Origin of the sequence: Enterobacter cloacae complex sp. P47BA (assembly GCF_014930485.1) — a bacterium.
GTDB lineage: Bacteria > Pseudomonadota > Gammaproteobacteria > Enterobacterales > Enterobacteriaceae > Enterobacter > Enterobacter bugandensis.
The window spans coordinates 55951-113621 of the sequence record NZ_JADBRF010000001.1 but is presented as its reverse complement, the minus strand read 5'-3'; the positions used below and the strand labels follow the sequence as shown (position 1 = coordinate 113621).

The 57671-nt window shown below is 54.1% G+C and carries 57 protein-coding genes and 2 pseudogenes (2 of these 59 only partly in view); 20 read left to right on the top strand and 39 right to left on the bottom strand.

The features are described from left to right. The 7 genes from patD to IM299_RS00520 all read right to left on the bottom strand — a co-directional run. Window positions 1-203: the 5' end (the start) of an aminobutyraldehyde dehydrogenase gene (gene patD, locus IM299_RS00550; protein WP_060571765.1), read on the bottom strand. It extends 1222 nt beyond the left edge of the window; the window shows 203 of its 1425 coding nt (coding positions 1-203); its start codon is at window positions 201-203; the stop codon falls past the left edge of the window. Window positions 204-227: 24 nt separating this feature from the next. Continuing rightward, window positions 228-1034, bottom strand: a complete 807-nt coding sequence (locus IM299_RS00545) for an ABC transporter permease (RefSeq protein ID WP_193356824.1) — start codon at window positions 1032-1034, stop codon at window positions 228-230. Next, on the bottom strand, window positions 1024-1968 hold the full coding sequence (locus IM299_RS00540; RefSeq protein WP_041909766.1) for an ABC transporter permease: 945 nt from the start codon (window positions 1966-1968) through the stop codon (window positions 1024-1026). Before IM299_RS00540 ends, IM299_RS00545 begins: the two co-directional genes overlap by 11 nt. Window position 1969: 1 nt before the next feature. Further along, window positions 1970-2983, bottom strand: coding sequence for an ABC transporter ATP-binding protein (locus tag IM299_RS00535; protein WP_028013306.1), 1014 nt, complete (start codon window positions 2981-2983; stop codon window positions 1970-1972). A 17-nt stretch (window positions 2984-3000) separates the two neighbouring features. Then, complete coding sequence (ydcS, locus tag IM299_RS00530) at window positions 3001-4146, bottom strand: putative ABC transporter substrate-binding protein YdcS (RefSeq protein WP_041909761.1); 1146 nt, start codon at window positions 4144-4146, stop codon at window positions 3001-3003. 270 nt (window positions 4147-4416) lie between these two features. Next, window positions 4417-5826 (bottom strand): PLP-dependent aminotransferase family protein, encoded by a 1410-nt coding sequence (locus tag IM299_RS00525; RefSeq protein WP_045630501.1) that lies wholly within the window; start codon window positions 5824-5826, stop codon window positions 4417-4419. A gap of 82 nt (window positions 5827-5908) precedes the next feature. After that, a complete protein-coding gene (locus IM299_RS00520; protein ID WP_028013309.1) occupies window positions 5909-6097 on the bottom strand; it encodes a hypothetical protein in 189 nt (62 codons plus the stop codon). A 426-nt stretch (window positions 6098-6523) separates the two neighbouring features. Here IM299_RS00520 and IM299_RS00515 point away from each other — a divergent pair, with 426 nt between their 5' ends. From IM299_RS00515 to hslJ, 6 genes are all read left to right on the top strand, one after another. Further along, window positions 6524-7006 (top strand): Hcp family type VI secretion system effector, encoded by a 483-nt coding sequence (locus IM299_RS00515; protein ID WP_193356823.1) that lies wholly within the window; start codon window positions 6524-6526, stop codon window positions 7004-7006. Beyond that, on the top strand, window positions 7003-7482 hold the full coding sequence (locus IM299_RS00510; RefSeq protein WP_072058755.1) for a DUF2778 domain-containing protein: 480 nt from the start codon (window positions 7003-7005) through the stop codon (window positions 7480-7482). Before IM299_RS00515 ends, IM299_RS00510 begins: the two co-directional genes overlap by 4 nt. A gap of 381 nt (window positions 7483-7863) precedes the next feature. Then, complete coding sequence (locus IM299_RS00505) at window positions 7864-9264, top strand: cytochrome ubiquinol oxidase subunit I (protein WP_048956128.1); 1401 nt, start codon at window positions 7864-7866, stop codon at window positions 9262-9264. Then, complete coding sequence (cydB, locus tag IM299_RS00500; RefSeq protein ID WP_059357628.1) at window positions 9264-10274, top strand: cytochrome d ubiquinol oxidase subunit II; 1011 nt, start codon at window positions 9264-9266, stop codon at window positions 10272-10274. Before IM299_RS00505 ends, cydB begins: the two co-directional genes overlap by 1 nt. Further along, window positions 10274-10402 carry a DUF2474 domain-containing protein gene (locus tag IM299_RS00495; protein ID WP_008501283.1) on the top strand — a complete coding sequence of 43 codons (129 nt, stop codon included), beginning with the start codon at window positions 10274-10276 and terminating at the stop codon, window positions 10400-10402. Before cydB ends, IM299_RS00495 begins: the two co-directional genes overlap by 1 nt. A gap of 126 nt (window positions 10403-10528) precedes the next feature. After that, window positions 10529-10966 (top strand): heat shock protein HslJ, encoded by a 438-nt coding sequence (gene hslJ, locus IM299_RS00490; protein WP_028013312.1) that lies wholly within the window; start codon window positions 10529-10531, stop codon window positions 10964-10966. Here the strand turns inward: hslJ and IM299_RS00485 are convergent, their stop codons facing one another. Continuing rightward, the gene (locus IM299_RS00485) at window positions 10967-11233 is read right to left on the bottom strand and encodes a DUF333 domain-containing protein (protein ID WP_028013313.1); all 267 of its coding nucleotides are present in this window, start codon (window positions 11231-11233) and stop codon (window positions 10967-10969) included. A gap of 271 nt (window positions 11234-11504) precedes the next feature. Here IM299_RS00485 and nifJ point away from each other — a divergent pair, with 271 nt between their 5' ends. Continuing rightward, window positions 11505-15029 carry a pyruvate:ferredoxin (flavodoxin) oxidoreductase gene (gene nifJ, locus IM299_RS00480; RefSeq protein WP_193356822.1) on the top strand — a complete coding sequence of 1175 codons (3525 nt, stop codon included), beginning with the start codon at window positions 11505-11507 and terminating at the stop codon, window positions 15027-15029. Window positions 15030-15417: 388 nt separating this feature from the next. Continuing rightward, entirely contained in the window at window positions 15418-16557 is a 1140-nt protein-coding gene (ompC, locus tag IM299_RS00475; RefSeq protein WP_028013315.1) for a porin OmpC, read from the top strand. Window positions 16558-16889: 332 nt separating this feature from the next. Here ompC and IM299_RS22830 read toward each other — a convergent pair whose 3' ends face one another. The 6 genes and pseudogenes from IM299_RS22830 to IM299_RS22825 form a co-directional block, all read right to left on the bottom strand. After that, a complete protein-coding gene (locus tag IM299_RS22830; protein WP_223239581.1) occupies window positions 16890-16967 on the bottom strand; it encodes a hypothetical protein in 78 nt (25 codons plus the stop codon). A gap of 68 nt (window positions 16968-17035) precedes the next feature. Continuing rightward, window positions 17036-17458 carry a GFA family protein gene (locus IM299_RS00470; protein WP_041909734.1) on the bottom strand — a complete coding sequence of 141 codons (423 nt, stop codon included), beginning with the start codon at window positions 17456-17458 and terminating at the stop codon, window positions 17036-17038. A 3-nt stretch (window positions 17459-17461) separates the two neighbouring features. After that, window positions 17462-17659 (bottom strand): hypothetical protein, encoded by a 198-nt coding sequence (locus IM299_RS00465; protein ID WP_028013317.1) that lies wholly within the window; start codon window positions 17657-17659, stop codon window positions 17462-17464. A gap of 64 nt (window positions 17660-17723) precedes the next feature. Then, entirely contained in the window at window positions 17724-18152 is a 429-nt protein-coding gene (locus tag IM299_RS00460) for a VOC family protein (RefSeq protein ID WP_028013318.1), read from the bottom strand. Between the two features lie 95 nt (window positions 18153-18247). Continuing rightward, window positions 18248-18592, bottom strand: coding sequence for a DUF1294 domain-containing protein (locus IM299_RS00455; RefSeq protein ID WP_193356821.1), 345 nt, complete (start codon window positions 18590-18592; stop codon window positions 18248-18250). A gap of 128 nt (window positions 18593-18720) precedes the next feature. Next, window positions 18721-18810 (bottom strand): annotated as a pseudogene (locus IM299_RS22825) (ABC transporter); the annotation flags it as partial. 63 nt (window positions 18811-18873) lie between these two features. Between IM299_RS22825 and IM299_RS22820 the strand changes: the two are divergent. Together IM299_RS22820 and ttcA are read left to right on the top strand one after the other, a co-directional pair. Further along, window positions 18874-18978, top strand: a pseudogene (locus tag IM299_RS22820) (site-specific integrase); the annotation flags it as partial. A gap of 20 nt (window positions 18979-18998) precedes the next feature. Next, window positions 18999-19934, top strand: coding sequence for a tRNA 2-thiocytidine(32) synthetase TtcA (gene ttcA / locus IM299_RS00450; RefSeq protein ID WP_047368660.1), 936 nt, complete (start codon window positions 18999-19001; stop codon window positions 19932-19934). 42 nt (window positions 19935-19976) lie between these two features. Here the strand turns inward: ttcA and dbpA are convergent, their stop codons facing one another. From dbpA to IM299_RS00435, 4 genes are all read right to left on the bottom strand, one after another. Then, a complete protein-coding gene (dbpA, locus tag IM299_RS00445) occupies window positions 19977-21350 on the bottom strand; it encodes an ATP-dependent RNA helicase DbpA (protein WP_045260637.1) in 1374 nt (457 codons plus the stop codon). Between the two features lie 27 nt (window positions 21351-21377). Next, on the bottom strand, window positions 21378-21542 hold the full coding sequence (locus tag IM299_RS22815) for a hypothetical protein (protein ID WP_305143948.1): 165 nt from the start codon (window positions 21540-21542) through the stop codon (window positions 21378-21380). A gap of 291 nt (window positions 21543-21833) precedes the next feature. Further along, window positions 21834-22817 (bottom strand): zinc transporter ZntB, encoded by a 984-nt coding sequence (zntB, locus tag IM299_RS00440; RefSeq protein WP_028013350.1) that lies wholly within the window; start codon window positions 22815-22817, stop codon window positions 21834-21836. A 154-nt stretch (window positions 22818-22971) separates the two neighbouring features. Beyond that, a complete protein-coding gene (locus tag IM299_RS00435; RefSeq protein ID WP_192971145.1) occupies window positions 22972-24114 on the bottom strand; it encodes a methyl-accepting chemotaxis protein in 1143 nt (380 codons plus the stop codon). 454 nt (window positions 24115-24568) lie between these two features. On the opposite strand from IM299_RS00435, the gene IM299_RS00430 reads away from it, so the two are divergent. From IM299_RS00430 to IM299_RS00420, 3 genes are all read left to right on the top strand, one after another. Beyond that, on the top strand, window positions 24569-26698 hold the full coding sequence (locus IM299_RS00430; RefSeq protein ID WP_193356820.1) for a bifunctional diguanylate cyclase/phosphodiesterase: 2130 nt from the start codon (window positions 24569-24571) through the stop codon (window positions 26696-26698). 92 nt (window positions 26699-26790) lie between these two features. Then, on the top strand, window positions 26791-28023 hold the full coding sequence (locus IM299_RS00425; protein ID WP_193356819.1) for a diguanylate cyclase domain-containing protein: 1233 nt from the start codon (window positions 26791-26793) through the stop codon (window positions 28021-28023). 74 nt (window positions 28024-28097) lie between these two features. Beyond that, window positions 28098-28238: an Ecr family regulatory small membrane protein gene (locus IM299_RS00420; RefSeq protein WP_032644880.1), complete on the top strand. Its 141-nt coding sequence runs from the start codon at window positions 28098-28100 to the stop codon at window positions 28236-28238. Between the two features lie 190 nt (window positions 28239-28428). Here the strand turns inward: IM299_RS00420 and IM299_RS00415 are convergent, their stop codons facing one another. Further along, window positions 28429-29328, bottom strand: a complete 900-nt coding sequence (locus IM299_RS00415; RefSeq protein ID WP_193356818.1) for a LysR family transcriptional regulator — start codon at window positions 29326-29328, stop codon at window positions 28429-28431. A 142-nt stretch (window positions 29329-29470) separates the two neighbouring features. On the opposite strand from IM299_RS00415, the gene IM299_RS00410 reads away from it, so the two are divergent. Continuing rightward, entirely contained in the window at window positions 29471-30400 is a 930-nt protein-coding gene (locus IM299_RS00410) for an aromatic alcohol reductase (protein ID WP_193356817.1), read from the top strand. Window positions 30401-30501: 101 nt separating this feature from the next. On the opposite strand, the gene IM299_RS00405 is transcribed toward IM299_RS00410, so the two are convergent. Further along, window positions 30502-32118, bottom strand: a complete 1617-nt coding sequence (locus IM299_RS00405; protein WP_193356816.1) for an ABC transporter substrate-binding protein — start codon at window positions 32116-32118, stop codon at window positions 30502-30504. Between the two features lie 185 nt (window positions 32119-32303). On the opposite strand from IM299_RS00405, the gene mpaA reads away from it, so the two are divergent. Further along, window positions 32304-33017, top strand: coding sequence for a murein tripeptide amidase MpaA (gene mpaA, locus IM299_RS00400; RefSeq protein WP_047364989.1), 714 nt, complete (start codon window positions 32304-32306; stop codon window positions 33015-33017). Here the strand turns inward: mpaA and ycjG are convergent. Beyond that, complete coding sequence (gene ycjG / locus IM299_RS00395; RefSeq protein ID WP_193356815.1) at window positions 33008-33973, bottom strand: L-Ala-D/L-Glu epimerase; 966 nt, start codon at window positions 33971-33973, stop codon at window positions 33008-33010. The genes mpaA and ycjG overlap by 10 nt on opposite strands. 108 nt (window positions 33974-34081) lie before the next feature. Here ycjG and tpx point away from each other — a divergent pair, with 108 nt between their 5' ends. After that, a complete protein-coding gene (gene tpx, locus IM299_RS00390) occupies window positions 34082-34588 on the top strand; it encodes a thiol peroxidase (RefSeq protein ID WP_153655755.1) in 507 nt (168 codons plus the stop codon). A 275-nt stretch (window positions 34589-34863) separates the two neighbouring features. After that, window positions 34864-36072: an aldose 1-epimerase family protein gene (locus IM299_RS00385; protein WP_193356814.1), complete on the top strand. Its 1209-nt coding sequence runs from the start codon at window positions 34864-34866 to the stop codon at window positions 36070-36072. Window positions 36073-36105: 33 nt separating this feature from the next. Here IM299_RS00385 and tyrR read toward each other — a convergent pair whose 3' ends face one another. The 3 genes from tyrR to IM299_RS00370 all read right to left on the bottom strand — a co-directional run bounded on the left by tyrR (window position 36106) and on the right by IM299_RS00370 (window position 40206). Next, complete coding sequence (tyrR, locus tag IM299_RS00380; RefSeq protein ID WP_028013361.1) at window positions 36106-37647, bottom strand: transcriptional regulator TyrR; 1542 nt, start codon at window positions 37645-37647, stop codon at window positions 36106-36108. Window positions 37648-37759: 112 nt separating this feature from the next. Beyond that, complete coding sequence (locus IM299_RS00375; RefSeq protein WP_193356813.1) at window positions 37760-38812, bottom strand: YcjF family protein; 1053 nt, start codon at window positions 38810-38812, stop codon at window positions 37760-37762. After that, a complete protein-coding gene (locus IM299_RS00370; protein ID WP_193356812.1) occupies window positions 38809-40206 on the bottom strand; it encodes a YcjX family protein in 1398 nt (465 codons plus the stop codon). The genes IM299_RS00375 and IM299_RS00370 overlap by 4 nt, the downstream gene beginning before the upstream one ends. Window positions 40207-40361: 155 nt before the next feature. Here IM299_RS00370 and IM299_RS00365 point away from each other — a divergent pair, with 155 nt between their 5' ends. After that, a complete protein-coding gene (locus tag IM299_RS00365; protein ID WP_048956150.1) occupies window positions 40362-41372 on the top strand; it encodes a LacI family DNA-binding transcriptional regulator in 1011 nt (336 codons plus the stop codon). A gap of 33 nt (window positions 41373-41405) precedes the next feature. On the opposite strand, the gene IM299_RS00360 is transcribed toward IM299_RS00365, so the two are convergent. From IM299_RS00360 to pspA, 15 genes are all read right to left on the bottom strand, one after another. After that, window positions 41406-42320: an OmpG family monomeric porin gene (locus IM299_RS00360; protein ID WP_193356811.1), complete on the bottom strand. Its 915-nt coding sequence runs from the start codon at window positions 42318-42320 to the stop codon at window positions 41406-41408. Window positions 42321-42386: 66 nt separating this feature from the next. Then, window positions 42387-43469 (bottom strand): ABC transporter ATP-binding protein, encoded by a 1083-nt coding sequence (locus IM299_RS00355; RefSeq protein WP_041909689.1) that lies wholly within the window; start codon window positions 43467-43469, stop codon window positions 42387-42389. A 13-nt stretch (window positions 43470-43482) separates the two neighbouring features. Continuing rightward, on the bottom strand, window positions 43483-44148 hold the full coding sequence (pgmB, locus tag IM299_RS00350; protein ID WP_063437896.1) for a beta-phosphoglucomutase: 666 nt from the start codon (window positions 44146-44148) through the stop codon (window positions 43483-43485). Further along, window positions 44138-46417 (bottom strand): glycoside hydrolase family 65 protein, encoded by a 2280-nt coding sequence (locus IM299_RS00345; protein ID WP_193356810.1) that lies wholly within the window; start codon window positions 46415-46417, stop codon window positions 44138-44140. Before IM299_RS00345 ends, pgmB begins: the two co-directional genes overlap by 11 nt. Next, the gene (locus IM299_RS00340; RefSeq protein WP_193356809.1) at window positions 46411-47469 is read right to left on the bottom strand and encodes a Gfo/Idh/MocA family protein; all 1059 of its coding nucleotides are present in this window, start codon (window positions 47467-47469) and stop codon (window positions 46411-46413) included. The genes IM299_RS00345 and IM299_RS00340 overlap by 7 nt, the downstream gene beginning before the upstream one ends. Window positions 47470-47480: 11 nt before the next feature. Further along, a complete protein-coding gene (locus tag IM299_RS00335; RefSeq protein ID WP_047364974.1) occupies window positions 47481-48269 on the bottom strand; it encodes a sugar phosphate isomerase/epimerase in 789 nt (262 codons plus the stop codon). 17 nt (window positions 48270-48286) lie between these two features. Continuing rightward, complete coding sequence (locus IM299_RS00330) at window positions 48287-49339, bottom strand: zinc-binding alcohol dehydrogenase (RefSeq protein WP_041909681.1); 1053 nt, start codon at window positions 49337-49339, stop codon at window positions 48287-48289. Between the two features lie 29 nt (window positions 49340-49368). Next, window positions 49369-50211 (bottom strand): carbohydrate ABC transporter permease, encoded by an 843-nt coding sequence (locus tag IM299_RS00325; RefSeq protein WP_193356808.1) that lies wholly within the window; start codon window positions 50209-50211, stop codon window positions 49369-49371. Next, window positions 50198-51079, bottom strand: a complete 882-nt coding sequence (locus IM299_RS00320) for a carbohydrate ABC transporter permease (protein ID WP_028013373.1) — start codon at window positions 51077-51079, stop codon at window positions 50198-50200. Before IM299_RS00320 ends, IM299_RS00325 begins: the two co-directional genes overlap by 14 nt. 22 nt (window positions 51080-51101) lie before the next feature. Then, window positions 51102-52394, bottom strand: coding sequence for an ABC transporter substrate-binding protein (locus IM299_RS00315; RefSeq protein ID WP_193356807.1), 1293 nt, complete (start codon window positions 52392-52394; stop codon window positions 51102-51104). A gap of 13 nt (window positions 52395-52407) precedes the next feature. Beyond that, window positions 52408-54105: a sugar phosphorylase gene (locus IM299_RS00310; RefSeq protein WP_193356806.1), complete on the bottom strand. Its 1698-nt coding sequence runs from the start codon at window positions 54103-54105 to the stop codon at window positions 52408-52410. Window positions 54106-54289: 184 nt separating this feature from the next. Beyond that, window positions 54290-54514, bottom strand: a complete 225-nt coding sequence (gene pspD / locus IM299_RS00305) for a phage shock protein PspD (protein ID WP_028013376.1) — start codon at window positions 54512-54514, stop codon at window positions 54290-54292. Window positions 54515-54526: 12 nt separating this feature from the next. After that, a complete protein-coding gene (pspC, locus tag IM299_RS00300; protein ID WP_028013377.1) occupies window positions 54527-54886 on the bottom strand; it encodes an envelope stress response membrane protein PspC in 360 nt (119 codons plus the stop codon). Continuing rightward, window positions 54886-55110, bottom strand: a complete 225-nt coding sequence (gene pspB, locus IM299_RS00295; protein WP_028013378.1) for an envelope stress response membrane protein PspB — start codon at window positions 55108-55110, stop codon at window positions 54886-54888. Before pspB ends, pspC begins: the two co-directional genes overlap by 1 nt. Before the next feature lie 53 nt (window positions 55111-55163). Then, window positions 55164-55832: a phage shock protein PspA gene (gene pspA / locus IM299_RS00290; protein ID WP_193356805.1), complete on the bottom strand. Its 669-nt coding sequence runs from the start codon at window positions 55830-55832 to the stop codon at window positions 55164-55166. A 151-nt stretch (window positions 55833-55983) separates the two neighbouring features. Here pspA and pspF point away from each other — a divergent pair, with 151 nt between their 5' ends. Further along, entirely contained in the window at window positions 55984-56976 is a 993-nt protein-coding gene (gene pspF, locus IM299_RS00285) for a phage shock protein operon transcriptional activator (RefSeq protein WP_193356804.1), read from the top strand. Window positions 56977-57064: 88 nt separating this feature from the next. After that, on the top strand, window positions 57065-57671 hold the start of the coding sequence (gene sapA, locus IM299_RS00280; protein ID WP_028013381.1) for an ABC transporter substrate-binding protein SapA. Its footprint extends 1034 nt past the window's final position; 607 of the gene's 1641 nt are visible here — the first part of the coding sequence; the start codon lies at window positions 57065-57067; its stop codon lies beyond the right edge, outside the window.

Sequence of the window (57671 nt, the reverse complement as noted above, 5' to 3'; positions counted from 1 at the left end):
AGCAGGCACTCGGCGCGGGTTTTCGGCGTCGTTTGTCCCCACGCCTCAAAAGCACGGTCGGCGGCCTGAACCGCCGCGTCGACCTGTGCCGCTGACGCTTCAGCAATCTCCAGCAGCACCTCTCCGGTGGCCGGGTTATAGACAGGCTGTTTCTCTCCCTCTCCGGCAACCAGTTCACCCTTTATCAGCAGATGTGTTTGCATAGCATTGTCCTGTTCAAATCAATGTTATTTCCCGCCGCCGGCGATGTTTTCGCCGTCGCGGGTTAGCCACCAGGCTCCCAGAATGGGGATGGTTGTTACCAGCATCACCAGCAGTGCAACGACGTTGGTGACCGGCACGTCGCGCGGACGGCCTAGCTGATTGAGCAACCACAGCGGTAACGTGCGTTCGTGTCCCGCCGTAAAGGTTGTGACGATAATTTCGTCAAACGACAGGGCAAACGCCAGCATTCCCCCGGCCAGCAGCGCGGAGCCCAGGTTGGGCAGCACCACATAGCGGAAGGTTTGCCATCCGTCGGCCCCGAGATCCATCGACGCTTCCACCAGACTCCAGGAGGTGCGTCTGAACCGCGCAATCACGTTATTGAAGACCACCACCACGCAAAACGTGGCGTGCCCAACCACGATGGTGAAAAACCCCGGCTCCAGGTTAATCGTTTTGAAAGCCGTCAGCAGCGCCAGGCCGGTGATGATCCCCGGTAACGCAATCGGTAACAGCAGCAGCAGAGAGATCGCATTCTTGCCAAAAAACGCGCTTCGCCAGAGCGCCGCTGCAGCAAGCGTGCCAAGCACAAGGGCTATCGCGGTGGATAGCGCGGCAACCTGAAGTGACAACGTCACCGATTCAATGATATCGCCGCGCCCCGCCGCCGCAGTAAACCACTTCAGCGTCAGCCCCTGAGGCGGAAAGCTGTAGGCAGCATCTTCGGTATTAAAGGCATAGACTGCGATAATCAGCAGCGGGAAGTGCAGGAAGATGACGCCTCCCCACGCTGCCACTTTCAGGAACAGCGGTGCGCGTTCAGAGTGCATCGAATGCTCCCAGACGCTTCACGAACGCCAGATAGAGTGAAATCAGCACGATGGGAACCAGCGTGAACGCGGCGGCCATGGGCATATTGCCGATCGCCCCCTGCTGGGAGTAGACCATGTTACCGATGAAAAACCCCGGCGGCCCGACCAGCTGCGGTACGATGAAATCCCCCAGCGTCAGGGAAAAGGTGAAGATTGAACCCGCGGCAATACCCGGTATAGCCAGCGGCAGAACGACATAGCGGAAGGTCTGGCGCGGGCGCGCGCCGAGATCGGCTGAGGCCTGCAGCAGCGAAGCCGGCAGACGTTCCAGCGCCGCCTGAACGGGCAGGATCATAAACGGCAGCCAGATATAGACGAAGACCAGAAACCGCCCCAGCCCGGAGGTGGATAAGGTGTTGCCGCCTACCGCGGGTAGCGTAAGGATCGAGGTCAGGAGCGGCTCCAGCCCCAGGTGATTGAGGAACCACTGTGCCACGCCGTCCTTCGCCAGCAGCAGCGTCCAGGCGTAGGCTTTGACGATGTAGCTCGCCCACATTGGCAGCATCACGGCGATATAGAAAAACGCTTTCCACTTACCTCGGGTGTATCGCGCCATGTACCAGGCCATCGGGAACGCCAGAATTGCGCTGGCAATCGTCACCGCAATCGCCATCGTTAACGTGCGCAGGATGATGTCGTAGTTTGCCGGGTTGAAGAGCGCCAGAATGTTCGCCAGGGTCAGATCCGGCGTGACCGCCATGGTGAAATCGTCAAAGGTGTAAAAACCCTGCCACAAAAGGGTCAGCAGCGATCCTAAATAGACAATGCCAAACCACATCAGCGGTGCAAGCAGAAGCAGGAACAGTCCGAGCGATGGTTTACGCCAGAACAGTGACGTAATGCGGCTTATGCGGCCGCGCGGGGCTGGAGGGTGCGCGACACTCATAGCCATTTCACCTCTCCTCCTGCAGGCGAATCATCGCCTCGCGCGACCACGACGCCGTGACGGCCTGCCCCGGCGCAATGCCGCTTAGCGGCGAGAAATCACTGAGATTGGCCTGGCTCACCAGCAGTTTGGCACCGTCGGCGAGCCTGAGCTCAAGGCGCGTAGCAGCCCCCTGATACTGAACGGCCTGGACGACGCCCTGCACCTGAACCTCACCCCCCTCATTCAGGCGGATATGTTCCGGACGCAGGGAATAGCTGCCCTCCATGCCGCAGACTTTATGCGCAAGGCCTGCATCGAAGACGTTCGAGGTGCCGACAAAACCGGCGACAAACGGCGTGCGCGGGCGCATGTAGAGATCGCGCGGGGTATCGACCTGCTCGATGCGCCCGTTATTGAACACCGCCACCCGGTCCGACATGGAGAGGGCTTCACCCTGATCGTGGGTGACGAAAATAAAGGTGATGCCGAGTTCCTGCTGAAGTTTCTTCAGCTCGAACTGCATCTGTTCCCGCAGCTTGAGATCGAGCGCGCCTAACGGCTCGTCGAGCAGCAGGACGCGCGGTTCATTCACCAGCGCCCGCGCGATGGCCACACGCTGGCGCTGGCCTCCGGAAAGCTGCGAAGGCTTGCGGGCGACGGCAAAGCTTAAGCCCACTTTTTCCAGCGCGTCGCGAGCCTGCGCGTGGCGTTTTTTCTTGTCGACGCCTTTCACCATCAGCCCGTAGGCGACGTTATCGAGGATCGACATATGCGGGAACAGCGCGTAATCCTGGAATACGGTGTTCACGTCCCGCTCCCACGGCGGCAGCGCGCTCGCCTCTTTGCCAAAGATAGATATCGTGCCGCCTGACAGCTGCTCAAAGCCGGCAATCAGACGCAGGCAGGTGGTTTTGCCGGAGCCCGAAGGCCCCAGCATGGAGAAGAATTCTCCGTCACGAACGGCAATGGTGACCCCATCCACCGCCCGCACGTCACCGTACAGACGGGAAACGTCATTAAACTCTACCGCGTACGTCATGTTCTGCTCCCGGATGATTAACGGCCACCCATGATGGCGATGTAATCCTGAGTCCAGCGGCTGTAAGGCACATATTTTCCGCCTTCTGCGATGGGGGTTTTCCAGAACATGATTTTGTCAAAATAGTTATAACCGTTGGTTTCACAGCCCTTGTCACCCAGCAGCGTGCTGGCCTTACAGCCTTCAGGCACGACGGGCAGCGAGCCAAACCATGCCGCCAGATCGCCCTGCACTTTCGGCGTGAGCGACCAGTTCATCCACTTGTAGGCGCACATCGGGTGTTTTGCCTGCGCATGCAGCATGGTGGTATCCGCCCAGCCGGTCACCCCCTCTTTCGGGAAGACGGTGGCAACGGGCTGGTTCTCGCCCTTCAGGGCATTCGCCTGATACGGCCAGGCGCTGGAGGCCACGACGCCTTCATTTTTGAAGTCGCTCATCTGGACGGTGGTGTCATGCCAGTAGCGGTGGATCAGGGCATGCTGGTCGCGAAGTACCTTGAGCACGGCGGCATACTGTTCTTCAGTGAGCTGATACGGGTCGCTAATACCCAGCTGCGGCTGAGTGGCTTTGACGAACAGCGCCGCATCGGCGATATAAATCGGGCCGTCGTATGCCTGCACGCGTCCCTGATTGGTTTTGCCGTCCGGCAGATCCTGCTTCGTAAAGACCACGCTCCAGCTGTCCGGCGGCGTCGGGAAGGTTTTGGTGTTGTACATCAACAGATTGGGCCCCCACTGATACGGCGTGCCGTAGACCTTGCCGCCCACGTTAAACCACTCGCCCTTCACGATGCGCGGGTCAAGGGTTTTCCAGTTGGGGATCAGTTCCGGGTTAATCGGCTGAACGCGTTTTCCCATAATCAGGCGGAGCGAGGCATCACCTGACGCGGTGACAAGGTCGTAACCTCCCTTCGCCATCAGGCTGACCATTTCATCGGACGTGGCCGCCGTTTTAACGTTGACCGCGCAGCCGGTCTCTTTTTCAAACTGGGTAACCCAGTCATAATTTTTATCCGTCTGTCCGCGTTCGATGTACCCCGGCCAGGCGATAATATCCAGTCGGCCTTCCCCGTCGCCAATGGCCTTTGGTGGTTCTGCGGCTTGCACGGTCATGATAGTCATGCCGAGCGCGCACAGGCTGCTGCGGGCAAATTTTTTGCTCATAAGAGTTACTCCTGTCGCAATGAAATTTAGCGGCAGCCGTGCCGTAAAAATATCTCCCTTATTAAACGTAGACCGCGCAAATGCGCCGCACCGTTCGGCTTAAGGAAATTTCATCAAGGTGTGACCGAGGACGCATTCCCCGTTAACTGGATTATAGACAAGGAGTTAGCCGCGAAAGCCGGTATGCAGATTTCATATGATACGGCACCGCAAAATATTTGCCGTGCCGTCGTCAGGATAAGAAATGATTATTTAAATAAAGGGGAAAAGTTATTCCATCATTGTGCTAATTAATTTACCTAACTGAATGACCGCCTGCTCTTCCCGCTCGCCCCACGCCCAGGACGTATTAAACCGGAAGAACGGCGTCCACGCGTCAGAGGTGGAAAACATCTTTCCCGGCGCAATGCTGATGTGGTGCGTTAAGGCCTTTTCGCTCAGCAGCCCCGCGTCCAGCCGCGCAGGTAGCTCCAGCCATAAAAAGTAGCCGCTGTCGTTGTGGTGGATTTTGACGCCGGCGGGCATATGGCGCAGAAGTGACTGCCAGGCCTGTTGTTTTCGCTCGGCGAGGGTTCGTCGCAGGCGGCGCAGATGGGCGTCGTAGCGTTTTGTCGCCAGGTAGTCCACCAGCGCCAGCTGCATGGGGGAACTGGTTGAAAGCGTGCTCATCAGCTGCAGCTGCTGAATGCGGCGCGCGTGTTTTCCTGCCGCCACCCAGCCGATGCGAAACCCCGCCACCAGGCATTTTGAAAAGGAAGAGCAGTGAAGCGTCATATCTACCCGATCCCAGGCTTTGGCCGGAAGCGGTTTTTCGCGACCAAAATAGAGCTCGCTGTAGACATCGTCCTCGATCAAAGTGACGTTGTGCTTCGTCAGGAGCGAGACCAGACGCGCTTTTTTTTCCGCACTCAGCGTGAAGCCAAGCGGGTTTTGGCCGTTGGTCATGAGCCAGCAGGCTTTTACGGGGTAGTCGTTCAGCGCCTGCTCCAGCGCATTCAGATCGATCCCCTCCCGGACGTCTGTGGCGACCGACAGCGCTTTTAGCTTCAGACGCTCCAGCGCCTGCAGCGCGCCGTAAAAACACGGGTTTTCAACAATCACCCAGTCTCCTGGCTCCGACACCGCCTGCAAACTCAGGTTGAGGGCCTCAAGGGCGCCTGCGGTAATGACGATCTCGTCCGGCGAGATGTTCATCCCCTGCTGCGCATAACGGCGCGCAATGGCGTGACGGAGTTCAGCGTTACCGGGCGGCAGGTTCTCAATCACACTCATTGCGGTAGCGGTTTTACTGACGTTTGCCAGCGAGCGGTTGAGCTGCTGAAGCGGGAAAAGCCGGGGGTCGGGAAACGCGGAGGCGAAAGGAACAACGGACGGATCGCGGCTGGCCTGTAAGACCTCGAAGATATAGGTGTTGATATCTACCGCTTCATCACGCATTACCTGGGCAGGCGGCGCAGGCTGTTGTGCGGTCGGGCGCGAGGCAACGTAATAGCCCGACTGCGGCCTGGCGACAATGCGCCCCTGACTTTCCAGCATCTGATACGCGTGGCCAACGGTCATAAAGCTCATGCCGCTGCTTGCCACCTGCTCTCGCAGGGAAGGCAGCTTATCGCCCGGCAGCCAAACGCCAAGCTCAATCTGCGAGATAATTTGTTGCGCCAGACGCTGGTATTTTTTCATCAGATTCTCCTTATTGCCGACAGTGTATATCAGCAGGAGAAAAAGAGAAGATTTTGCTAATCTGTTATAGTTTAAGTAAAAATTACTTACGGTACTCGGTAACGTGGCTTTGCGCCTGACGCGCAGCGGCCAGGTGATCGAGCGTGATCATTGACGATTTGCAAAAGATGCATTTCGCACCGAGCGGGTTTTTCTCAGATACATCAAAGACTGAGGTACGGTACTGCGAGCCATGACAGCATGGGCAGCGGAAATGGATATAAGAAGTCATAGGATTCTCCTGTGAACGTAAAAACGTAAATTACTCATGAGCCGATCAGGCAATAATGGTTTTAAACAAAACTAATCGGAATGTAGATAAAGACCCAAGAGAGGCTGCGGAGAGGCACAACGTGATGAGAACTGCTTTATGAAACTACGTCAGATATTTTTTTGGACTCAAAACCAGAAGACCATTAACGCACGGCGATGACGACAAAGCAAGCGGTTTAATGCCTAAAATTCATAAAAATAGTGTTTTTATTCAGAAACGCTTAATACGGCACAAAATATTAGCGGGACCAATATCTAGAAAAACATTTATAAATCAATGAAATATAAATATTTTGCATGGCATTTTTTGTCTAATCACCATAACACATTGGGAGTATTAACATTCATTCGGTATACGAACTGTGAAAGAAAAAAGGAGTTTAAGATGGCCATTCCAGCATACCTGTGGCTAAAAGACGACGGTGGAGTAGATATCAAAGGCGCTGTCGATGTACAAGATCGTGAGGACAGTATCGAGGTGTTGGGATTTAGTCATGGTCTGCATCTACCAACAGATAACATGACGGGGAAAATTACTGGTACTCGTATTCATTCAGCTCTCGTTTTTGAGAAAGAATTCGACAGATCAAGTCCCTATCTCTACAAAGCCGTTGCAAAAGGTCAGACGCTGAAAGGGGCTGAATTTAAATGGTATAAGATCAACGATTCCGGGCAGGAAGTTGAATACTTCAATATGCAGCTAGAAAATGTCAAAGTCGTCTCTATATGTCCACTCATGCATGACATTAAAAACCCGGCAACGGAGAAGCATAACCATCTGGAAAGTATCGCCCTGCGTTACGAAAAAATAACCTGGAAACACTGTGACGGTAATATTATTTTTTCTGACGAGTGGAAAGACAGATGATTCGGTGCACTTTTCATTTGAACGGCTATCAGCTTTCCACTTTGAGTTGCCCCGGCTTAGGCTTTTTCCCCGCATATTCTGGAAATTCCGGGCATAACAGAAATAATCCTAATGCCGTTGCGACTCCTGAGGTGGGCCCCTTACCCCCAGGACTCTATTATATCGTGACACGTCCACGAGGCGGTTTTGGTACTCACTGGCATGACGCAATTAAAGGGTTAGAAAGCGGATCAAACCGTGACTTTTGGTTTGCTCTTTACCGCCACGATACTCACATTGACGACAGAACTTTTATCAATAACGTTGAGCGTGGTTCTTTCCGGTTACACCCGGCGGGACAATCTGGGATTAGCAATGGATGTATTACGTTGCCAAATCACTCCCATTACAGAATTCTGATGCATGGTCTACTGGCATCCGGCACGTTTAAAGTTACTGCTGGGTTAGATGCACTTGGAACAATACAGGTATATTGATGAATGCAAAAAAGCATACCCTGACCTGGGTTGTTGAAACATTGATGCTGTTTGTTATTTACTCACTTGTATGTTACTTCATGCCTGATGTATTACTTTATCATCTCTTCACCAGACATTTTGGCTTTATGACTGAACTTGAATGGAGTGAAAGCTATACACTGTTGCTTTTCATCTTCTCATTTTTGCTCAATGCCATGTTGATTTACCTCTGGGCATTACGAAAATGAACCTCCCTTGGGCAGAAATATTGCCGCCCAGCAATATAAAGCAAAGGCAGGCAAGAAAACTGTTATAGATAAATAACCCAGGTCTGTCTCTGCAACCCAGCGCTGGCGCGGCTTAGAATGGCATCGACATAATTACATCGCGGAGTTTTGCATGTTTGGTTTAGATGCTTTTCACCTTGCGCGGATACAGTTTGCCTTTACCGTATCCTTTCACATTATTTTCCCGGCCATCACCATCGGCCTGGCCAGCTACCTGGCCGTGCTCGAAGGGCTGTGGCTGAAAACAAAAAATCCGGTCTGGCGCTCGCTGTACCATTTCTGGTCGAAGATTTTTGCCGTCAACTTTGGCATGGGCGTGGTCTCCGGGCTGGTGATGGCCTACCAGTTTGGCACCAACTGGAGCGGCTTTTCGCAATTTGCGGGCAGCATTACCGGCCCGCTGCTGACCTATGAAGTGCTTACCGCCTTCTTCCTCGAAGCCGGGTTCCTCGGCGTGATGCTGTTCGGCTGGAATAAAGTGGGGCCAGGGCTGCACTTCTTCTCCACCTGCATGGTGGCGCTGGGCACCATTATCTCAACCTTCTGGATCCTCTCCTCGAACAGCTGGATGCAGACCCCGCAAGGCTACGAAATCGTCAACGGACAGGTGGTACCGGTGGACTGGTTCGCCGTGGTATTTAACCCCTCCTTCCCCTACCGCCTGCTGCATATGTCGATTGCGGCATTCCTGAGTAGCGCCCTGTTTGTCGGTGCATCCGCAGCATGGCATCTGCTGCGCAGGAATAATACCCCTGCCATTCGGGCGATGTTTTCGATGGCGCTGTGGATGACGCTGATTGTTGCACCCATCCAGGCCCTGGTTGGCGATATGCACGGGTTAAACACCTTAAAGCATCAGCCCGCCAAGATTGCCGCTATTGAAGGCCATTGGGAAAACCCGCCGGGCGAGCCTACCCCGCTGCTGCTGTTTGGCTGGCCGGACATGGAGCAGGAGCGTACCCGCTTTGGACTAGCGATCCCGGCGCTGGGTAGCCTCATCCTGACGCACAGCCTGGATAAACAGGTCCCTGCGCTAAAAGAGTTTCCAAAGGAAGACCGTCCTAATTCCACCATCGTCTTCTGGTCGTTCCGCATTATGGCGGGTTTAGGGATGCTGATGCTGCTGCTTGGGGTAGTGGCGCTTTGGCTGCGTTATAAAAAGCGGGTTTATTCTTCGCGTCCGTTCCTGTGGTTTGCGCTGCTGATGGGGCCATCCGGGCTGATTGCCATTCTGGCCGGATGGGTTACCACCGAAGTCGGCCGCCAGCCGTGGGTGGTCTACGGACTCCAGCGAACAAAGGATGCGGTTTCAGCCCATGGTGACCTGCATATGAGCGTGAGCCTGCTGGCCTTCTTCGTCGTCTATACCTCGGTATTCGGCGTGGGCTATAGCTATATGGTGCGCCTCATCCGAAAAGGCCCGCAGCCGCATGAATCGTTCGCCACCGAGTCCGATGGACGCCCGGCGCGCCCGCTTTCTGCCGTCACAGCTGAACATAAGGAGCAGCCATAATGGGTATCGATCTTTCCATTATCTGGTTTGTCATCATCGTCTTTGCCACGCTGATGTATATCGTCATGGACGGGTTTGATCTGGGAATCGGTATTCTGTTCCCGGCAACACAAAACGCCGACGATCGCGACGTGATGGTCAACAGCGTCGCACCGGTCTGGGACGGCAATGAGACCTGGTTGGTGCTCGGCGGTGCCGCCCTGTTCGGTGCATTCCCACTGGCCTATGCGGTGATTGTTGATGCTCTGACCATTCCGCTGACGTTAATGCTGATCGGACTTATATTCCGCGGCGTGGCGTTTGAATTTCGCTTTAAAGCCACTCCGGCCCACCGTCCTTTCTGGGATAAGGCGTTTATTGGCGGTTCCGTTCTGGCGACCTTTACCCAGGGCGTGACGGTAGGTGCCGTCATTAACGGCTTTAGCGTCACTGGCAGAACGTATACCGGCGGACCGTTTGACTGGTTTACCGCGTTTAACCTGTTCTGCGGCGCGGGTCTGGTGGTGGCCTACGCGCTGTTAGGCTCAACCTGGCTGGTGATGAAAAGCGAAAATACGCTGCAGCAGCGGATGCGTGAGGTGTCGAAAACGCTGTTAATCGTGCTGCTGGCGTTTATCGCAGCGATCAGCCTCTGGACGCCGCTGGCGCACCCGGCCATCGCGGCGCGCTGGTTTACGCTGCCGAATCTGTTTTATCTGCTGCCAGTCCCTGCCCTGGTCGTCATGTTTAGCTTCTACCAGTGGCGCTGCCTGAGTAATCCTGACAGCCATGCTCGACCGTTTATTCTGACGCTGGGGCTAATATTTCTCGGTTTTAGCGGGCTTGGGATCAGCATCTGGCCGCATATCATACCGCCGTCGATCACCCTGTGGCAGGCCGCCGCGCCGACGCAAAGCCAGGGCTTTATGCTGGTGGGCGCGCTGTTGATCATTCCCGTTATTCTGGTCTACACCTTCTGGAGCTACTACGTATTTCGCGGCAAAGTTCAGCCTGGGGAGGGTTATCACTGATGCAACAACCTGTCTGGAAAAGATTGCTGTGGCTGGCCATTATCTGGGGCGGCAGCGTACTTGCGCTGGCAGCAGTCAGCATGCTCTTTCGCATGCTGATGACGGCTGCCGGGTTTAAATCGCATTAAACTTCATTCCGGGCAGCCCTGCGCTGCCCGGCACCACCCCGCACTTTCAGATAAACCCCATTAACGCACCGCAGAGTATCGTTACACTGGTAAAAGATTCACAGAATTTATTATTTGAGAAGAAAAATGAAAAAGCTCATCGCGTTAAGTGTTATCAGCCTTGTCCTCAGCGGCTGCGTTAATCCGGGCAAAGCATCCGTTCAGCCGGATCAGCTGAAGAGCCACCGTTTTGTTCTGGAAAACGTGGACGGCAAATCAGTGAAGGGCATGACAACGCAGCCTGAGATCGCTTTTAACGCGCTTCCCGACATTAGCCTCATTGATAACATTAGCGTTTCGGGCCAGATGTGTAACCGCTTCAACGGGCAGGGGAAGCTGTCCGAAGGTGAGCTGAAAGTGAAAACGCTGGCGATGACACGCAAACTTTGTACCGAACCACAGCTTAACGAGCTGGATCAGGCCATCGGCGACATGCTGCGCAAAGGGGCGCAGGTCGACCTGACTGAAGACCAGCTGACGCTGGCGACGGCCGATAAGACGCTGATGTTTAAGCGAGCAGAATAATCAGTAGCTACCGCAGCTTCCAACGGCAAGCGACTGTTCACTGCAGCGTTTGCCGTTTGGCAAGGCGCACATCCCAATAGCCGAACCATCAAGCTGGCGGGCAACAGACAGCGAGCCGCCAATCATGGCGCAGTTGGCCTGGCCTGAACTGGACATTGCCGCTTTCATTCCCGGCGCCACGTGGGCCGCCGTGGCCTGCTGCACAGGTTCACTGCTACATGCCGACAACAACAACGCGGCACACCCTACCCAAAATGCTGAACGCATGCTCTCTTCCCCGTAATTAGTGCGAAACCTAAGCATAATAGGCATCACATCTCGTGTCGTCGAGAGCGGAAGTGCGTATTTATGCTCCGCTGAAACAATTTCTCGCAATTTTTTCGCCCTAAGTTTGATCTAACCATTGATGGTGGGAATACCGAGGACACAAAAGCGAAAATCGTAAAACCCCCTATTTGCTAGACTACACAGATAATATTCAGGGTTTGTCGCCTTATGACAGCCCCCTATTTTTTGCGCAATGTAAGGGTGTCGTCCTATGCAAACTATTGACGGTAATGGTGCAGTTGCCTCAGTCGCGTTTCGCACCAGTGAAGTTATCGCCATCTATCCGATCACGCCAAGTTCAACTATGGCCGAGCAGGCGGATGCCTGGGCGGGAAACGGGTTAAAAAACGTCTGGGGCGATGTCCCGAGAGTGGTTGAAATGCAGTCTGAAGCGGGTGCGATTGCTACGGTCCACGGTGCGCTGCAGACTGGCGCGCTTTCCACCTCGTTCACCTCCTCTCAGGGATTGCTGTTGATGATCCCAACGCTGTACAAACTCGCGGGTCAACTGACCCCCTTCGTCCTGCACGTCGCGGCGCGTACGGTGGCCACCCACGCACTCTCAATTTTTGGCGATCACTCGGACGTGATGGCCGTGCGCCAGACCGGGTGCGCGATGCTGTGCGCCAGCAGCGTTCAGGAAGCGCAGGACTTTGCCTTAATTTCGCATATCGCCACGCTTAAAAGTCGCGTTCCGTTTATTCACTTCTTTGATGGTTTCCGTACCTCTCACGAAATCAACAAAATCGTCCCGCTGGCGGACGAGACTATCCTGGATCTGCTGCCGCAGGCGGAAATTGACGCGCATCGCGCCCGCGCCCTGAACCCGGAACATCCGGTAATTCGCGGGACATCGGCAAACCCGGATACTTATTTCCAGTCACGCGAAGCCACAAACCCGTGGTACAACGCGGTTTATGACCACGTCGAGCAGGCAATGAATGACTTTGCCGCCGCAACCGGACGGGAGTACAAACCGTTCGAATACTACGGCCATCCGCTGGCCGAGCGCGTGATTGTGCTGATGGGATCTGCTATCGGCACCTGTGAAGAGGTGGTCGACGAGCTGCTGACCCGCGGCGAAAAGGTCGGCGTGCTTAAAGTGCGTCTTTACCGCCCGTTCTCGGCTAAACATCTGCTCTCTGCCCTGCCAGAAAGCGCGCGTACCGTGGCGGTGCTCGATCGAACCAAAGAGCCGGGCGCACACGCGGAACCGCTGTATCTTGACGTGATGACCGCCCTAGCTGAAGCCTTTAATAACGGCGAACGTGAAACGCTACCGCGCGTTATCGGCGGTCGCTATGGCCTGTCTTCCAAAGAGTTTGGCCCGGACTGCGTGCTGGCCGTGTTTAACGAGCTAAGGGAAGCAAAACCCAAGCCGCGTTTCACGGTCGGCATTTATGATGACGTAACGAATCTTTCCCTGCCTTTACCGGAAAATACCCTGCCTGCAACAGCCAAACTTGAAGCGCTGTTCTACGGCCTGGGCAGCGACGGCAGCGTCTCGGCCACCAAAAACAACATCAAGATCATCGGCAATTCAACCCCGTGGTACGCGCAGGGTTACTTCGTCTACGACTCCAAGAAAGCCGGCGGTCTGACCGTTTCTCACCTGCGCGTCAGCGAGCAGCCCATCCGCTCGGCCTACCTGATTTCTCAGGCCGACTTTGTAGGCTGCCATCAACTGCAGTTTATCGACAAGTACCAGATGGCTGAGCGCCTGAAGCCCGGCGGTATTTTCCTCCTCAATACGCCATACAATGCGGATGAGGTCTGGGCGCGCCTGCCGCAGGAAGTACAGACGGTGCTGAATCAGAAAAAAGCCCGATTCTATGTGGTTAACGCGGCGAAAATTGCCCGCGAATGTGGCCTGGCCGCGCGTATTAATACCGTCATGCAAATGGCCTTCTTCCATCTGACCAATATCCTGCAGGGTGACAGCGCGCTGGTGGAACTTCAGGGCGCCATCGCCAAAAGCTACAGCAGCAAGGGGCAGGAGCTGGTAGAGCGAAACTGGCAGGCGCTGGCGCTGGCGCGCGAGTCGCTGTTCGAGGTGCCGCTGCAGCCGGTCAATGACGCCAGCCCGAATCGCCCTCCGGTGGTCTCGGATTCCGCACCTGATTTCGTGAAGACCGTCACGGCCGCCATGCTGGCCGGGCTGGGTGACGCCCTGCCCGTCTCTGCGCTGCCGCCGGACGGAACCTGGCCGATGGGCACCACCCGCTGGGAAAAACGCAACATCGCCGAAGCGATCCCCATCTGGAAAGAAGAACTCTGTACCCAGTGTAACCACTGCGTCGCGGCCTGCCCGCACTCGGCCATTCGCGCCAAAGTGGTGTCACCGGAAGCAATGGAAGATGCCCCGGCCAGCCTGCACTCTCTGGATGTAAAATCCCGCGACATGCGCGGCCAGAAATACGTTCTGCAGGTCGCACCGGAAGACTGCACCGGGTGTAACCTGTGCGTTGAGGTCTGCCCGGCAAAAGATCGCCAGAACCCGGACATCAAAGCCATCAATATGATGTCGCGCCTTGAACACGTTGAAGAAGAAAAAGTGAATTATGACTTCTTCCTGAACCTGCCGGAAATCGATCGCAGCAAGCTGGAACGCATTGATATTCGTACCTCGCAGCTGATCACGCCGCTGTTCGAGTACTCCGGCGCCTGCTCCGGCTGCGGTGAAACGCCGTATATTAAGCTGCTTACACAGTTGTACGGTGACAGGATGCTGATTGCCAACGCCACCGGCTGTTCGTCTATTTATGGCGGTAACCTGCCCTCCACGCCGTACACCACCGATGCGAATGGGCGCGGTCCGGCATGGGCAAACTCCCTGTTCGAGGATAATGCCGAGTTTGGCCTGGGCTTCCGACTCACCGTTGACCAGCACCGCGCGCGTGTGATGCGCCTGCTTGAACAATTTGCCGATAAGATCCCGGCTGAACTTAACGCGGCGCTACACGCAGAAGCCACGCCAGAGGTTCGTCGCGAGCAGGTAGCTGCACTTCGCAGCGCACTCAAGGGAATTGACGGCGCTGAACAGCTTCTGACCGACGCTGACGCCCTGGTCGAAAAATCGATCTGGCTGATTGGCGGTGACGGCTGGGCTTACGACATCGGCTTTGGCGGGCTGGATCATGTGTTAAGCCTGACCGAAAACGTCAACATTCTGGTTCTGGATACGCAGTGTTATTCCAATACCGGTGGGCAGGCATCGAAAGCCACGCCGCTGGGCGCCGTCACGAAATTTGGTGAACACGGTAAACGCAAGGCACGTAAGGATCTCGGCGTGAGCATGATGATGTACGGCCACGTTTACGTCGCGCAAATCTCGCTGGGGGCGCAGCTTAACCAGACGGTGAAAGCCATTCAGGAGGCTGAAGCGTATCCGGGGCCGTCGCTGATCATCGCCTACAGCCCGTGCGAAGAGCATGGCTACGACCTGGCCCTCAGCCACGATCAGATGCGTCAGCTGACGGCCACCGGATTCTGGCCGCTCTACCGGTTCGATCCGCGCCGTGCGGACGAGGGCAAATTACCGCTGGCGCTGGATTCACGTCCGCCGTCAGATGCCCTGGCAGAGACGCTGATGCAGGAACAGCGCTTCCGCCGTCTGAATGCGCAACAGCCTGAGGTGGCAGAACAGCTCTGGAAAGACGCCGCCGAAGATCTGCAAAAACGGTATGACTTCCTGGCACAAATGGCGGGTAAAGCCGAAAAATCAATCAGCGACTAACTCCACTGCCCGGCTTGTCCGGGCATTTTTTTGGCATAAAAAAACCCGGTGTTTTCACACCGGGCAGATCCAGATAATTTATGAATCTCTCTTTAGTTTCCCAAATGACATTCACAATAATTATGGATAAATAATCTTAAAGGCATATAACGCCGCAGAGATTACCTGATTTAATCACCAATTAATAATTTTTATTTAATATGAATCATTTTCAATCATTCACCACAACAATGATCATTTCCGCGGATTTATTCTTTTGAGATTTTACTCAATTAGTAACAATTATATTTTATTACTCTTTCGCAGGAGTGATTTAGCATGGGACAACTTTCGGTTTCAGAAAGTTCAACAGGTAATCAAATAAAAACAACTGCAAAGGAATATCACGATGCAAAGAAAAGTACTGGCTCTGATGATTCCAGCTCTGTTAATGGCTGGCGCCGCGCATGCGGCAGAAATTTATAATAAAGACGGCAACAAATTAGATCTGTACGGAAAAGTAGATGGTCTGCACTATTTCTCCGACGATGCCTCTAAAGACGGCGATCAAACCTACATGCGTCTGGGTTTCAAAGGTGAAACGCAGATTAACGACATGATGACCGGCTACGCGCAGTGGGAATATAACATTCAGGCGAATAACACCGAAGGGTCTGATAATCAGTCCTGGACGCGTCTGGCCTTCGCGGGTGTCAAAGTGGGTGACTACGGTTCCTTCGATTATGGTCGTAACTATGGCGTGCTGTACGACGTGGAAGGCTGGACCGATATGCTGCCTGAGTTCGGCGGCGACTCTTACACCTATGCGGATAACTTTATGACCGGCCGCGCCAATGGCGTGGCAACCTACCGCAACACTGACTTCTATGGTCTGGTGCAGGGTCTGAACTTCGCGCTGCAGTATCAGGGCAACAATGAAGATGCCAGCAACAATCAGGAAGGCACCAACAACGGCCGCGACATGCGTTATGAGAATGGCGACGGCTTCGGTATTTCAACCACCTATGATTTCGGCATGGGGTTCAGTGCCGGTGCCGCCTACGCCTCATCTGACCGTACAAATGACCAGGTAAGCGCAGGTACTGGCGCTGCGTCTCAATATGCGGGGGGTGATAAAGCGGATGCCTGGACTGCTGGCCTCAAATATGACGCAAATAATATCTACCTGGCGGCGATGTATTCGGAAACCCGTAATATGACGCCGTACGGTTCAGGTGATAGCAAATCAGGCGGCGGTATTGCCAACAAAACTCAGAACTTCGAAGTGACCGCACAGTACCAGTTCGATTTCGGTCTGCGTCCGGCCATTTCTTATCTGCAGTCTAAAGGGAAAGACCTGGGCAACGGTCAGGGCGATCAGGACCTGGTTAAATATGCGGACGTAGGCGCGACCTACTATTTCAACAAGAACATGTCCACCTACGTTGATTATAAAATCAACCTGCTGGATGAAGATGACAGCTTCTACAAAAACAACGGTATCAGCACCGACGATGTCGTTGCATTAGGCCTGGTTTACCAGTTCTGATGGTCAGAGCCCGCAGCGTCATGCGGGCTCTCCTTTTTTTGATGTTTGTCTCACAACAGCGCTTTATCGCGATATTGTTGAGGATAAGTTGAAAGAAAGCGGGTTAGACTGCGCCGATATCCCCCTCTTCATTAAGGATACCTGCGTTGTTTGGTCGTATATCCGTTACCATTCTGACACTTTTAGCATGCTTGTGGATGGCGTTAATCTTTGATTTTCGAGATATTGTCGGGCATCTCGGCACGCTGCTAAACCATCTGGATCACCATTAACAGTGAATCCCAGAAAAAAGCCACCAGCAGTGCCGGTGGCGGTCATACGCATTTCGAGCGTTATTTTTTCACGGGTTGAGGTTTTTTATCCCCTGATTCCGGGGCCTCACGCGGATCGTCTTTTTCAACACAGAGCATAATTTCTCCTGTTTTAGAAACCCACTTCCCACTATAGCCAGGCTGATAAAAAAAAGGCCAGGCGGTAATTAATCTTGATTGGTCTCTTTTTTGCGAAACGAGAGATAGCCAAAAACGCCGCTTTCGCCGTCGCTCGGATGGTTTACGCCATCCATCACCGTCACTTCTGGGAAATCAAACGGCGACACATTTTTAAAACAGGCCACATTGACGCCGTATTCATTTGGGTTAGAGCGACGCTGATGGAACGTGTAAATCCCGCAGACCGAGCAGAAGAAATGGCGCGCCGTCCCCGTGTTGAACCGGTACTCCGTCAGCTTATCCTCACCTCTGGTCACGGTGATACCCGACAGCGGTGCAGAGACCACAACCGCGCCCCGCATACGGCAAAAAGAGCAGCTGCAGCGCCGCGCGGTATTCAAGCCGTCAGTCAGTTCGACGGTAAAAGCCACCGCACCACAGTGGCACTGTGCATGACGAATGTCAGCCATTGGCTATACCCCTTTTCTTACCAGTTCGGCAGCTTTGAGAAAAACCTCATCTTCTACACCATCGCCTTTCTGCCTGCCCAGCCTGACAAGTTCGTTGACAATGCTGTCACGATCGATCGTTTTTTGCGATGAAACCAGCCCTATAACGGCGGCCCCAATCGCCAGCCCCACTAATCCTGTTTGTTCGTCTTTGTTCTTCATACTCATGCTCCTGATACAACAAACAAGCGTAGCAGGATTTTTCAGACCGTTTTCAGGCGTTTTACTATTTCGCCTGGATCGCTGTTATTCCGACACGCTGGCCATATGAGAGCTCTAAGGTATTACCGTCAGGATCGGCAAAAAATACATAATAACCGACGGGGTCACCCAGATCTTCCGGCGCTTTCCTTAACACCCCTTCTTTAGCGGCCATCGCAGTTTTTCTGTCAATTTCTTCGCGCGTGGCGCAGGCAATCCCAAGGTGGCCAAAATGCCCCAGCGGCGTATCGGTCACGGTGTCCGCCTGCACCAGAACCAGCGCAAAAGGACGCGTATGGTCAGTTAGCCACGCCACTTTACGGGCAGTTGGAAGATCGGGCTCACGCGAATGGATGACGTCCATCCCGGCATATCGGCGATAGAAAGCAAGGCTCTTCTCCAGATCCCTGACCATAAACGCAACATGAGTGAATCCTACATCAATGTCTTTCATTTTAAGATGTTACTCCTGTATCAACATGTCGTAGTCATCTTAAAAGCTCAAGTTAACTTTAGGTCAACGGTGAATTTGTGCGATCCTGATGATGTTCAAAAAAGAATAAAGGGACAGAAATGATAAAGCGCCGCCGTGGCTGAAATATTCACGACGATGCTCAGCAAAAACCAGGTTATGAAGGGTTGCTTCTGCGTTTTATGGCGAAAGAGCTGTTGGCCCAATATGGCGCCTGGCCACCCTCCCACAGTACCAAACGTCAGTAAAGTGACTTCCGGTATCCTGCGCATCGCTTTTCGTGCCGCCGTTTTGTCGACACCATAAATCGCTATCGTCAGCATATTAATCAGCAGAAACCACCTGGCAAAAGGATACGAGGAAAAAAAGCTGCCGATCGCAGCGAAGATCAGCAGAACAAAACAAAAGCGATTCAATGTCATAGGGTCAGTCACGGAATATGTAAGCGTATGTCGGGAAAGCATTATACGCTATCTTACGCATGTATCCGGTCAGGTGCTATCAGCCCGCTTTTGCATGTGGGCCTCAAAATGAATGACCTCTTCGACGAACCGAATTGCATTTTGTGAAGCTGCGCATACGCTCCATCATGAGCAAGCAGTACCTTATGGCTTCCGCGTTCAACGATAACGCCAGTTTGTTTTGGTCCCCCCTCCCGGATGGCGAACAGAAAGCCGACTACGCTTTATTAGCTATTGCGCAGAGTGTAAAACGTGCTGGCATTCGCCGCCGGAATCCGTACCATACGCGGCATACTTTTGCCTGCTGGCTATTATCTGCCGGCGCTAACCCGTCTTTCGCCGCTACTGGCTTCGAAGGTAGTAATAAATGCAAGAAAATCAACAAAATACAAAGAAAGAGCAATACAACCTGAATAAACTGCAAAAGCGCCTGCGCCGTAACGTGGGCGAGGCCATTGCGGACTTCAACATGATTGAAGAAGGCGACCGCATCATGGTTTGCCTGTCAGGGGGTAAAGACAGCTACACCATGCTGGAGATCCTGCGTAATCTTCAGCAAAGCGCGCCGGTGAATTTTTCCCTGGTGGCGGTCAACCTTGACCAGAAACAGCCGGGTTTCCCGGAGCACATTCTGCCTGAATATCTGGAGCAGCTGGGCGTTGAGTACAAAATCGTCGAAGAAAACACCTACGGCATCGTGAAAGAGAAGATCCCGGAAGGGAAAACCACCTGCTCGCTTTGCTCCCGTCTGCGCCGCGGCATTCTCTATCGTACCGCAACGGAACTGGGCGCGACCAAAATTGCGCTGGGCCATCACCGCGACGATATCCTGCAAACGCTGTTCCTTAACATGTTCTACGGCGGCAAGATGAAAGGCATGCCGCCTAAGCTGATGAGCGATGACGGCAAACATATTGTGATCCGCCCTCTTGCCTACTGCCGGGAAAAAGACATTGAGCGTTTTTCTCAGGCGAAAGGGTTCCCGATCATTCCATGCAATCTGTGCGGCTCACAGCCGAACCTGCAGCGTCAGGTGATTGGCGACATGCTGCGCGACTGGGACAAACGTTATCCGGGCCGTATTGAGACCATGTTCAGCGCGATGCAGAACGTGGTTCCTTCCCACCTCGCTGACGTAGAGCTGTTCGACTTCAAAGGTATCAACCACGGCTCGGAGGTGGTGAATGGTGGCGATTTGGCGTTTGACCGGGAAGAGATCCCAATGCAGCCTGCGGGCTGGCAGCCGGAAGACGAGGACAATCAGTTCGAAGAGTTGCGTCTGAACGTGCTTGAAGTGAAATAAGCGATGGGCGTCTCAGAAAGACCTTCTGAGACGCTTTATGCCTTATTTCAGCAGATGTACGCGGCAGGTTTTGCCTTTAATCTTGCCGTTTTGCAGCTGCTTCCACGCCTTATGCGCAACCGCCTGGCGAACCGCCACGTACACGTGTGCCGGATGAACCGCAATTTTCCCGATATCCGCCCCTTCCAGCCCCACATCTCCGGTCAGTGCGCCCAGCACATCCCCCGGTCGCATCTTGGCCTTTTTGCCGCCATCAATGCACAGCGTCGCCATTTCGGCCTCCAGCGGCACGAGCCTGACGTTCCCCGGCGCGTTCACCCAGTTCAGCTTGATCTGCAACATTTCTGAGAGAATATTGGCGCGCTGCGCCTCTTCCGGCGCGCAGAAGCTGATGGCCAGCCCGCTGTTTCCGGCGCGAGCAGTGCGACCAATACGGTGGACGTGCACTTCGGGATCCCATGCCAGCTCATAGTTCACCACCAGTTCAAGGGATTTGATATCCAGGCCGCGTGCGGCCACGTCGGTCGCCACCAGCACGCGCGCGCTGCCGTTAGCAAAGCGCACCAGCGTCCGATCGCGATCGCGCTGTTCAAGGTCGCCGTGCAGCGACAGCGCGCTCTGCCCCGCCGCATTCAGGGCATCACAAACCGCCTGGCAGTCTTTTTTGGTATTACAGAACACCACGCATGACGCAGGCTGGTGCTGGCTCAGCAGTTTCTGCAGGAGCGGGATTTTTCCCTGCTGCGAGGTTTCAAAGAACTGCTGTTCGATGGCCGGCAGAGCATCGACGCTGTCGATCTCAATGGTGAGCGGATTATTCTGCACGCGACCGCTGATCGCGGCGATGGCTTCAGGCCAGGTCGCAGAGAACAGCAGCGTCTGACGATCGGCCGGCGCGAAGCGGATCACTTCATCAATGGCATCGCTGAAGCCCATATCCAGCATCCTGTCCGCCTCGTCCATCACCAGCGTGCTTAAGGCATCGAGCGAAACGGTGCCTTTTTGCAGGTGATCAAGCAGGCGACCGGGCGTCGCGACAATAATGTGCGGCGCGTGCTGGAGCGAATCGCGCTGTGCGCCAAACGGCTGCCCACCGCAGAGGGTTAAGATCTTGGTATTGGGCAGGAAACGCGCCAGGCGACGCAGTTCACCCGCGACCTGGTCTGCCAGCTCGCGGGTCGGGCACAGGACCAGTGACTGGGTCTGAAACAGCGACGCGTCAATATGCTGCAGCAGACCAAGACCGAAAGCGGCCGTTTTCCCACTGCCCGTTTTCGCCTGCACACGCACATCCCGGCCTTCAAGGATAGCGGGCAGCGCGGCCGCCTGAACAGGCGTCATCGTGAGGTATCCCAACTCGTTGAGGTTGTCGAGTTGGGCGGCAGGCAGAACATTCAGGGTAGAAAAAGCGGTCACAATAATCTCTCGTGGTCATCTTTACGGTCAGATGGCGCGTATCCTCGCAGATCTCGGGGTTCGATGCGACAATTTAATCGGTTCTTCGTCCGGCGGCGGGTCTGGCATCGGCTGCGGACGCGGAATGGGATCGGGCATCGGCACGGGATCGGTGGGGACAGGATCGGACTGACGCGCGTGTTGCAGTAGCAGAGCGAGTAAAATGCTCATCTTTCCCTCCAGGATTTGCTGTCGTCCCTTTTAGGGTAGACGCTGAGAAACAGGAGGCAAAAAAAAGCCGACTATAAAGTCGGCGTCGTACGAATCAATTGTGCTATGCAGTAATTCAAAAAAGGAAGTAAGACAATATGGAGCGCAACGCCCATCGCTTGACGTTGCATTCACCTGCGGGAGTAATATTGCACCTTACGGGGGTGATGTTTATTGACTTCGCTCAATTAAAAGAGCGTTTTAATCCTCGAAAAAGGTGAAAAAATCGTAAATTTACAGCCATTTACTACGATGCAACCACCATGCAACACCACCAATCAAAACAACTAACATGACGCAAAACGCGGTAAAGCCGTACCGATATTCGCCGCCGGGTATACCGCCCAGATTGACGCCAAAAAGCCCTGTCAGAAATGTGCTGGGTAAAAAGACCATCGCCATCAGGGACATCGTGTAGGTTCTTCTCGCCAGCGACTCCTGCATCACCTGCGCGATTTCATCCGCCATCACCGCCGTTCGGGCGATACAGGAATCAATTTCATCCAGCCCGCGGCCCAGCCTGTCAGCAATGTCCTGCATCCGGCGGCGCTGATCGTCATTCATCCAGTTGAGTCTTTCACTGGCCAGACGGGCATACACATCCCGTTGTGGCGTCATATACCGACGCATCACGATCAGCTGCTTGCGCAATAGCGCCAGAAAGCCGCGCGGCGGGATCTGCTGATCGAGCAGATTATCTTCCAGGTCGATGATTTTATCGTGCAGCTCTTCAATAAATTCGCTCGCATGATCGGTCAGGGCGTCACAGACGTCCACCAGCCAGCTGCCGCAGTCAACCGGTCCGGTCCCCTCTTTGAGGTCGTTCACAATGTCATCCAGCGCCAGAACCTTACGCTGACGTGTGGAAACAATCAGCCCATCGTCCATATAGACGCGCATTGCAACCAGCTGATCGGGACGTTCATCCGTGCTGCCGTTTATACAGCGCAGGGTGATAAGCGTCCCGTCACCCATCCTGCTTACGCGAGGCCGCAGGCTTTCCCCCGCAAGCGCATCACGTACGTTGTTAGGCAGCAGCGGAGTCGAGGCCAGCCAGTCAGCGCTGTCCGGGTGGGTATAGTTCAGATGTAGCCAGCAGGGATGCTCTTTATCAATGACATCATCATCTTCCAGCGGTCGGGCACCGCCGCGACCGTCCAGCACCCACGCAAAAACTGCGTCAGGAACGTTAAGTTCGGATCCTTTAATGCTCTCCACAGCGCCTCCCCTGTTTGGCTCTTTCGATGTCAGTCTAGCTTCCATCAGGGGTTAAGCAACAACTATGTTTCGCATCGCCCTGAAATCGCTCAGGAATTGTACACGCTATATTTTGAGAATAAAAAAGCCTGGCATGCCAGGCTTCGGGAAGCTGTCAATGAGAGTGCTCGGGGCGCGGATGAAACGAGACAGGGCTGGCTACTGGTGACAGGGGGTGCCCCTGGTCCAGCCTGAAATTTCGGGTCCGCGTCTGCAGTTCGATCACCTGATTACGCAGCACATCAGAGGAACCGTTGAGCTCCTCCGCCATCGCTACGTTGCTTTGCGTGACCCGCTCCAGTTCGGACAGCGCCAGCGTGATCTGGGAAATGCCCTTCTCCTGCTCTGCGGTTGAGGTAGAAATTTCGTCCATTAACCGGCTGACGTTGCCGGAGCCGGTCACGATGTCACGCATATTCTTCTCCGCTTCCGACACAACGCTGGCACCCTGGGTGACATTACTGCTGGTAACGTCAATCAGCGTTTTGATGTTTTTCGCCGCCTCAGCGCTGCGGTGAGCCAGGTTTCGGACTTCCTCTGCGACCACGGAGAACCCTTTCCCGTGATCGCCCGCCCGCGCGGCCTCGACGGCCGCGTTAAGCGCCAGAATATTCGTCTGGAATGCAATCCCGTCGATCAGCGAGATAATTTCCGTCATCTGCTGCGCGCACTCGGTAATGGATTGCATATTGCTGGCAACCTGTTCCATCAGATCTCCGCCCTTGCGCGCCTGCAACGTCGCGGCATTCGCCTGCTCGCTCGCCAGCCGGGTATTATCGGCATTGTTTCGGGTACTTGCCGCCATCTGCTCCATGCTTGCCGCAGTTTGCACCAGAGACGCAGACTGCTGCTCTGTTTTCACCGAGAGCTGGGCACTGCGGGAAGAGAGCTGATCCGACAAGGCCATGGCGTTTTGTGATGATGCCCTGATCTCACGCACCAGCGTAGCGATGTTGCTGGAAAGAGTATTAATCCCGGGAATCAATCGCCCCGCGCAGTTATTGCCAAACTCGGGGATAGAGACGCCTAAGTTGCCTGCGGTCACTTCTTCAATACTTTTTTTCACAGTATTGATCGGCGTCACAAGAAACTTCGTCATATAACTCCAGAGCAAAAATAATCCAACGAAATTGACCAGATTAATCGAAACGAAAAGAGGAAGATTGCTGGAAAATAGAGCAACGATACCTGCATTCACTAAAAACAGGCACAGCAGGAACCAGGCAATGAAGGTCCTGACACTAATATTTCTTAGCATGATTTTACCCACAACTTATATTTTGGTCGGCATTTAGATTTATAGCATTCACTTTTACGTTTGTCCTCACATAATACGCTGACTTCTCGTTTCGCCGTTACCCACCCTGTATTTAATTTAAGTCAGATAAAAAATGGGTTTTAGTAGAAATGTCATGCCCCATATGCTGTATTGCTGGTCCAAAGCCCCCTGAAGCGATACCATTATCTGCGGTACAACGGTCCATATGCACACATATTTAAGACGCTTTGCTACAATCTATCGGCTATGTTTAGCCGTACTTAATGCATTAACATAAAGAATATATTTTATATTTCGGGTAAGTTTGACCTTTTATATCAGTGGCTATTTTCCACGATAAATAACTAATATGGTTTGAATGCGCATGTTCGTTGCCAGATAAAGACGTGCCGGCCGGCAAAATCGGTAACCCTCTCAGGCGTGGGATTGCATAATGCTCAATATATCGTGGGACCCTGTGTTGATCGCTGTCTCTTATCTGGTGGCGTTTATCGCCTCCTTTGTGGCCCTGGACAGCGCCGGGAAAATTCCCCTTTCCAGCCGTAAAGCGGCTCTGTTCTGGCGCATTGCCGGCGGGATCACGCTGGGCATCGGGATCTGGTCAATGCACTTCATCGGTATGCTGTCGATGCAAATGCCGATGATGATGAGCTATGACCTATGGCTAACCCTTGCGTCTCTCGGCGTGGCGATCGTTGCCTCCACGATAGCAATAAATATTGCCGTTACGGGCAAACACCTCTCTCCCTTTCGGCTGTTCTTCGCCACGGTTATCCTCAGCGCTGGCGTGGTCGCTATGCACTATATCGGCATGGCCGCGTTGATGCTGGAAGGAAGCATCCTCTGGGATCGGCGCATTGTGGGTGTGTCCGTGATGATTGCCGTGGTCGCCTCCGGCGTGGCGCTGTGGCTGGCTTTTCGCCTTAGAGATAAGCACAAAGGGGTCTTTGTTACTCGCATTCTCGCCGCGTTAGTCATGGGTGCCGCCATTTGCGCGATGCACTATACGGGCATGAGCGCCGCGCATTTCCATGAGATGGCGCATACGCTCCCCGGCGGGGTCAGCGAGCTGGGGTTATCCATCTGGGTTTCCGTCACCACGCTCTCCCTGCTCGGCATGATGTTAATTATTTCGCTTATCGATTCGCACTGGCGGACCAGCCGGCTGACGGATAATTTGCGTCAACTCAACCGTCAGCTTGAGCTACAGGTTCGCTTTGACGCTCTCACCGGCCTCGCAAACCGCCAGCAGATGGATATCCGAATGCAGGATTGTATGCACAGCGCCTTGTTGAGTAACAAACAATTTGGCGTGGTTTTTCTGAATGTCGATCGCTTCAGACGCGTGAATGATACCTGGGGTCACAGCGTCGGTGATGAGTTATTAATTACCATTGCCCAGCGCATCACCTCCCTACTTACCCGTGAGATGACGCTGGCCAGGCTGGGTGGGGATGCCTTTATCCTGCTGGTTCCCGAATGCGACGAAGAAAAGCTCACTACCCTGCTCACGACGCTGCTCGCGGATATGCGCCGTCCGCTATCCCTTTGCGGACATACGCTGAGTACCACCCTCAGCGCGGGTGTAAGCCTTTATCCTCAGGATGGCGAAACGCTGCATGAACTGAAGTTTAAGGCGGATGCCGCTTTACACCACGTTAAGCAAGAAGGTCGTAACGGCTGGGCGTTTTACCGCCCTGAGATGTCAACGGCGGTTCCGGCGCAGCCGGGTTTTCTGCAGGAACTTTATCAGGCGCTGGAAAGCGATCGGTTTGAACTGTGGTATCAGCCAACCTGGCATGCTAAAGATAAGACGATCCACGGTTTTGAGGCTCTTCTGCGCTGGCGGCATCCGGAGCAAGGCGTTTTGCTGCCAGGTATGTTTTTACCCACTCTGGAACAAACGGGTTTGATTATTCCGGTTGGCAACTGGGCTATTGAAGCCGCGTGTCGGCAGCTTCATTTCTGGACTGAACAAGGTTTCAGCCAGTGGACGTTATCGCTCAATTTATCCCCTGTTCAGTTCGAACAGCCGGATATCTTTCACATCGTGTCGTCCATGCTGGATAAATATAATCTGTCGCCCTCAAGGCTGATCCTGGAGGTCACGGAGAGTACCGCGCTAAAAAATCTCGACCGCAGCATCGAGTTGCTTAACGCCTTTAATCACGCTGGAATCACCGTCTCTATTGATGATTTTGGCACGGGCTATTCCAACCTGCTGATGCTGAGCGTTCTTCCGGCAAAAGAGCTTAAAATCGACAAGAGCTTTGTGTCCTCTATGCTGGGAAATGAAAAAAGCCGCAAGCTGGTGGAAACCATTATTAATATTGCCCGCACCATGGAGATGACTGTCGTTGCCGAGGGGATTGAAACGGACGAACAGCAGGCAATACTGACCAGCCTCGGCTGTGACTATCTCCAGGGCTACCTTTTCTCCCGCCCCTTGCCCGCTGAACAGGTTCCGTGGCTGCTGCTACAAAAAAACTCAAACAAACAAATTATACCCTTAAGTAAAATTCAAACGGACCCCGAATTTATTTCACAAAAAAATCATGCCTGACGGGATTGAGTAGAGTATGTTTCAAGGGAGTACATGCGGGTCAGTTCTGCCATGATTGCCAGACGTATCGTGCCGATGAACAGGAAAATACTATGTCGCAAAATAGTTTTGATGCGCTTAATGCAATTAAAACGCCCGTGTGGCTCATTTCTCCTGTTTCGGAACAGATTATTTTTGCAAATGTGGCCGCAATACAGCTAACGGGTAATAAAACGCTGAATGACCTGCGTAAAGGGTCCTGTTCTGCAAGTGCACAAACCGTACTGTCGATGTATGTTCCTGAACTGAAGAACGATCACGATATTGTCGAGATCTGGACAGTTAGCCGGGGCGGGCAGGACGTACCGATAAGCTGTCGCCTCTCCATCACCCACGTCACGCCGGATGGTGATGTTATCGTTTTCGAAGGAATCTCTTCGCACGCCCCCTCAGGCCTGAAAGCCAGCCGTTCCGCAACCTATCAACGCAAAAAACAGGGGTTTTACGCCCGCTTTTTCCTGACCAACAGCGCACCAATGTTGCTAATCGATCCTGCCCGTGACGGGCAAATTGTCGATGCAAACCTGGCCGCGCTCAGCTTTTACGGTTATTCACATGATGAGATGTGTCGGAAGCACACCTGGGAAATTAACACGCTTGGCAGAGGCGTCATGCCCATCATGACGGAGATCGCCGCGCTGCCCGGCGGACATAAGCCGCTTAATTTTATTCACCGCCTTGCCGATGGCACCACCCGCCACGTCCAGACCTACGCGGGCCCCATTGAGATCTACGGCGACAAACTGATGCTGTGCATAATCCATGATATTACTGAGCAAAAGAGGCTTGAGCAGGAGCTGGAAAATGCTGCATTACGTGACTCGATGACGGGGTTACTCAACCGACGTCAGTTTTATAACGTTATCGACCAAACCAACCTGAGCCACCTCTCCGCCCAGCAGCAATTTAGCCTGCTGCTGGTGGATACCGATCATTTTAAAAACATCAATGATCTCTTTGGTCACCTGAAGGGTGATGAGGTGCTCATCGCCCTCTCCCGCACCCTGGAAGCCTGCTGCAGACAAGATGACCTGGTGTTCCGCTGGGGCGGTGAAGAGTTTGTCATCCTGTTGCCGCGTACGTCTCTCGAAACGGCGCTGAAGATTGCCGAATCCGTCCGTGCGGCGGTCGCCCATATTACCCTCCCAGGCTTACCACGCTTTACCGTCAGTATTGGCGTGGCTCGGCATGACCCGGAAGAGAGTATTGACGCGCTGTTTAAACGTGTCGACGATGCGCTCTATCGCGCCAAAAACGATGGGCGTAATAAAGTCCTTGCGGCATGAAACTGGAGTATCGTGAAAAGCCCCGCTACAATGCCCAGCTTAAGTAAATTAACGACGGGTGGGTTGTGGCAACAATGGGAAAGACAGAAATAATACTCACCTTAATTATTTTATTGCTTATTATATTTGGCTTATGGTTTATTTTCAGCGGTGAGATTTGGTTTTTCGTTGAATATCTGGAAAATAGTCTCTACCCCACTTTTGACGCACTGTAGTGCACGTTTAATTTATTGTTTCACCTACCGAATCTGTCAGGTATCTGCATTGCCCTCAGCCACGTAAGATACGCGGCGTTATCCTCCAACAATGTTGATAACGAATCACTAAATCATTTGCTTATTTCGCCCGTTCTCTGACGGGCTTTTTTTATTTCCGGCTATTAAGCAAAATCAGGGTTTTCGCCCGTCAGTCACCATGTTGGTATAGCACCGCTCTGCTCCAGTCATAAAAGGCGCGTACCGAAGGCGGGAGATAGCGGTTTTGTGGATAGACAAGCGAAAGCGGTAAATCGAAAGAGACGTCCTCCATACAGCGAACCAACGCCCCGCTCTTCAGATACGGCTCAGCCAGATAGCTGGCCACGCGAATTAGTCCGAGCCCTTGAATTCCGGCCTGGATATAGGCGTCGGTGTCATCGACGATCAGCGTCTCTTTCATGCGGATTGCACAATCGCCGTCATCACGCGTAAAAAACCAGTCAATGGTACGCCCGGTGCGGTGGTTCAGGTAGCCGACTGCGTAATGCTTTTCCAGTTGGTCGAGATTTTCCGGCTTACCACAGGCGGCTATATAGCCCGGAGAAGCCAGAACAACCCACCTGAAGTTCGCCAGAGGGCGCGCGACCAGCGTCGTTGAATCTTCGATCCTCCCGGTGCGGATCACGCAGTCATACCCTTCCTGAATAATGTCCTCCACGTTATCGCTGGAACAGAGTATCAGCTCCAACTCGGGATACTGGCGGAGAAATTCAGGGAGACTGGGAAGAATGCAATGTCGGGCGAGAGACTGCGGCATCCCGACTTTAAAACGGCCTCTTGGCTGCGCGGATCTGCCGGGAAAGGAAGACTCCATTGTCGCAATATCCGTCAGCAGCCGTTTGCTCTCGTCATAGTAGCGTCGGCCTTCTGCGGTCACGCTGAGTTTCCGGGTGGTGCGCTGTAAAAGCTGAATGCCCAGGTATGTCTCCAGCGCCTTAACGACCCGCGATACGGTTGAGCGCGGTAGCCCCAGCACTTCTGCCGCCCTGGCGAAGCTGTGGGTCTCGACCACACAAACGTATACCCGCATTGATTCCAGTTTATCCATATTCCCACCGCGCCTGAAAAGATCGATTATCCCATTTTTACGAACAGTCTAACTTATGCTTGTCGTCTTATCGAATGCAGCCATCTGACATAACCTTGCTCAAGTTGTAGTAATCAAGCGATTTAACAAAGAGAGGCTCAGTATGAAAGAACGTGATATCACGACAGCCGAAAAAGTATTAGTGCTTGGTGCAGGACAATTGGGCGCTGCCGTGCTGGAGTATCTGGTTCCGGCAGTCACGCAGCGCGACGGCGCTGTCTCCGTTATCGTATCGCCCGGCTCCAGGGACAGCCGGGGTAAGCTTCAGTCCGAAACGCATCAAAAACTGGCTGATGCAGGGGCCAAATTTATCTCTGTCGATGTCGCTGCCAGCACGATTGACGCGTTAAAAAACCACTTCGCGGATTTTGATACTGTTATCAACTGCATGGGGTTTGTCGCTGGCGCGGGAACACAGATAAAGATTACTCGCGCGGTACTGGAGGCTCGCGTTAAACGCTATTTTCCCTGGCAGTTTGGCGTGAATTACGATGTGGTAGGCAAAGGGAGCGGTCAGCCCGTCTGGGACGAGCAGTATGATGTCAGGACGCTACTGCGGGAACAGAACGCGACGGAATGGGTCATTGTTTCAACCGGCATGTTTACCAGTTTTCTCTTCGAACCGGCATTTGATGTGGTGAATTTATCCGAAAAAACCATTAATGCGCTCGGAGGATGGGACACACAGGTCACCGTGACATCACCTGCGGATATTGGCCGACTCACCACCGAAATTTATTTGCATCAGCCGCGGATCGTAAATGAAGTGATATTTGTCGCAGGTGAAACAACCTCATACGGAAAACTGGCAGAAACCGTTGAACGTGTGACCGGCCAAACGTTCACTAAAGACGTATTACCCCTCTCTGCGCTACTGGATGAGCTGCGTTTGAAACCGGATGATACGATGACAGGCTATCGCACGGCCTTCGCCAGGGGTGACGGTGTATGGTGGCCGATGAAAGATACCTGGAATGTACAGAATAACCTGCCGACCCAGGATATAGCGTCATGGCTAAAGACCGTCATTTGAGGACATATCCTTTCAGGTCGCTAATGAAAACTGGCGCTGTCAGCTGCGCCAGCTTTTGGTTTAGCCGTGGTTACCTTGCGTTAACAGGCAACCGGTACTGATTAGTGCTTTTCAATATATATCGTCCGGCTATATGCCACGTCTTCCGGGTTATTGATGGGGTAGCCCTTCACCCAGGGCTTAATCAGGCGACCGTTAGTGTACTGATAAATTGGCGCGATGGGCGCCTTCTCCATAAGGATTTTCTCCGCCATGTTGTAGTCCGCATTGCGCGCCTTCGCGGTGGTTTCCAGCGTCGCCTGCTGGACGATCTTATCGTAGGCAGGGTCATTAAAGCGGGAGATATTGCCGCTGTGAGTGGAGGTCAGCAATGACAGGAACGTTGATGGCTCGTTGTAATCGCCTACCCATGAGGCGCGGATCACATCAAAGTTGCCGGTGTTACGGCTATCAATGTAGGTTTTCCACTCCTGGTTTTGCAGTTTGACATCCACACCAAGATTTTTCTTCCACATGGAGGCCACCGCAATGGCGATTTTCTGGTGGTTTTCGGATGTGTTGTACAGCAGGTTCAGCTTCAGCGGGCGCTGAGGACCGTATCCTGCAGCCTGCAGCAAGGTTTTGGCCTGGGCGTTGAGTTCCTGCTGCGACATCTGCTCAAACGGCGAGGCGCCCGGGGTAAACCCTGCCGTCACGTCAGGCGTAAAGTGCCAGGCGGGTTTCTCTCCCGTGCCTAACACCTTTTCCGCCATAATGCGACGGTCGATAGTCATGCTCAGCGCAAGACGGACGCGGGCATCGGCAGTTGGGCCCTTTTGCGTGTTAAACGCATAGTAATACGTTCCCAACTGAGGCGGCGTATAAACCTGCCCCGGAATGTCCTTCATGAGCTTCTGATACATGTTTTTTGGGAACGATTCGGTAATATCAATATCCCCTGCCAGGTAGCGTTTGGTCGCCGACGATTCCTGATTAATCGGCACGAAGGTCACCTTTTGCAGTACCGTTTTGGCATTGTCCCAGTAGTGCGTATTGGGCACCACAACCAGTTTTTCATTCACCACGCGGTCCTTCAGAACGTAAGCCCCGTTCCCCACCAGCGCGCCCGGCCGCGTCCACTCTTTACCGCTTTCGACGTTAGCTTTTTGTACTGGATAGAAGGCAAAGTTCGCCGCCAGGTTGCTGAACCACGGCAGCGGTTTGTCCAGCTGAACGCGTAACGTTCTGGCGTCCACCGCCGTCACACCCAGCGTATCGGGCGCGGCTTTACCGTCAATAATGGCCTGCGCGTTATTAATTCCCGCCAGCGCGGCAAACCAGGCAAACGGAGAGGTGGTTTTCGGGTCAACCAGACGCTGCCAGCTGTAGACAAAATCCTGGGCGGTGACAGGGGAGCCGTCGGACCATTTCGCGTCATCGCGTAAGGTAAACATCCAGACACGGTTATCGTTGCTCTGCCAGCGTGTCGCCACGCCCGGCGTCAGCTCCCCTTTCTCATTCTGATTAACCAGGCCTTCAAAGAGATCGCGAATCACCTGAATCTCTGGCAACCCCACGGCTTTCGCCGGGTCCAGCGAAGCCGGCTCGTCTTTAATATGCCTGACCAGCTCTTGTTTTTGCGCCAGCGCAGTGCCCTGCGGCACGTCAGCTGCGAAAGAAAGTGAAGAGAGCCCGCACAGGCACAGTGCGGCAAAAAGACGCGAAACAGGATGCTTCATAAGATCCCCTTTAATGAATTCAGGTATTAAGCAGATGCGTAATTATTTGTTTCGACAAAGAGAAATGCAAATAACTTACGCCTGAATAGTGATTCAAGGCAATTCTTTGCCATTACGGAAACTATTTGATTAACAGCGGGTTTTGCACAACACTGCCAGTAGTGACTTCTTTATCAGGATTTCGTATGGCAACCACCCGACCGAGAGCGGAACGCGGCGCCTTTCCGCCGGGCGCTGAGCAATATGGCCGCTCCTTTTTAGGCGCATCGCTGATCTGGTTCCCCGCCCCCGACGCAGACCGCGAAAGCGGCTTGATTCTTGCCGGCACGCACGGGGATGAAAACTCCTCCATCGTGACGCTTTCCTGCGCGTTGCGGACGCTGACGCCTTCATTGCGACGTCATCACGTGATTCTGGCGGTTAACCCGGACGGCTGCCAGCTGGGTCTTCGCGCCAATGCGCGAGGCGTTGACTTAAACCGTAATTTTCCGGCAGCAAACTGGCGCGCAGGGGAAACGGTGTATCGCTGGAACAGCTCCGCCGAGGAGCGTGATGTGGTTCTGCTAACGGGAGATAAGCCGGGCTCAGAGCCGGAAACCCAGGCGCTGTGCCAGCTAATCCATAAGATCCACCCCGCGTGGGTGGTCTCCTTCCACGATCCGCTGGCCTGTATTGAAGATCCGCGTCACTCCGAGCTTGGCGCGTGGCTGGCAGACGCATTCGCCCTGCCGCTCGTGACCAGCGTGGGCTATGAAACGCCAGGCTCGTTCGGTAGCTGGTGCGCCGATTTGAGCCTGCCCTGCATAACCGCTGAATTCCCGCCGATCTCCTCCGACGAGGCCAGCGAAAAATACTTAAAAGCCATGGTGGATCTTTTACGCTGGCAGCCTCAGAGATGAAGCACGCCGCTGGTAAAATGGAGCGCGGGAGAGACGTCAACCGCCAGCCACGTCGGGCCGTCCAGATCGGCGAAACGGACCTGATTGACCAGCGGTAGCGCCGCGCCGATTGCCCGGGATGTACAGAGCATACAGCCCAGCATCAGTGAAAAACCTTGCGCCCGGGCTTCTGCCGCCAGGGCCAGCGCCTCTGTCAGCCCGCCGGTCTTGTCGAGCTTAATATTAATCATCTCGTAGCGGCCCTGCAGCTCGCTCAAGCTCGCGCGGGTATGACAGCTTTCATCCGCACAAACGGGCAACGGATGGATAAAGTTCTTCAGCGCCGCGTCATCTTTTGCTGGCAGAGGCTGCTCCAGCATGGCCACCCCCAGGTCGGCCAGCAGCTGACAGCGGGCGGCCAGCCCTTCTGGATGCCATGATTCATTGGCATCAACAATCAGCGTGGCTGAGGGTACCGCCGCGCGAATGGCGACCATCCGCTCGCTAATCAGACGATCGTCGAGCTTCACCTTCAGCAGCCGGGCCCCGGCGTCAAAAAGCGCTTTGGCGCTGGCGGCCATCTGTTCCGGCTCGCCAATCACTACCGTTTGCGCGGTAGCGACCGATTCAGGCAGCGCCACGCCCAGTAATGCTGTCAGGGGTTGCTGCTGTTTCGCCGCCTCCAGACACCAGAGCGCACTATCAATGGCGTTACGTGCGGCCCCGGCGGGCAAACGCTGCTGTAATGCCTCGCGCGTGAGCCCGGTTTGCAGGTCTGGCACCAGCGTCATGATATGCGCCATCACTGACGCGAGGCTTTCACCATAGCGCGGGTAAGGCGTACACTCCCCTACGCCTTTAAAACCGTCCTCTTCGATTTCAACGACCACCACGCTGGCTTCGCTTCGGCTGCCGCGGGAAATCACAAACGGGGTATGCAATGGCCAGGCTTCTTCATAGACCTTAACGCTTCTCATCACTGACTCCTTGCAGCCCGGAAAGGCGAAAAAATTTGGTTTGCCGTGTTATCCGCGGATGGCATACACTAGCCCCGACGTTAACTATATGTAAACAGGAAGATATCTATGTCACAACTCGTTCATTTCCAGGGCAACCCGGTTGCTGTTGCAGGTTCCATTCCGCAGGCTGGTAGCAAAGCGCAGGCTTTTACTCTGGTGGCTAAAGATCTGTCTGACGTCACACTGGCTCAGTTTGCGGGCAAACGCAAAGTGCTGAACATTTTCCCGAGCATTGATACCGGTGTTTGCGCCGCATCCGTGCGTAAGTTCAACCAACTGGCAACTGAAATGGACAACACCGTTGTGCTGTGCATTTCTGCTGACCTGCCGTTCGCCCAGTCGCGCTTCTGCGGTGCTGAAGGCCTGAGCAACGTTATCACCCTCTCCACCCTGCGCAGCCCGGATTTCCTCGAAAACTACGGCGTCTGCATCGCCGAAGGCCCTCTGAAAGGCCTGGCAGCACGCGCGGTACTGGTTCTTGATGAAAACGACACTGTCATCTTCAGCGAACTGGTTAACGAAATCACTACCGAGCCGGATTACACCGCCGCGCTGGAAAAGCTGAAAGCATAATCATTACTTAGCATTCTATACCGCTTTTTCAAAACCTCGCTATGGCGGGGTTTTTTATTAATTACTCGCTGAATCGTTAAAGCAATAATGAGCTTGCGTCACAAAATCAACGCAATTCAGTTTCTAGAATTCAGCAAAATAGCGATCAGACCCGCATATTGATCGTTAAACAACCCTGAATTTACCCTCAGTGAAGCGCATCACATTTCCCTTATCGCCAAAACATTAGATTTGCTTACGAAGTTAAATAATCGTTTCAGCAAAAAGGGATAAATATGAAAATAAAACTGGCTTTAACGCTCCTTTCGGTACTGGTTTCGGGCCATGCCGCAGCAAAAACCTGGGTGCTGACAAGCGCTGAAAGCAGCGTGGAAAAAGGAAACTGGAAGATTTCCAGCGATGAGCTGAAAATTAACGATCGAACGTTCAGCATTGAGCAAAAAGTGTTGCACGGCGGCAAGCAGGAAGGCAGTAAAGTGATCGTTATTAGCAGTAAAAACGGCCTGACCATCACCTTAAGCCCGACGCGCGGGATGAACCTTCTGCATGTGGAGGGCTTTGGCACCAGGCTGGGCTGGAACTCCCCCGTTAAAGAGGTCGTTAATCCGGCGTATATCAATCTTGAAAGCCGAAACGGACTTGGCTGGCTGGAAGGTTTCAACGAGATGATGGTCCGCTGTGGCTACGAATGGACGGGGCACCCGGTCACCGCTGACGGCCAGATTTACACCCTGCATGGCAAGGCGGGGAATACACCGGCATCCCAGGTGGAAGTAGAAATTGCGGATGCTGCCCCGCATGAAATTCGTATTCGCGGTCTCATCAAAGAAAGCACCTTTAAAAAAGCGGATCTGCAAACCATGACCGAACTGCGTTACGTTCCAGGAACCAACCAGTTCAGCCTGCATGACGTTCTGACGAACCATGCCGATTACCCTCATGACTATCAGATCATCTACCACAGCAACTTCGGGGCGCCTGTCCTCGAAGAAGGCGCGCGCTTCCTTGCCCCGGCGGCAAGCGTGAGCCCGTTCAATGATTACGCGAAAGCGGGCGTTAACGACTGGCAAACCTACGCCGGGCCGACAAAAGGCTTTGATGAGATGGTCTTTAACATCAAACCGCTTGCGGACAACAACCATGAAACCCTCGCGGCGGTGGTGAATAAAGCCGGTGACAAAGGCGCGTCAATTCAGTTTGATACCCGCCAGCTGCCCGTGCTGACCCTGTGGAAAAATACCGATACGCCAAAACAGGGCTATGTCACGGGGATTGAGCCAGGCACCAGCTACGCCTACCCCGTCACCATTGAACGCGAGCAGAAGCGGGTTAAGCAGCTGCAACCAGGCGCCAGCGCTCAATTTGACCTGACCTATACCCTGCTACACAGCGCGCAGCAGGTGAAGGACGTCGAAAGCAGGATTGCGTCGATTCAGGGCGAGACAAAAACAGAGATCGTGACCACGCCGCTGGCGAAGGAATAAGCATTAAAAAAGCCTCTTTACAGAGGCTTTTTGTTATTCGTCACCTTTCTTATGATTCAATCCATACTCACGTAACTTATTCGCAATCGCGGTATGCGAGACGCCAAGCCGTTTTGCCAGTTTGCGGGTGCTGGGGTAGCTGCGGTACAGCTGCGTCAGCACGGAGCGCTCGAAGCGGCTGGTGATATCATCCAGCGAGCCTTCCATCGCCTCTTCGCCTACCGATACCGTTCCGGCGTCGTAATCCGGCAACAGAATGTCCTGAGGGCGCAGTTCATACCCTTCCAGCTGGGTCAGCGCGCGATAAACGGCGTTTTTGAGCTGACGAATATTGCCCGGCCAGCCGTAGCGCATGAGCACCGTGCCGAGATCTGCAGACAGTTTCGGACGTGGAACGCCCTGCTCGTCGGCAAAGCGGGCCACAAACAGCTCCGTTAGCGGCATGATGTCCTGCGGACAATCGCGCAGCGGTGGAATGTTCAGCGTCAGGACGTTGAGGCGGTAATAGAGATCTTCGCGGAAAATCCCCTTTTGCACCAGTTCCACCAGGTTCTTCTGGGTGGCGCAAATGACGCGCACGTCCACATGCACTTCGTGATCCTCACCGACGCGGCGGAAGGTGCCGTCGTTCAGGAAACGCAGCAGTTTAGCCTGCATACGCGGCGACATTTCGCCGATCTCGTCCAGCAGCACGGAGCCGCCGTTGGCCTGCTCGAAGAACCCTTTCTTGCCTTCCGGCGCGTGTCCAAACAGCTCGCTTTCGACGGCATCTTCTGGAATAGAGGCACAGTTAAGCGCCAGATACGGTTTTGCCGCACGCGGGCTTGCCAGGTGCACGGCGTGCGCCAGCAGATCTTTCCCGGTACCGGTATCGCCGGTAATCAGCAGCGGCGCGGTAAGGCTGGCAAGCTTGCGCGCCTGGTCAACCACGTGGCGCATTTTCGGGCTGACGGCAATAATCTGGCTGAATGCGCCAACGTCCTGGCTGGAGAGGTTTTGCAGCTGGCGCCCCATGCGTAGCGTCGAGCGCAGCATGATCACCGCCCCGGTCAATACGCGACTATTTCCTTCTCCTTTCAGATAGACCGGTGTGATCTCCATCAGGAAATTCTGCCCGTTAATCACCACATGCTCGCTGTGTGTATTCTGCGGGTTGCTGTCCAGCCAGCGCTGGAAGTTAAAACCGGGGATCAGCTGCGCGGCGTGGTGGCTGCTGAGCTTCTCCTGGCTCTGCGCGAAAAGCTGGCAGCTCGCGTGGTTAACGCGCTCGACTTTACTTTTCAGATCCAAAGAGAGGAACGGCTCGGGCATCGCTTCAAGCAGCGCGCTCAGGGCGAGGTGCTCACGTTCGGAGGGCATCCAGGGGATGGTGCGTACATCCGTAACGCCAGCGATACGGCGGATTTCCGCCATCAGGCTGCTGAAGGTGTTAAATTCAATTTCGGCAAAATTGAGGTAAATTCGCCCGACAGGATCGATCTCAATGCCACGTAAATCAATGCTACGTAAAACAAGAAGATCGAGTAATTCGCGGGTAAGACCGAGACGGTCTTCACAGAAGACTTCAAGACGCATGGGAAATTCACCGTTTTAAGCCAATAACGTTAAAATGATATGTCAGAACTCGGTGAACCGGAAGATGGCTGTCAACAAATATTGACAGCCAGCACGATTAGTGAACAAAGCCTCAAGGAGACGGTTTTTTATTGAGCGTCTCTTTCAGCTGACCGATCAGTTCACGCCTGAAATCCCCCAGCCGCGGCTTATCGCCATCAATCCACGGCAGCGGACGGCACACCTCCATCGCTTTGATACCCAAACGCGCCGTCAGCAAGCCCGCGCCAATGCCCTGGGCTGCACGGGCTGAAAGACGCGCCGCCAGATCCTGCGACATCCAGTCCATTCCCACTTCGCGCACCAGCTCGCTCGCGCCCGCAAAGGCGATATTGAGCAGGACCAGTTTGAAAAGCCTGAGCCGGCTGTAGTAACCCAGCTCTATGCCGTAAAGGTTCGCGATACGGTTGATGAGGCGCAGGTTACGCCAGGCGATAAAGGCCATATCCACCAGCGCCAGCGGGCTGACGGCAATCATCAGCGTGGATTCCGCCGCCGAGCGGCTAATCTCACGCCGCGCCTGGGCATCCAGCACCGGCTGAACCATATGGGAATAGAGCGTGACCACCTCCCGGTCGTTCTGGGTTTCATGGATGGCGGCGTACCAGCGCTGGAGCGCCGGATGCGACTGATCGATACCGGCCTGGCTGGCCAGTTTTTCACAGAAGGCGCGGCCTTTGCCAGTGCCGTGGCTGTGGAGGAGATCCCGCGCTTCATCGCGCTCGTGCGCACGCTGTCGCAAACGCCAGAGGCGGCGCCACTCGGTGGCAACCGACCCGACGCCCGCCCCCACGATGAGCGCGCCCGCGGCACATCCTCCCAGCGCAACCCAGTCCTGGGTTTGCCAGGCGTTCATCGCCCACTGCACGCCCTGCCCGACCACGCTGACGCCAAACAGCGCCAGACCGGCGGTGACCATCTTGCGCCACAGGCTGCGTTTAGGACGCAGAGCGGCTTCCACGACCGCCTCCGCCGGACCGTCTTCGACGGCGGGATCGTCCGGCAGCGCCGGGGCAAAGTTCTCCGCCTGCGCGCCGCTGAACGTCTGCGCCGTTTTAAAGGCGTCCTGACGCTCGGGCTCAAGCGTTCCGGTAAAGTCTATGCGCGGTTTTAACGGTTCCGTCATCGCAATTTATCTCCAATCAAAAACTCCAGCGCCGCATCCAGACGGATGTGCGGTAACGGCCGATCGACGCTCATGGTCTGAGGGCGGAAGGCTTCAAACTGGAAGCCCTGGCTCTGCCAGAAGGCCTGGCCCGGCAGCCGCGCGGGGACTTCGCCGGGATAGACGGTAAGCGGCTCGCCGTCACTGAGTCGATTCCCGCGTAATGCTGGTATTTTCTCTCCGTTAAGGTCAATCAGGCCGCTTTGGGTCGCCTGCACCGATGCGAGCCCAAGACAATCCATACTGATGCCTTCAAACGCGGCGTTTTGCCAGGCGTCCTGCACCAGCTGCTGCAGCAGAGAAACCATGTTGGCGTGCTGATCGACCGTAACGTGATCGGCTTTTGTGGCCGCAAACAGTAGCTTGTCGATCACCGGTGAGAACAGACGACGAAACAGCGTCCGCTGCCCGTAGTGGAAACTCTGCATCAGCTGCGTCAGCGCGAGGCGCATATCGTTAAATGCCTGCGGCCCGCTGTTGAGCGGCTGCAGGCAATCCACCAGCACAATCTGGCGGTCGAAACGTAAAAAGTGGTTTTTATAAAAACCTTTGACCACCTTTTCGCAGTAGTAATTGTAACGCTCGCGCAGCATGCCGGCATTCGTGTGTTTGTCGGCCTGTGCCAGCTTCGACTCGCCTGCGCCGTCCACATCCGGCCACGGGAAGAACTGCAGCGCGGGCGCGCCTGCTAAATCACCCGGCAAGACAAAACGGCCCGGCTGGATGAAGTGCAGCCCTTTCTGTTTGCACTGATGCAGATAGTCCGTCCAGGCTTCAGCAATGGTCGCCAGACGGTTATCATCCGCAGGCGCCAGCGGATCAAGGCCCTCGCACAGCTGTCGCCATTTCGTTGACCACTCTGCGCGTTGCCCTTGCAACAAGCCCGTCATCTGGCGGGACCAGCTGAGGTAGTCCTGCGCCAGCATCGGCAGGTCGAGCAGCCATTCGCCGGGATAATCGACGATTTCCAGATACAGAGTTGAGGTATCCTTAAAGTGACGTATCAGCGATTCATTAGAACGAAAGCGCAGCGCAAGGCGAATTTCACTGACGCCTCGCGTTGGCGTCGGCCACGCGGGCGGATCGCCGTAAAGCTGCGTCAGCCCTTCGTCGTAGGTAAAACGCGGTATGCCAAAATCACGCTGAGGGACGCGCTTAACGCCCAGCAGACGCTCTTCGCGCACGGCGCTGAGCAACGGCAGTCGCGCGCCGGCGTGCAGGTTCAGCAACTGGTTTACCATCGCGGTGATGAACGCCGTCTTACCACTGCGGCTCAGGCCGGTAACGGCCAGACGCAGATGTCGATCAACGCCGCGGTTCACCAGTGAATTGAGTTCGTTCTTAAATCGCTTCATCGCCATCCTTCATTGCCCGGAAGCCAGGAATGTATGGCTTCAGAATACAATAAATGGGGGCAGATCGTTGATTATCAATTCTTATTTATTGCTATTGCCGTTTTCTCTCCAGTAAGATGAACGACATTGCTGTCAGTCTGGAGTGAGTAAGGTGTATGTCACCCACCATCTATGATATCGCACGGGTTGCGGGCGTATCGAAATCAACCGTTTCCCGCGTTCTGAATAAACAAACGAATATTTCCCCTGAAGCGCGAGACAAAGTGCTTAAGGCGATAGACGAATTAAATTATCAGCCCAACAAACTGGCCCGCGCCCTGACCTCTTCTGGCTTTGATGCCATTATGGTTATTTCGACCCGCTCGACCAAAACTACTGCCGGTAACCCTTTTTTCTCCGATGTTCTTCACGCCATTACGGCAAAAGCGGAAGACGAAGGGTTTGACGTTATTTTACAAACCTCGAAAAGCAGTGAGGACGATCTGCAGAAGTGCGTGGGAAAAATAAAGCAGAAGATGATCAAAGGGATCATCATGCTCAGTTCACCCGCAAACGAATCTTTTTTCACCACGCTGGACGAATACGGTGTGCCCGTGGTGGTTATTGGAAAAGTAGAAGGAAAGTTCCAGAATATTTATTCTGTTGATACGGACAATTTTCACGACAGCGCTATTCTGGTCGATTCGTTTATTAAACATGGGCGAACAAAAATTGCCTGTCTGCATGCCCCGCTCGATTATCACGTTTCTATCGATCGCCTTGCGGGTTATAAATCCAGCCTTGAGAAGCAGGGTATCGCCATTAACCCGGACTGGGTTATTGATGGCGGATATACCCATGAAAGCGCGCTCCAGGCAGCCTGCAAATTACTCTCGTCTGACAACCCGCCCAATGCCGTTTTTGCTACTGACAGTATGAAATTGTTGGGTCTATATCGTGCAGCGGATGAGTTAAATCTGATGGTTCCCGAGCAGGTTGTTATGGCAGGCTACAGCGATCCGATGCTGTCTCTCGTTTTAACCCCTGCGCCAGGCGGGTTTGATATTCCGACAAGAAAGCTCGGCGAAGAGAGCTGCAACGTGTTGTTCAAGCGTATTGCGGGTAAACCTGCGCCGCATAAGATTTTGGTTGATACGCATTTTTCGGATGCGGCGTCCTTGCGCTAAAAACCAGGGGCAATCGCCCCTGGTAAATCATGATCAGAACGCGTAGTTCACGCCGACACCCGCGTAGTGGAAGCGATCGCTCTCACCTTCGTCATGGTTTTCCCATTCGTAGGCATATTCCAGCGTCATGGATAAACCGTTGTTAAAATCATAGGCGTACAGCATACCCAGACGGTTGAAATCATGTCCTTCACGCTCAGGATCGTCCTGCCAGTCCCAGTTTGACCAGCGATCGAGTCCCAGACGGGTATAAGGCGTTAACGTCGTCTGGCCTAACGAAATCGGCAGGTAGGCACGAATTTCCTGGGTAGAAAACTCGCCGTTATTACGTGAGCTGTCCATATTGAAGCCGCGCTCTAAATAATAATTTACTTTCGCAGAGAACGTTTCGTTGATGGTCCAGGTAAAACCGGTTTCGGTCTCGACGCGGCTGTCAGAATAACCGGTTTTATCGAGATCGTTGGCAAACTGATACATGGCAAACCAGCCGCCAAAGCGCCAGTCGTCGGTTAATTTAATATCCCAGTCAGGCTGAACTTTGTAGCGCTGCATATTAGCGCTACCGTCTTTGGCGCCGTGTTCATCTTTAAAGTGATAACCATAATTGCGGAAGCCACCGGTCAGACCGAACGTAAAATCATCGGTGCCGATAAAGCGATAGCGCAATTCAAATTCCGGGCGATCGAAATAGGTGCCACGCGTCATGCTGCTATAATCAACCGGCCCTTCCTGATACATTGCCAGAGATATTGTCCAGGCATCCCATGTTGCATTAAACCATACGGAGGGTTCATATAATCCATCTTTATCGTCGCTCTGACCTTCGACGTTTTCAATTTCATACATGGCACCGATATTAAACGCCCACTGCTTTGCGGGTTCTGTTGCTTGCGCGCAGCTAACCCCTGCGCACAGAACGAGCGCAGCACTTCTTAGTAGAGTACTCATTAAATATTCCCTTTATAATTAACAAACAAAAAAACCGGAAATTTGCATTTCCGGCAAACACCTTTCTTATCTAATAGCCGCTTCGGTATCGGCGTCGAAGAAATGGCACTTATTCATATCGAACTGAATGCCGATAGTATCTCCAGCTACGTAGTCATTGGCCGCGCCTGCGCGGACAACCAGTTCATGTCCGCCCACGGTGGCATAAAGCATAAATTCGGCACCGGTAAGCTCAGCGACGCTGACTTTCGCCGCGATATCTTCTCCGCTGCTCTGCAGGGTAAGAATGTCTTCCGGACGGATCCCGAAGACGACCGCTTTACGCTGGTAACCTTGCGCATTCAACTCGGCCAGCTTGTCCTCAGGGATCTCCAGACGCAGCGTTTCCGTTACGAAATAGCGATCGTCGATAGCGCCACGAATGAAGTTCATTGCCGGAGAGCCAATGAACCCTGCGACAAACATATTGGCCGGCTCGTTGTATACCTGCTTCGGCGCACCCACCTGCTGAATGATGCCGTCTTTCAGGATCACGATGCGGGTCGCCATCGTCATGGCTTCCGTCTGGTCGTGCGTAACATAGATCATGGTGGTGTTAAGCTTCTGGTGAAGCTTGCTGATTTCGGCACGCATCTGCACGCGAAGCTTGGCATCGAGGTTGGATAACGGCTCATCCATCAGGAAGACGCCCGCTTCGCGCACGATCGCCCTGCCCAGCGCCACACGCTGGCGCTGACCACCCGATAAAGCGCCAGGTTTACGCTTCAGGTATTCGCGTAACCCTAAAATCTGCGCCGCCCAGTTCACGCGTTCTTCAATCACCGCGGGCGCTATTTTTTGCATTTTCAGGCCAAACGCCATGTTGTCGTAGACCGTCATATGCGGATAAAGCGCATAGTTCTGGAATACCATCGCGATATCACGCGATTTGGCAGGCACGTCATTCATGCACACGCCGTCGATTATCAGTTCACCCGCGCTGATCTCCTCAAGACCGGCAATCATTCGCAGCGTCGTGGATTTACCGCAGCCCGACGGACCGACGAAAACAATAAACTCTTTGTCTTCAATTTCGAGGTTGAAATCCTTAACCACGTGGACCTGGTTATCATAGATTTTCTGAATATGTTTCAGAGAAAGTTGAGCCATAATTTATTCCTTATCAATACGCCCGGGACGCCCAGAATTCTGTCAGGCATTTCCAGGTCAGTTCCCGCGTTGAATGAAGTTGTAATCCCGCATGGTTAAGGCCAGGCCCAATCCCGACCGACAGCATTCCTGCGGCGTTGATTGCTTCAATACCCGCAGCGGCATCTTCAATGCCAATCGCCTCTTCAGGACGCACGTTCAGCCCCGCACAGGCCGCAAGGAAGATCTCCGGGTCAGGCTTTGAACGGCAAATGCGGGAAGCATCAGCGCAAAAATCGAAGGCCTGATGAATGCCCAGCGCGTGCAAAATCCCTGGGGCATTGAGCGATACGGATGCCAGCCCAATCTTGACCTTCGCGGCACGGATCTCCGCCAGCACGTCGCGGATCCCCGGCAGCAGAGAATCCTGCGTCAGTGATGCCAGCGACTGGACGTAAAGCGCATTTTTTTTCGTCGCAAGCGCCAGGCATTGCTCCTCGCTAAACATCCCCTCTTTTCCGCCGTGCTTCAGAATGCGCTGGAGGGAATCCATGCGGCTTATTCCCTTGAGCTGTTCGTTAAACACTTCGTCGAAGGTAATGCCAATTTCCTCCGCCACGGCACGCCAGGCCAGAAAGTGAAGATGCGCGGTATCGGTGATCACACCGTCCAGATCGAATACAACAGCCTTAAGCGTCATGGCGCCCCTCCGTGGTAGCGGTCCCAGATGCGGATGCAGAAAAGTCCTTCCAGAAGCAAACTTTTCGCTCCGATACATGCAGCGTTTTGCCCCACAGCGTCAGCGTGGCAGGCGCCGTGGTTTCAATGGTTAACACTTCGTTTTCATACGTGAAGTGCATTGCTGCGTTCCGCCACCGCAGCGGAAAAGCGAGTTTCTGCCAGTGAGCAGGCAGTTTTGGCGCGAGATGCAGTTCCCCTTCAATGATTTGCAGGCCAGCAAATCCCTGAATTGCGCCAGACCAGATCGCACCGGTTGCCGCGGCATGAATGCCCTCATCGCTGCTGTGCGGATCGTCGCCCAAATCAATGGCGATGCCATCGCGCCAGAAGGCATAGGCCCCCTGCGTGTCACCGCAGCGCGCGAGCACAATCCCGTGAATGGCCTTGCTCAGGGACGAATCATGGATCGTGCGTGGCTCATAGAACGCCAGATTGGCGGCGCATTGCCGTGGCGTAAACCGTTCTGGCAGCAGGTAGTTAAGCATCACCACATCGGCCTGCTTAAGGATCTGCATCTCGTTCACTTCCGCGCGGGAATAATCGAGCAGAATCGTCTGCTTGCCCGCTTTGGCTTTGTAGCGGCTCAGATCGATGGCAGGTTTTGCCATGAAGGTATCATCCTGCGGGATCACACCGTCTGCATCGGCCTCCGGTAGCCATAAGCGCGCCAGGAACTGCGCGGCATTCTCCGTAAAACGCGCATCCTCACGCCCAAACATCGCCATAAACTGGCGCGCGCAGGCAACGTTGTGCCAGGCCAGATAGTTGGTGTAAGCGTTGTTGTTCACGTGCTCGGTGTATTCGTCCGGTCCGATCACGTCATGGATTTCCAGACGACCATTGACGTCCGTTGCGCGTCCCATCCAGAACAAAGCCGTTTCCATCAGCAGCGTCAGGCCTTCGTTACGCATAAAGGCGTCATCATGCGTCGCCTGCCAGTACGCAACGACGGCCCAGGCAATATCAGCCACGATGTGATGCTCAGCAAGTGCGGAAGCCACCTTCTGGCGTACCCCGGTGCGGATGTTGATTGCCGCGAACTCCGGCGTCTCTTCCTCTCCGCTTGCGGCGCTTTCCCATGGGAACAACGCGCCCGGCCAGCCGTTACGACGGGCTTTTTCCCGTGCGCCAGCCAGATTAAGCCAGCGATAGCGCAGCAGGCTGCGGGCAATCTTTGGACGGGTAAACAGATGGAAAGGCAGCAGGAAAATTTCGGTATCCCAGAAGACGTGCCCCTTGTACCCCTCACCCGTCAGCCCTTTTGCGGCGATACTGCTTCGCTCATCATGGGCTGGCGTCATTGTCGTCAGGTGCCAGACGGCGTAATCCAGCGCCAGCTGATCCTGTTGCTCTGCGGAAGTCACTTCCACCCGGGCATCACGCCAGACCTCTTTCCAGGCATACGCTGAGCTTTCAAGTAATGCGTCGTAACCTCTTGCGGCAGAAACTTTGAGATCGGCCATCGCGTTGCGCGCAAAAGACTCCTGCGACAGCGCTTTATCGCTGCGATGTGTCACCCAGACGATCTTTTCAAGCGTGACAGTGTCACCCTGAGCAATGGTCAGTGAATGATGTACGCTGAGACGCCGATTTTTGGCGGTGAAACAGCTGTCGCTCTTCGCGGAGAGCTGACAAAACGCCGAAACAACAACCTCCGACGCCCGATCCTGCGTTTCATACACCCCCTGCATATAGTGCTGATCAAAGACCCTGACCGAGATTTCATCCAGATGCTGTCTGCCGCTGTTCGTTTGCGTCGCATCAATGCCGGTTTTCAGCACGGCTTGCGCGGAGGCATCAAGGGGGGTGATTGCGAGCTGCATAGCCACTAAAGGCAGCTGGTCCAGCGACACAAAACGGCGGCTCTCCAGCCGATAGCGTTTGCCGTTGGGTGAACGCCAGACAACGTTGCGATGCAGTTCACCGTTTGCAAAGGCCAGCTCGCGCTGCCACTCAAGAATTTCCCCAGCCAGGAGGGTGAAATTGACGCCGTCCAGCTCTACATCAATACCGGTGATATCCGGCAGATTGACCAGCTCAGTGGTCTCGTTGCGCCCCGCGCGATGATACAGCCCAGCGAGATACATGCCTCTGGTCTGCTGGGTGTAGTCTTCTTCATGCGCGGCGCGAATGCCCATGTAGCCATTGCCGCATGCCATGATGGAGGCGTATTTATTCAGGCTGTGTGGACAAAAGCCCGGATCGGTTAATACAGAGACGTTCAGCATAGTGTTACGCTTTCCCCTGTTTCTGCGGATTCATAAAGCGCGCCAACAAGCTGCTGAATTACCAGTCCCTGTTCTGCATCGGCAATCATCACGGGCTCTCCCAGCACGTGACGTACAAAGGCATCCATGCTGCGCAGATGGCGCTGATCGTCCGCCTCTTCGCGCTGGGTAAGGCTTTCTAAAACACCGGCTTCGTCGTTGTAGATGTGCGCCGGGAACAGCGTTGCACCCGCCTTTTCACCGCAGAAAGAGACGTTCATGATCGACTGCTCGCGAATGTTAAGCGCAAAGGAGGTGTCCAGACGCAAAATGCCGCCGTTGCAGAATTCAATCGTGCCAAACAGCGCATCTTCCACGGTAAATTGCGCAGGATCCCACTCGCCAAACTGACCGGTGCTTTTACGGTTTCCCAGCCTCTGGAAGCTGTGCGCAGTCACCCGTTTTACCGCCGGGAAACCCAGGACATACATTGCGGCGTCGAGCATATGAATGCCAATATCAATCAGCGGTCCACCGCCCTGTAGCGATTTGTTGGTAAAAACGCCCCACCCCGGCACACCACAGCGACGCAGCGCCTGCGCTGAGGTAAAGTAAACCTCACCGAGCGTTCCGTTCATTACCGCATCGCGCAGGAGTTGGGTATCCAGGGCAAAGCGATGGTGAAAATCATAGGCCAGGACTTTTCCTGCCTTGCGCGCCGCGATGCGCATCTCATCAGCCTGCTGCGGGGTCATCGCCGGGGGCTTTTCACACATCACATGGCAGCCCGCCTCGAGCGCCGCCATCACGTGTTCAAAATGGAACCGGTTGGGCGAACAGACGCTCACCACATCCGGTTTTACTGCCTGCAACATCTCGTGAGCGTCCAGCCATGCCGATGGAATAGCATAACGTTCCGCGAACGCCTGTGCCTGCTCAAGGCGGCTGTCCATGACAGCCACCATTTGAACATCACTGCGCGTGGCGTAATACGAGGCATGCACTTTGTCCGCGACCTGCCCGGCGCCAATAATGGCGACGCGCAGAGGCGAAGGTGTAGAAGCACTCATCACGCTCGTCATCCTTAGCATTCACGCAAATAAGTGAGAGAGTCCTGATAAGCCTTAGCCGGATCCTCGGCGCGAACACGGCATTCATACACCACGTATCCCTGATAGTTATCGGCACGCAGCTGATCGAACAGGCTGGCGAAATCGAGGCTGCCGCTGCCCGGCTGATAGCGGTGGTTATCTGCAATGTGAACATGACCCAGCAGATCGCGGTTCTGATGCAGCGCGTCCGCCAGCGAGTCTTCTTCAATGTTCATGTGATAGAAATCACCGATGATCTGCACGTGCTTCAGGCCGTTCTCTTCGATATAACGACGCGCGTCTGCCAGGGTGTTGATCATATGATCCTGGTAGCGGTTCAGCGGCTCCAGGTAGACGGTGGTGCCGGTGCGCGCGGCCACCTCATCCAGCCAGCGCAGCGAGGCGCTTACGGCTTTGCGGTCACCGTCCAGGCTGCGTGGAGAGGTCATTGGCGGCAGACGGAAGGTAAACATGCCCCAGGCAGCAGGCACGATAATGCCCTTTCCGCCGACTTCCGCCAGCGCTTCCAGAATGCGTTCGATCTGCTGTAATCCGTTCAGACGGCGTTCTTCGATGAAATCACCGATCCAGCCATCGTACCCGCCACATGCTGTCGTCACCGGCAGGCCCGTGGCTTTGATAGCGGCTTTCACTTCATCGAGATTTTCCACCAGCAGACGGCCGTCAATTTCGTAGCCATCAAAACCCATCGCTTTGATGTACTCGAATTTTTCCATGATGTTGGTCGGGAAAAAGGCCTGGTTTTGTGTTGCGATCTTCATGATTTGCTGTCCTTAGCTTAAAAAGTGACGCCCATTTTGATACTGAGTTCCGGATGCTGATCGACATACTTCATATAGCTTTCCGGGCTGGTGGTGAAGGTCACGACCGGGTCGATCAGATCTTCACAGTTCAGATAACCGTTCATCAGCAATTCCCAGCAGGTCTCTTCGATACGCTTGCGGCTCCAGCGCGGATAGTCCGGGTTCGGTTCACTGCAGGCGCGGGAGAAGACAATCTTCGCGTTGTTGAAGTGCGCTTCGCGCCCCAGGTTGAAGCCTGCCGCAAACGGTTTGGCGAAGGCCACGTAGGAGATGGTGCCGCCGTAGGCGAGCCCGCGCAGCGCGGACTGCAGCGCATCCGCAAAGCCGCTGGTTTCGATGATCACGTCCGCGCCCTGCTTCCCGGTCAGCTTTTTGATTTCCAGACCGACATCGGTACCGATTGGATTCAGGCAGTGGTCCGCGCCGTGACGGCGAGCGATCTCACAGCGGTGTTCAATCGGATCAACGCCGATAACCACTGACGCACCGGCTTTTTTCGCCAGCTGAATCGCAATCTGTCCGATGGCTCCCAGACCGACCACGACAACAAAGTCACCCACACGGACGTTGGCATCACGCACGCCGCTCATGGCGAACTGCGCCGGATCGTAGCAAACGGCATTCTTCCAGGACGCGCCCTGCGGCATTTTACGCAGCTTATAGTTGTTCACCGCGTTAACGATGACCGTTTCCTGCAGCGGGCCGTAGCAGCAGACGCTGTCGCCGATCTGGTATTCCGTTACGTCTGCACCGCATTCAATAATGTCGCCAACGATCATGTTGCCCAGCTGGAACTTACCGAATTCGATACCGCGCGCAGCGCCCTCTTCACGCGGCGTGAACATCTGCCACTCTGCGTTGAACTCTTCATCAATAAACGGGCTTGCCGCGCGGAAATCCACGACTTCCGTTCCGTGCTTCGGGGCGCCAAAGCGGGCGCGAATTTTCACTTCATGTGCTTCCACAGCACGGTCTTCATACTCCACCAGCGCCGCCACGCGTGGCGCTGTCGCAACTAACTTCTTCATAACTTGCTCCTGATAAAAAATTGGCCGCCTTAGCCCTTGACGCCACCGGCGGTCAAACCACTTTTAATAAAACGTTCAGAGAGTGCGTACATGATGACCACCGGAAGCGCCGTCACCAGCGATGCCGCCATCATGCGACCCCAGATATAATCTGGCGTACTAAAGAGCGTGTTCAGCCCGACCGGCAGGGTAAAGTTGCTGGCGCTGGACAGGAAAATGGAGGCAAACAGGTAGTCGTTCCATGCCACCATGAAGCAGTAAACAAACACCGACACGAGACCGGAAATGGCCAGCGGCACGGTAATGCGGAAGATGATTTGCAGGCGGTTCAGACCATCCATCATCGCGGCCTCTTCTATTTCGTCCGGAATGGTGTCGAAATAGCTGCGCAGCATGAATACCGCCGTAGGCAACGTCTGGGTCACCATGGTGATGATCAGCGCCAGTTCAGTGTCGTAAATGCCGAGCGCGGTGATGATTTTGAACAGCGGCACCACCAGCAAAATCCCGGAGAACATATAGACGGTGTAGAAGCTCGCGTTGATCGTCGCACGTCCTTTAAAACGCAGCTTGGACAAGGCGTAAGCGCTCAGCGTGCCGAGAAACACCGCAATTACCGATGACGTCAGCGACACCACCATGCTGTTGCGGAAGTAATCCACGAACGGGAAAATTAGCGGGTTAAAGATGTCAACGTAATGCTGAAGCGTCCACGCCTGCGGCAGAATAGTCGGATTCAGCGATATGGCCTCTTTCGCGCTCTTGAATGACGTCATCAGCATCACGAAGAACGGGAACAGCGTGATAATCAGAAATACCGCCAGCCCCAGATAGAAACCAATACGGCCCAGTATGCGTTTATTTGTTGCCATTGAGGTTTACCCTTTTTCTGGTCAGCAGAATGACGGCGAAGATGATCACAAACAGCACAACAGAAATGGCGGCTGCTTTGCCCAGATCGTTGAATGCAAAGGCAGTTTTATAGAGATACACGCCCAGAATATCGACCTTCGTAGTCAGCAGATAAACATCCGCAAACATGTAGAACATCCAGATGGTTCGTAGCGTCACCACCGTTGCCAGTACAGGCATGATGGCGGGCAACGTGACGATACGGAAACGCTGCCAGGCGTTGGCTCCGTCCATCTCTGCCGCTTCATACAGCGATTTATCAATGGTCTGCAAAATTGCCAGGAATGAGATAAAGGCATACGGGAAGTAGCGCCAGATGGCGAACAGCACCACCAGCACGAAGCTGCTACCAGGGTTGTCGAACCAGAGCGGCGCCTGGTCATACAGATGCAGCAGATCGACGCCCAGATAGTTCACAATGCCGTAGCCGTTGTTGAACATGTATTTCCAGGCAAATACCAGGGAAATAGAGGGTGTCACGTAGGATAAAATCACCAGCGAACGCGCCGTCTTCCGGAGACGAAACTCACGGTTAAAGAAGATGGCGACGGCAAGCCCCAGCCCGGTGCTGCCGAGCACGACCAGCGCCGTATACCAGAACGTCATCCACAGCGAGTGCCAGAACGCAGCATCCCCCAGAATGCGGATGTAGTTATCCAGGCCAACAAACACCGCATCAATACGCGGGTTAAGCGGCAGGCGTAAGAAACTGATTTCAATATTGGAAATCATTGGCCAGGCCACCAGGCCCCCCAGCAAAATCAGGCTGGGGGCCAACAGCAGCATGGCGAAAGGCATATCTGAACGACCAGAAAACAACGTCTTCATAATTTCCTTCCGCAGAGCGCTCCTATCGTTGTGAAATCAGGTCAGTCAGTCGCGTCTGGCTCTTGCTAAGCGTTGCGCTGAGATCTTGTTTACCCACGGTGACGTTATGCACCATGGAGCTGATAATGCCGGACCCTGTCACATCGCCCATGCCCGTGAAGTTTTTGTCGCCAACAGCGCCAAACACCTGTACGTTCGGGAATTGGGCGATCAGTTCATAAGGCAGTTGCCCAAACGCTTTAATCACCTCGTTGTTTTTCCAGGTATCCGTTCCTACGACCAGCGTGTTCACCGGCAGCGCCGCGCCCGGCGACATCATGACCCAGTCGGTTGCGTTTTGAGCCTGCTCCATCCACGTCACAAACTTTTCAGCCGCTTGCGTTTCTTCTTCGGTTTGTCCGCTGGTGATCGTCAACGAGGTGACCATGCCATAAACGGCAGAGGACTTTTCTGTCGGGACAACGAAGCCAAGGTTGGCAGGGTTACCATCCTGGAATACCGCCGGCAGGATGTAGGTGGAATAGACGGCCATCGGTGCAGAACCGTTCATGAAGGCATCTTTGATCTCCATGACGTCGTTCGAGCCCGGCATGGTGGTCGCGGCCAGCGCTTTATAGAACGCCAGCGCTTTTGCCATTTCAGGGGTGTCAATTTCAACGTTTCCGTTGGCATCAAAAACGTTCGCGCCGCCGGAAAGCGCAAACTGGGAGAACGCCTGCTCGGTCATGACGCTTTCCGCGGTGGGCAGCGCAATACCGTAATGTTTGTTGGCCGGGTCGTTAAGCTTCTGGCTGGCTTTCAGCAGCTGTTCCCAGTTATGCGGTTCCTGAATACCCGCAGCGGCAAGCACATCTTTGTGATACCAGACGCCGGACAGCCAGGCGCTCATCGGCACCCCCGTCCAGGCTGTGCCGTCTTCAGTACGCACAACGCGCAGGATCCCGTCATAGAAGGTCTTTTCGCCTACCGCTTCAATGGCTTCACCGATAGCCTTGCGATCCAGCAGTTGTTCCTTATCCATGACTTTCGCGTAATCATGGCTGACTTCAATCACTTCAGGCAGCGCGCCCGTTCTGGCGAGCGTAATCACTTTGGTGTTGTAGGCATCTTCTTCCACCGGCACCTGCTTCACCGTAATGCCGGGGTTTTCTTTCTCGAATTTTTCGATCAGTTTCGTAATAACCGCCTGGCGCTCCTGCTCTACTGACGAGTGCATGAACTCAATGGTCACAGCAGACGCTTTATCATCTTTACAGCCTGATAACAGGGCGCACGAAACCAGTGCTGATAACAGCACAATTTTGGGCATTTTCATTTTAGGGTCCTTTTTAGTTTTCTTTAATCCACATAACCTGCCATGGATTGAGGGTCAGCTCTTTACCGCTAACAACTTGTCCTGATAGTAATTCCATACCAGTATGCGTGTCCCCATTAACGGTATGAACGTTATTACTAAAATTAAACAGGGCTGTAATTCTCTCACCGTTTTCAGCCACGCGAACAATTTTAAGAATTTGTTCATCCAGTGATTCAAAAAATGCCTGGGCATCAGGGTGAAACGCACTTTCCCCACGACGAATCGCAATAAACTCGCTTAAACGGGAATAAATTTTATGACGAATGCTATTTTTATTATTAAGTTCGAGATCAACCTGACCTGCAGTATATTTCTTGCGGTTTATCGCGCGGTTATAGCCGAGGCGCTCGACCCCTTCATAATCGTTACGGGAGCCAAGAATACTTTGAATATACACGGCAGGTACACCTGGGAAACTTAACAGCACCGCATGCGCCAGAATAAAGCGCGAAATGCGTTCATCATCTGAACTGTTTTGCGCGCTTAACGCGTCAAGATAGGTCACATTAATTTCGTAAGGACTGCGCGTACCGTCAGGATTATTTTTCCAGTTGACCAGCGCCCCTTCCTGCTGAAGTTTCTCAACCAGTGCGAGGATTTCTGATTCCGGCAGAATGCCGCGCAGTGGGTTCAGACCGATACCGTCATGAGACGCCAGGAAATTGAACCAGGTCGTTTTTGTTGAAGGCAGCGCCAGCGATCCCGCCCACTGACAGAGAGCGTTAACATCCTGACGGTGCACAGCATGCAGCACCAGCGGCGGCAAGGAGAACTGGTAGACCATCTGAGCTTCATTTTCACCGTCACCGAAATAAGAGATATTGTCCTTATGCGGAACGTTCGTCTCAGTAATGATCACGGTACCCGGCGCCACGGCCTCGGTAATAGCACGGAAAAGCTGGATAAGGCAGTGAGTCTGTTCCAGATGGATGCAGCTTGTTCCAGGGATCTTCCACATAAATCCGACGGCGTCCAGACGGATATAACGCGCCCCTTCCGCCAGGTAATGGAGCAGCACGTCAACCATCGCAATCAGCACCTGAGGCGAGGCGAAGTTAAGATCGATCTGGTCATCGCTGAAGGTGGTCCAAAGATGACGCACGCTGCCATCATGCAGCGTAAATGGCGTCAGCAACGGTAATGCACGAGGACGCGTCACCGCAGATAAATCAGTTTCTGGATCGACAGCAATAAAGAAATCTTCGTAGCCAGGTTTCTGCGCAAGATAATTAGCAAACCATTCACTTTTTGCTGACATATGGTTGCAGACGAAATCAAACATTAAGCTGGCAGACTGTTTTAAATCAGCAACGTCTTGCCAGGTCCCGGTTTCAGGCGCAACGTTGTGGTAATCAATAACGGAAAATCCGTCATCAGAGGACCACGGATAAAAAGGTAAAAGGTGGACATGGGAAAACGTGCGAGCAAGCCACTCATTATAAAAGCGGGTAAATACCGGCAACGCTTTCTCCCCTTTCGCGGAGAACTGATCGGCGTAGGTGATCAGAACGACATCTTTTTCATCCCAGCCTGATTTACGCTTTTCTGTAATATCAACAGCAGCTTGTTCAAGCTTTGTTAATAACACTTTAAAATGTGCTTCAGAAAATGATTCACCGTAAATATGATTGATAAGTTTTTTAATTTTTGCGTTCACATTATTTTCCATGGTAGCGGTCCCACGAAGGGCAATCTACTCCCCTGAAAAATATCTGTCAACGAACCGGGAGGCTGAAAAACGCAATTACAAAGCAGCTCTGTGCAGTAATGTGAGCTGCCGCAAAGAAAGTGAGGGAAAGGGATGAAATGTCGTTAGCCCTTCCGGGGAGAGAAAGGGCTAACGCGAGCGTGAATTATCGGGATAAGTAACGGCGTGACAGCCGCTTTGCCGCTTTTTGCAACAGAGGTTCAAGCGCCACGGCCAGCAACATTCTAACCGGCTTGCGGGCAACAGATTTGATCGCCCAGCCCGCCACACCTGCCGGGCCGTAACGTAACGCCGTCATCAGAACCAGTTTACCTGCGATTTTCAGGCCGGGTTTTACCTTCTGACCGGCCTGTTGCCAGTTTTTCTTCATGTATATTCTCTCTTAAAGCTGACGAAAACGACTTCTCAGCGTAAAGGTATCGGATGTGACATAGCGTTCCATTTCACGTAACCGCTTCTCCCCTTCAGCCAGCCGATCGTCAACCGCATTGAGAAGATCGTTACTGGTAGGCGCGCCTTCCGCAGCCAGTTCGCCTTCCGGCATCGGGTCAAGTACAAACGACAGCACGATGTAGGCCACGAAAGTGATAAACGCCAGGCCGAAAAATATCGACAGCACCGTGACCACACGAACCAGCTTTACCGGAACGTCGAGATAATGGGCCAGCCCGGCGCAAACGCCGCGCACCATGCCCTGCTGTGGAATTCGCCACAATTTTTTGTTCAGATTCAGTCCTGACATTAACGGTCCCTCCAGTTAGGATGTTCTGCATCCAGGATTGCTTCCAGCGCCTGAATGCGATCGCGCATCTTGTTAGCCTGGTCGGTAAGCTGCGCAAGACGTTGTTGTTCGCTCTGGGATAAATCGTTCCCTGAAGAACGGTTGCTGTAGTGCAGCCATAGCCAAATCGGCAAAACAAACAGCACGAAAATCGTCAGGGGAATGGCCAGGAAAAGCGCGCTCATGTGTACTCCTTGTCGTCGGATGCTTAGCGGCACGCTCAGGTGCCGCAACATTATTATTGGTTATCTTGCTTCATTTTGGCTTTCAATGCCGCCAGCTGCTCGCTGATTTCATCGTCCGCTTTCAGATCGGCAAACTGTTGATCCAGCGACTTTTGCTTACCGATGCCGTGGCTCTCTGCTTCCGCTTCCATCTGGTCGATACGACGCTCGAATGACTCAAAACGCGCCATGGCCTCATCCAGCTTGCCGCTGTCCAGCTGACGACGCACGTCGCGGGAAGAGTTTGCCGCCTGATGACGCAGGGTCAGCGCCTGCTGACGCGCGCGGGTTTCGCTCAGTTTATTTTCGAGCTCACCAATCTCTTTTTTCATGCGGGTGAGCGTGTCTTCAACCAGGGTGACTTCATGCTCCAGCGTAGCGATCATGTCCGCCAGCTTCTGCTTTTCAATTAACGCCGCGCGAGCAAGATCTTCTTTATCTTTGCGCAGGGCGAGTTCCGCCTTTTCCTGCCATTCATTGAGCTGAGCGGTGGCCTGCTCGATACGGCGCGTTAACTGCTTTTTCTCAGCCAGCGCACGGGCGGAGGTAGAACGCACTTCAACCAGCGTGTCTTCCATCTCCTGAATCATCAGGCGCACCAGCTTCTGCGGATCTTCTGCTTTCTCCAGCAGTGAGTTGATGTTGGCGTTCACGATGTCGGCAAAACGAGAAAAAATACCCATAATCAAATCCTCATAGTTCTGTTATCGGGCTATGCCCTGCTGTACTGATAATACAATTCCCGTGCCAGTTTTTTATCCTATTGATTTTACACGGTGTGATTGATTTTTATTCACCACAGAACTATGCTGACCTGGTGAATATCGCTAAGGAGTGGTTAATTTCATCATGGCTCAATACAAAGATAACTTACTCGGCGAAGCCAACAGCTTTCTTGAGGTAATGGAACAGGTTTCTCGCCTTGCGCCGCTCAACAAACCGGTACTCATTATCGGCGAGCGCGGCACGGGTAAGGAACTGATTGCCAACCGTCTGCACTATTTATCCGGACGCTGGGACGGCCCCTTCATTTCTCTAAACTGTGCGGCGCTGAATGAAAACCTGCTCGATACCGAGCTGTTCGGCCACGAGGCGGGCGCGTTTACCGGCGCTCAAAAGCGCCATCCGGGACGTTTTGAGCGCGCCGACGGCGGCACCCTGTTCCTTGATGAACTCGCCACCGCGCCGATGCTGGTGCAGGAAAAGCTGCTGCGCGTGATTGAGTATGGTGAACTGGAGCGCGTCGGCGGCAGCCAGCCGCTGCAGGTTAACGTGCGCCTGGTCTGCGCCACCAACGCCAATCTGCCGGAGATGGTCGCGGAGGAGAAATTCCGTGCCGATCTGCTTGACCGCCTGGCCTTTGACGTCGTTCAGCTTCCGCCGCTGCGCGACAGGAGAAGCGACATCATGCTGCTTGCTCAACAATTTGCGATTCAGATGTGCCGCGAGCTCGGTCTCCCTCTTTTCCCCGGCTTCAGCGATCATGCGCGGGAGACACTTCTGGCCTACCGCTGGCCGGGAAATATCCGCGAACTTAAGAACGTTGTTGAGCGTTCTGTTTACCGCCACGGCAGCAGCGAGACGGAGCTGGACAATATCATTATCGATCCTTTTCAGCGCAATGCGCCGCCGGTTTCCTCCCCGTCATCGTCAGGCGATACTCCCGCGCTGCCCCTTGATTTGCGCCAGTTCCAGCACGAGCAGGAGCAACAGCTGCTGGAGCAAAGCCTGAAGGCGGCGAAATATAACCAGAAACGCGCGGCCGAACTCCTGGGCCTGACCTACCATCAGTTACGGGCATTGCTTAAAAAACATCAAATGCGCTGACAATATCGGCACTTACCCGCAGACATTTTTACGAAGCAGGCGTAAGTGCGATACACTTTGCAGATCGAACCTAAAAACCTTAAAAATTATGCGTCTGGTTTTATCGTCCTTTTTTGCACTCGGTCTGTTCAGCGGCCTGGCGTTTGCTGCGCCCGGGCAGTCTACGCAGCCTGACATTCGTGACAGCGGCTTCGTCTATTGCGTCAGTGGCCAGGTGGATACCTTCAACCCGCAAAAAGCGGGCAGCGGCCTGATTGTGGATACGCTCGCCGCGCAGCTTTACGACCGTCTGCTTGATGTCGACCCGTACACCTATCGCCTGGTGCCTGAACTTGCGGAAAGCTGGGAAGTCCTGGATAACGGTGCAACCTACCGTTTTCGCCTGCGCGATGATGTCGCGTTTCAGCGTACGCCGTGGTTTACCCCTACGCGCAAGCTGAACGCGGATGACGTGGTCTTCACCTTCCAGCGTATCTTTAACCGTAACCACCCGTGGCATAACGTCAATGGGGATAATTTCCCCTATTTCGACAGCCTGCAGTTTGCCGACACCGTTAAAAGCGTGCGCAAGCTGGACAGCCGGACGGTTGAATTTACGCTGACGCGCCCGGATGCCTCCTTCCTCTGGCACCTTGCGACCCACTATGCGTCCGTTATGTCCGCCGAATACGCGGCGAAGCTGACGAAAAAAGATC

Bases quoted from the DNA above. Each gene is read 5' to 3' on its own strand.
- IM299_RS00545 (WP_193356824.1), bottom strand. From the start codon at position 1,034: ATGCACTCTGAACGCGCACCGCTGTTCCTGAAAGTGGCAGCGTGGGGA.
- IM299_RS00540 (WP_041909766.1), bottom strand. From the start codon at position 1,968: ATGGCTATGAGTGTCGCGCACCCTCCAGCCCCGCGCGGCCGCATAAGC.
- IM299_RS00535 (WP_028013306.1), bottom strand. From the start codon at position 2,983: ATGACGTACGCGGTAGAGTTTAATGACGTTTCCCGTCTGTACGGTGAC.
- ydcS (WP_041909761.1), bottom strand. From the start codon at position 4,146: ATGAGCAAAAAATTTGCCCGCAGCAGCCTGTGCGCGCTCGGCATGACT.
- IM299_RS00525 (WP_045630501.1), bottom strand. From the start codon at position 5,826: ATGAAAAAATACCAGCGTCTGGCGCAACAAATTATCTCGCAGATTGAG.
- IM299_RS00520 (WP_028013309.1), bottom strand. From the start codon at position 6,097: ATGACTTCTTATATCCATTTCCGCTGCCCATGCTGTCATGGCTCGCAG.
- IM299_RS00515 (WP_193356823.1), top strand. From the start codon at position 6,524: ATGGCCATTCCAGCATACCTGTGGCTAAAAGACGACGGTGGAGTAGAT.
- IM299_RS00510 (WP_072058755.1), top strand. From the start codon at position 7,003: ATGATTCGGTGCACTTTTCATTTGAACGGCTATCAGCTTTCCACTTTG.
- IM299_RS00505 (WP_048956128.1), top strand. From the start codon at position 7,864: ATGTTTGGTTTAGATGCTTTTCACCTTGCGCGGATACAGTTTGCCTTT.
- cydB (WP_059357628.1), top strand. From the start codon at position 9,264: ATGGGTATCGATCTTTCCATTATCTGGTTTGTCATCATCGTCTTTGCC.
- IM299_RS00495 (WP_008501283.1), top strand. From the start codon at position 10,274: ATGCAACAACCTGTCTGGAAAAGATTGCTGTGGCTGGCCATTATCTGG.
- hslJ (WP_028013312.1), top strand. From the start codon at position 10,529: ATGAAAAAGCTCATCGCGTTAAGTGTTATCAGCCTTGTCCTCAGCGGC.
- IM299_RS00485 (WP_028013313.1), bottom strand. From the start codon at position 11,233: ATGCGTTCAGCATTTTGGGTAGGGTGTGCCGCGTTGTTGTTGTCGGCA.
- nifJ (WP_193356822.1), top strand. From the start codon at position 11,505: ATGCAAACTATTGACGGTAATGGTGCAGTTGCCTCAGTCGCGTTTCGC.
- ompC (WP_028013315.1), top strand. From the start codon at position 15,418: ATGCAAAGAAAAGTACTGGCTCTGATGATTCCAGCTCTGTTAATGGCT.
- IM299_RS22830 (WP_223239581.1), bottom strand. From the start codon at position 16,967: ATGCTCTGTGTTGAAAAAGACGATCCGCGTGAGGCCCCGGAATCAGGG.
- IM299_RS00470 (WP_041909734.1), bottom strand. From the start codon at position 17,458: ATGGCTGACATTCGTCATGCACAGTGCCACTGTGGTGCGGTGGCTTTT.
- IM299_RS00465 (WP_028013317.1), bottom strand. From the start codon at position 17,659: ATGAAGAACAAAGACGAACAAACAGGATTAGTGGGGCTGGCGATTGGG.
- IM299_RS00460 (WP_028013318.1), bottom strand. From the start codon at position 18,152: ATGAAAGACATTGATGTAGGATTCACTCATGTTGCGTTTATGGTCAGG.
- IM299_RS00455 (WP_193356821.1), bottom strand. From the start codon at position 18,592: ATGACATTGAATCGCTTTTGTTTTGTTCTGCTGATCTTCGCTGCGATC.
- ttcA (WP_047368660.1), top strand. From the start codon at position 18,999: ATGCAAGAAAATCAACAAAATACAAAGAAAGAGCAATACAACCTGAAT.
- IM299_RS00435 (WP_192971145.1), bottom strand. From the start codon at position 24,114: ATGCTAAGAAATATTAGTGTCAGGACCTTCATTGCCTGGTTCCTGCTG.
- IM299_RS00430 (WP_193356820.1), top strand. From the start codon at position 24,569: ATGCTCAATATATCGTGGGACCCTGTGTTGATCGCTGTCTCTTATCTG.
- IM299_RS00425 (WP_193356819.1), top strand. From the start codon at position 26,791: ATGTCGCAAAATAGTTTTGATGCGCTTAATGCAATTAAAACGCCCGTG.
- IM299_RS00420 (WP_032644880.1), top strand. From the start codon at position 28,098: ATGGGAAAGACAGAAATAATACTCACCTTAATTATTTTATTGCTTATT.
- IM299_RS00415 (WP_193356818.1), bottom strand. From the start codon at position 29,328: ATGGATAAACTGGAATCAATGCGGGTATACGTTTGTGTGGTCGAGACC.
- IM299_RS00410 (WP_193356817.1), top strand. From the start codon at position 29,471: ATGAAAGAACGTGATATCACGACAGCCGAAAAAGTATTAGTGCTTGGT.
- IM299_RS00405 (WP_193356816.1), bottom strand. From the start codon at position 32,118: ATGAAGCATCCTGTTTCGCGTCTTTTTGCCGCACTGTGCCTGTGCGGG.
- mpaA (WP_047364989.1), top strand. From the start codon at position 32,304: ATGGCAACCACCCGACCGAGAGCGGAACGCGGCGCCTTTCCGCCGGGC.
- ycjG (WP_193356815.1), bottom strand. From the start codon at position 33,973: ATGAGAAGCGTTAAGGTCTATGAAGAAGCCTGGCCATTGCATACCCCG.
- tpx (WP_153655755.1), top strand. From the start codon at position 34,082: ATGTCACAACTCGTTCATTTCCAGGGCAACCCGGTTGCTGTTGCAGGT.
- IM299_RS00385 (WP_193356814.1), top strand. From the start codon at position 34,864: ATGAAAATAAAACTGGCTTTAACGCTCCTTTCGGTACTGGTTTCGGGC.
- tyrR (WP_028013361.1), bottom strand. From the start codon at position 37,647: ATGCGTCTTGAAGTCTTCTGTGAAGACCGTCTCGGTCTTACCCGCGAA.
- IM299_RS00375 (WP_193356813.1), bottom strand. From the start codon at position 38,812: ATGACGGAACCGTTAAAACCGCGCATAGACTTTACCGGAACGCTTGAG.
- IM299_RS00370 (WP_193356812.1), bottom strand. From the start codon at position 40,206: ATGAAGCGATTTAAGAACGAACTCAATTCACTGGTGAACCGCGGCGTT.
- IM299_RS00365 (WP_048956150.1), top strand. From the start codon at position 40,362: ATGTCACCCACCATCTATGATATCGCACGGGTTGCGGGCGTATCGAAA.
- IM299_RS00360 (WP_193356811.1), bottom strand. From the start codon at position 42,320: ATGAGTACTCTACTAAGAAGTGCTGCGCTCGTTCTGTGCGCAGGGGTT.
- IM299_RS00355 (WP_041909689.1), bottom strand. From the start codon at position 43,469: ATGGCTCAACTTTCTCTGAAACATATTCAGAAAATCTATGATAACCAG.
- pgmB (WP_063437896.1), bottom strand. From the start codon at position 44,148: ATGACGCTTAAGGCTGTTGTATTCGATCTGGACGGTGTGATCACCGAT.
- IM299_RS00345 (WP_193356810.1), bottom strand. From the start codon at position 46,417: ATGCTGAACGTCTCTGTATTAACCGATCCGGGCTTTTGTCCACACAGC.
- IM299_RS00335 (WP_047364974.1), bottom strand. From the start codon at position 48,269: ATGAAGATCGCAACACAAAACCAGGCCTTTTTCCCGACCAACATCATG.
- IM299_RS00330 (WP_041909681.1), bottom strand. From the start codon at position 49,339: ATGAAGAAGTTAGTTGCGACAGCGCCACGCGTGGCGGCGCTGGTGGAG.
- IM299_RS00325 (WP_193356808.1), bottom strand. From the start codon at position 50,211: ATGGCAACAAATAAACGCATACTGGGCCGTATTGGTTTCTATCTGGGG.
- IM299_RS00320 (WP_028013373.1), bottom strand. From the start codon at position 51,079: ATGAAGACGTTGTTTTCTGGTCGTTCAGATATGCCTTTCGCCATGCTG.
- IM299_RS00315 (WP_193356807.1), bottom strand. From the start codon at position 52,394: ATGAAAATGCCCAAAATTGTGCTGTTATCAGCACTGGTTTCGTGCGCC.
- IM299_RS00310 (WP_193356806.1), bottom strand. From the start codon at position 54,105: ATGGAAAATAATGTGAACGCAAAAATTAAAAAACTTATCAATCATATT.
- pspD (WP_028013376.1), bottom strand. From the start codon at position 54,514: ATGAAGAAAAACTGGCAACAGGCCGGTCAGAAGGTAAAACCCGGCCTG.
- pspC (WP_028013377.1), bottom strand. From the start codon at position 54,886: ATGTCAGGACTGAATCTGAACAAAAAATTGTGGCGAATTCCACAGCAG.
- pspB (WP_028013378.1), bottom strand. From the start codon at position 55,110: ATGAGCGCGCTTTTCCTGGCCATTCCCCTGACGATTTTCGTGCTGTTT.
- pspA (WP_193356805.1), bottom strand. From the start codon at position 55,832: ATGGGTATTTTTTCTCGTTTTGCCGACATCGTGAACGCCAACATCAAC.